This is a genomic window from Pseudoxanthomonas daejeonensis, assembly GCF_010093205.1.
In the GTDB taxonomy this organism is placed as follows: Bacteria; Pseudomonadota; Gammaproteobacteria; order Xanthomonadales; family Xanthomonadaceae; genus Pseudoxanthomonas; species Pseudoxanthomonas daejeonensis.
Window position 1 is genome coordinate 1 of the sequence record NZ_PDWN01000012.1, and the last position, 56,756, is coordinate 56,756.

51 protein-coding genes, 1 tRNA gene and 1 pseudogene (1 of these 53 running past the window's edge) are annotated in these 56,756 nt (G+C 69.4%); 30 read left to right on the plus strand and 23 right to left on the minus strand.

From position 1 onward, the window contains the following. The 7 genes from CSC65_RS16375 to CSC65_RS12325 form a co-directional block, all read left to right on the plus strand. Positions 1 to 83, plus strand: an 83-nt coding sequence (locus CSC65_RS16375) for an IS3 family transposase (RefSeq protein ID WP_162410968.1), incomplete at its 5' end; no start/stop codon positions are given. A gap of 151 nt (positions 84 to 234) precedes the next feature. After that, positions 235 to 639 carry a GFA family protein gene (locus tag CSC65_RS12300; protein ID WP_162410873.1) on the plus strand — a complete coding sequence of 135 codons (405 nt, stop codon included), beginning with the start codon at positions 235 to 237 and terminating at the stop codon, positions 637 to 639. Between the two features lie 374 nt (positions 640 to 1,013). Beyond that, complete coding sequence (thrA, locus tag CSC65_RS12305) at positions 1,014 to 3,536, plus strand: bifunctional aspartate kinase/homoserine dehydrogenase I (protein ID WP_162410874.1); 2,523 nt, start codon at positions 1,014 to 1,016, stop codon at positions 3,534 to 3,536. Next, positions 3,533 to 4,468 (plus strand): homoserine kinase, encoded by a 936-nt coding sequence (locus CSC65_RS12310; protein ID WP_162410875.1) that lies wholly within the window; start codon positions 3,533 to 3,535, stop codon positions 4,466 to 4,468. Before thrA ends, CSC65_RS12310 begins: the two co-directional genes overlap by 4 nt. Before the next feature lie 25 nt (positions 4,469 to 4,493). After that, positions 4,494 to 5,783 (plus strand): threonine synthase, encoded by a 1,290-nt coding sequence (gene thrC / locus CSC65_RS12315; protein ID WP_162410876.1) that lies wholly within the window; start codon positions 4,494 to 4,496, stop codon positions 5,781 to 5,783. Between the two features lie 185 nt (positions 5,784 to 5,968). After that, entirely contained in the window at positions 5,969 to 7,054 is a 1,086-nt protein-coding gene (locus CSC65_RS12320; protein WP_162410877.1) for a L,D-transpeptidase, read from the plus strand. A 160-nt stretch (positions 7,055 to 7,214) separates the two neighbouring features. Next, positions 7,215 to 7,919, plus strand: coding sequence for a murein L,D-transpeptidase catalytic domain family protein (locus tag CSC65_RS12325; protein WP_162410969.1), 705 nt, complete (start codon positions 7,215 to 7,217; stop codon positions 7,917 to 7,919). A 15-nt stretch (positions 7,920 to 7,934) separates the two neighbouring features. Here CSC65_RS12325 and CSC65_RS12330 read toward each other — a convergent pair whose 3' ends face one another. Together CSC65_RS12330 and CSC65_RS12335 are read right to left on the minus strand one after the other, a co-directional pair. After that, the gene (locus CSC65_RS12330) at positions 7,935 to 9,260 is read right to left on the minus strand and encodes a serine hydrolase domain-containing protein (RefSeq protein ID WP_238390380.1); all 1,326 of its coding nucleotides are present in this window, start codon (positions 9,258 to 9,260) and stop codon (positions 7,935 to 7,937) included. A gap of 141 nt (positions 9,261 to 9,401) precedes the next feature. Beyond that, entirely contained in the window at positions 9,402 to 10,805 is a 1,404-nt protein-coding gene (locus CSC65_RS12335; protein WP_162410878.1) for a GntP family permease, read from the minus strand. 169 nt (positions 10,806 to 10,974) lie between these two features. Between CSC65_RS12335 and CSC65_RS12340 the strand changes: the two genes are divergently transcribed. From CSC65_RS12340 to CSC65_RS12350, 3 genes are all read left to right on the plus strand, one after another. Continuing rightward, positions 10,975 to 13,185 carry a TonB-dependent receptor gene (locus CSC65_RS12340; RefSeq protein WP_162410879.1) on the plus strand — a complete coding sequence of 737 codons (2,211 nt, stop codon included), beginning with the start codon at positions 10,975 to 10,977 and terminating at the stop codon, positions 13,183 to 13,185. Between the two features lie 120 nt (positions 13,186 to 13,305). Further along, positions 13,306 to 16,674, plus strand: a complete 3,369-nt coding sequence (locus tag CSC65_RS12345) for a hybrid sensor histidine kinase/response regulator (RefSeq protein WP_162410880.1) — start codon at positions 13,306 to 13,308, stop codon at positions 16,672 to 16,674. A 165-nt stretch (positions 16,675 to 16,839) separates the two neighbouring features. Continuing rightward, on the plus strand, positions 16,840 to 17,328 hold the full coding sequence (locus CSC65_RS12350; RefSeq protein WP_162410881.1) for an NUDIX hydrolase: 489 nt from the start codon (positions 16,840 to 16,842) through the stop codon (positions 17,326 to 17,328). Between the two features lie 339 nt (positions 17,329 to 17,667). Here CSC65_RS12350 and CSC65_RS12355 read toward each other — a convergent pair whose 3' ends face one another. Both CSC65_RS12355 and CSC65_RS12360 read right to left on the minus strand, forming a co-directional pair. Further along, positions 17,668 to 18,333, minus strand: coding sequence for a response regulator (locus tag CSC65_RS12355; protein ID WP_162410882.1), 666 nt, complete (start codon positions 18,331 to 18,333; stop codon positions 17,668 to 17,670). 21 nt (positions 18,334 to 18,354) lie between these two features. Beyond that, the gene (locus CSC65_RS12360; protein ID WP_162410883.1) at positions 18,355 to 19,113 is read right to left on the minus strand and encodes a 3-hydroxybutyrate dehydrogenase; all 759 of its coding nucleotides are present in this window, start codon (positions 19,111 to 19,113) and stop codon (positions 18,355 to 18,357) included. 149 nt (positions 19,114 to 19,262) lie between these two features. Here CSC65_RS12360 and CSC65_RS12365 point away from each other — a divergent pair, with 149 nt between their 5' ends. The 8 genes from CSC65_RS12365 to CSC65_RS12400 all read left to right on the plus strand — a co-directional run bounded on the left by CSC65_RS12365 (position 19,263) and on the right by CSC65_RS12400 (position 26,378). Beyond that, a complete protein-coding gene (locus CSC65_RS12365) occupies positions 19,263 to 21,119 on the plus strand; it encodes a 3-hydroxybutyrate oligomer hydrolase family protein (RefSeq protein WP_162410971.1) in 1,857 nt (618 codons plus the stop codon). Positions 21,120 to 21,389: 270 nt separating this feature from the next. Next, positions 21,390 to 22,004: a CDP-alcohol phosphatidyltransferase family protein gene (locus CSC65_RS12370; RefSeq protein ID WP_162410884.1), complete on the plus strand. Its 615-nt coding sequence runs from the start codon at positions 21,390 to 21,392 to the stop codon at positions 22,002 to 22,004. 59 nt (positions 22,005 to 22,063) lie between these two features. Beyond that, the gene (locus CSC65_RS12375; protein WP_162410885.1) at positions 22,064 to 23,713 is read left to right on the plus strand and encodes a poly(R)-hydroxyalkanoic acid synthase subunit PhaE; all 1,650 of its coding nucleotides are present in this window, start codon (positions 22,064 to 22,066) and stop codon (positions 23,711 to 23,713) included. An 11-nt stretch (positions 23,714 to 23,724) separates the two neighbouring features. Next, a complete protein-coding gene (locus tag CSC65_RS12380; protein ID WP_162410972.1) occupies positions 23,725 to 24,789 on the plus strand; it encodes a class III poly(R)-hydroxyalkanoic acid synthase subunit PhaC in 1,065 nt (354 codons plus the stop codon). A gap of 167 nt (positions 24,790 to 24,956) precedes the next feature. Beyond that, entirely contained in the window at positions 24,957 to 25,274 is a 318-nt protein-coding gene (locus CSC65_RS12385; protein WP_238390382.1) for a DUF5329 family protein, read from the plus strand. A gap of 31 nt (positions 25,275 to 25,305) precedes the next feature. After that, positions 25,306 to 25,515, plus strand: coding sequence for a PspC domain-containing protein (locus tag CSC65_RS12390; protein ID WP_162410887.1), 210 nt, complete (start codon positions 25,306 to 25,308; stop codon positions 25,513 to 25,515). Positions 25,516 to 25,553: 38 nt separating this feature from the next. Next, positions 25,554 to 25,994 (plus strand): hypothetical protein, encoded by a 441-nt coding sequence (locus CSC65_RS12395; protein ID WP_162410973.1) that lies wholly within the window; start codon positions 25,554 to 25,556, stop codon positions 25,992 to 25,994. Positions 25,995 to 26,147: 153 nt separating this feature from the next. Beyond that, positions 26,148 to 26,378, plus strand: coding sequence for a hypothetical protein (locus CSC65_RS12400; RefSeq protein ID WP_162410888.1), 231 nt, complete (start codon positions 26,148 to 26,150; stop codon positions 26,376 to 26,378). A 22-nt stretch (positions 26,379 to 26,400) separates the two neighbouring features. On the opposite strand, the gene CSC65_RS12405 is transcribed toward CSC65_RS12400, so the two are convergent. The 16 genes from CSC65_RS12405 to CSC65_RS12480 form a co-directional block, all read right to left on the minus strand. Further along, positions 26,401 to 26,949 (minus strand): cysteine hydrolase family protein, encoded by a 549-nt coding sequence (locus CSC65_RS12405; RefSeq protein WP_162410889.1) that lies wholly within the window; start codon positions 26,947 to 26,949, stop codon positions 26,401 to 26,403. A gap of 24 nt (positions 26,950 to 26,973) precedes the next feature. Next, a complete protein-coding gene (locus CSC65_RS12410; RefSeq protein WP_162410890.1) occupies positions 26,974 to 27,261 on the minus strand; it encodes a DUF3247 family protein in 288 nt (95 codons plus the stop codon). A gap of 104 nt (positions 27,262 to 27,365) precedes the next feature. Further along, a tRNA-Leu gene (locus tag CSC65_RS12415) sits at positions 27,366 to 27,451 on the minus strand. Positions 27,452 to 27,486: 35 nt separating this feature from the next. Next, a complete protein-coding gene (locus CSC65_RS12420; RefSeq protein ID WP_162410891.1) occupies positions 27,487 to 28,080 on the minus strand; it encodes a cysteine dioxygenase family protein in 594 nt (197 codons plus the stop codon). Positions 28,081 to 28,153: 73 nt separating this feature from the next. Continuing rightward, a complete protein-coding gene (gene metX, locus CSC65_RS12425) occupies positions 28,154 to 29,296 on the minus strand; it encodes a homoserine O-acetyltransferase MetX (RefSeq protein ID WP_162410892.1) in 1,143 nt (380 codons plus the stop codon). Between the two features lie 250 nt (positions 29,297 to 29,546). Beyond that, on the minus strand, positions 29,547 to 30,581 hold the full coding sequence (locus tag CSC65_RS12430; RefSeq protein WP_162410893.1) for a tetratricopeptide repeat protein: 1,035 nt from the start codon (positions 30,579 to 30,581) through the stop codon (positions 29,547 to 29,549). Then, on the minus strand, positions 30,575 to 31,069 hold the full coding sequence (locus tag CSC65_RS12435) for a cytochrome c-type biogenesis protein (RefSeq protein ID WP_162410894.1): 495 nt from the start codon (positions 31,067 to 31,069) through the stop codon (positions 30,575 to 30,577). The genes CSC65_RS12430 and CSC65_RS12435 overlap by 7 nt, the downstream gene beginning before the upstream one ends. Continuing rightward, positions 31,069 to 31,656: a DsbE family thiol:disulfide interchange protein gene (locus CSC65_RS12440; RefSeq protein ID WP_162410895.1), complete on the minus strand. Its 588-nt coding sequence runs from the start codon at positions 31,654 to 31,656 to the stop codon at positions 31,069 to 31,071. Before CSC65_RS12440 ends, CSC65_RS12435 begins: the two co-directional genes overlap by 1 nt. Next, complete coding sequence (locus tag CSC65_RS12445) at positions 31,653 to 33,575, minus strand: heme lyase CcmF/NrfE family subunit (protein ID WP_162410896.1); 1,923 nt, start codon at positions 33,573 to 33,575, stop codon at positions 31,653 to 31,655. The genes CSC65_RS12440 and CSC65_RS12445 overlap by 4 nt, the downstream gene beginning before the upstream one ends. 99 nt (positions 33,576 to 33,674) lie before the next feature. Next, on the minus strand, positions 33,675 to 34,139 hold the full coding sequence (ccmE, locus tag CSC65_RS12450; RefSeq protein WP_162410897.1) for a cytochrome c maturation protein CcmE: 465 nt from the start codon (positions 34,137 to 34,139) through the stop codon (positions 33,675 to 33,677). After that, positions 34,136 to 34,303, minus strand: coding sequence for a heme exporter protein CcmD (gene ccmD, locus CSC65_RS12455; protein WP_162410898.1), 168 nt, complete (start codon positions 34,301 to 34,303; stop codon positions 34,136 to 34,138). Before ccmD ends, ccmE begins: the two co-directional genes overlap by 4 nt. Continuing rightward, complete coding sequence (locus CSC65_RS12460; RefSeq protein WP_162410899.1) at positions 34,300 to 35,049, minus strand: heme ABC transporter permease; 750 nt, start codon at positions 35,047 to 35,049, stop codon at positions 34,300 to 34,302. The genes ccmD and CSC65_RS12460 overlap by 4 nt, the downstream gene beginning before the upstream one ends. 395 nt (positions 35,050 to 35,444) lie before the next feature. After that, entirely contained in the window at positions 35,445 to 36,134 is a 690-nt protein-coding gene (gene ccmB, locus CSC65_RS12465; RefSeq protein WP_162410900.1) for a heme exporter protein CcmB, read from the minus strand. Positions 36,135 to 36,204: 70 nt separating this feature from the next. Next, positions 36,205 to 36,855 (minus strand): heme ABC exporter ATP-binding protein CcmA, encoded by a 651-nt coding sequence (ccmA, locus tag CSC65_RS12470; RefSeq protein WP_162410901.1) that lies wholly within the window; start codon positions 36,853 to 36,855, stop codon positions 36,205 to 36,207. A 118-nt stretch (positions 36,856 to 36,973) separates the two neighbouring features. Further along, on the minus strand, positions 36,974 to 37,543 hold the full coding sequence (locus CSC65_RS12475; RefSeq protein WP_238390383.1) for a helix-turn-helix domain-containing protein: 570 nt from the start codon (positions 37,541 to 37,543) through the stop codon (positions 36,974 to 36,976). 52 nt (positions 37,544 to 37,595) lie between these two features. Next, positions 37,596 to 38,114 carry a DUF3293 domain-containing protein gene (locus CSC65_RS12480; protein WP_162410902.1) on the minus strand — a complete coding sequence of 173 codons (519 nt, stop codon included), beginning with the start codon at positions 38,112 to 38,114 and terminating at the stop codon, positions 37,596 to 37,598. Between the two features lie 65 nt (positions 38,115 to 38,179). On the opposite strand from CSC65_RS12480, the gene CSC65_RS12485 reads away from it, so the two are divergent. From CSC65_RS12485 to CSC65_RS12505, 5 genes are all read left to right on the plus strand, one after another. Continuing rightward, positions 38,180 to 39,337, plus strand: a complete 1,158-nt coding sequence (locus tag CSC65_RS12485) for a pyridoxal phosphate-dependent aminotransferase (RefSeq protein WP_162410903.1) — start codon at positions 38,180 to 38,182, stop codon at positions 39,335 to 39,337. A gap of 86 nt (positions 39,338 to 39,423) precedes the next feature. Further along, a complete protein-coding gene (locus CSC65_RS12490) occupies positions 39,424 to 40,221 on the plus strand; it encodes an amidohydrolase (protein WP_162410904.1) in 798 nt (265 codons plus the stop codon). Between the two features lie 79 nt (positions 40,222 to 40,300). After that, positions 40,301 to 40,753, plus strand: coding sequence for a thioredoxin TrxC (trxC, locus tag CSC65_RS12495; RefSeq protein WP_162410905.1), 453 nt, complete (start codon positions 40,301 to 40,303; stop codon positions 40,751 to 40,753). A 15-nt stretch (positions 40,754 to 40,768) separates the two neighbouring features. Then, a complete protein-coding gene (locus CSC65_RS12500; protein WP_162410906.1) occupies positions 40,769 to 41,254 on the plus strand; it encodes an OsmC family protein in 486 nt (161 codons plus the stop codon). A gap of 93 nt (positions 41,255 to 41,347) precedes the next feature. After that, entirely contained in the window at positions 41,348 to 41,785 is a 438-nt protein-coding gene (locus tag CSC65_RS12505; protein ID WP_162410907.1) for a hypothetical protein, read from the plus strand. 281 nt (positions 41,786 to 42,066) lie between these two features. On the opposite strand, the gene rluB is transcribed toward CSC65_RS12505, so the two are convergent. The 3 genes and pseudogenes from rluB to CSC65_RS12520 form a co-directional block, all read right to left on the minus strand. After that, positions 42,067 to 43,713 (minus strand): 23S rRNA pseudouridine(2605) synthase RluB, encoded by a 1,647-nt coding sequence (rluB, locus tag CSC65_RS12510; protein WP_162410908.1) that lies wholly within the window; start codon positions 43,711 to 43,713, stop codon positions 42,067 to 42,069. 302 nt (positions 43,714 to 44,015) lie between these two features. Beyond that, positions 44,016 to 44,570, minus strand: a pseudogene (gene scpB, locus CSC65_RS16235) (SMC-Scp complex subunit ScpB); the annotation flags it as partial. Between the two features lie 38 nt (positions 44,571 to 44,608). After that, the gene (locus CSC65_RS12520) at positions 44,609 to 45,520 is read right to left on the minus strand and encodes a segregation and condensation protein A (protein ID WP_162410975.1); all 912 of its coding nucleotides are present in this window, start codon (positions 45,518 to 45,520) and stop codon (positions 44,609 to 44,611) included. 580 nt (positions 45,521 to 46,100) lie between these two features. Here CSC65_RS12520 and CSC65_RS12525 point away from each other — a divergent pair. From CSC65_RS12525 to CSC65_RS12555, 7 genes are all read left to right on the plus strand, one after another. After that, entirely contained in the window at positions 46,101 to 47,144 is a 1,044-nt protein-coding gene (locus CSC65_RS12525) for a LacI family DNA-binding transcriptional regulator (RefSeq protein WP_162410976.1), read from the plus strand. Positions 47,145 to 47,183: 39 nt separating this feature from the next. Next, on the plus strand, positions 47,184 to 50,150 hold the full coding sequence (locus CSC65_RS12530) for a TonB-dependent receptor (protein WP_162410910.1): 2,967 nt from the start codon (positions 47,184 to 47,186) through the stop codon (positions 50,148 to 50,150). 174 nt (positions 50,151 to 50,324) lie between these two features. Further along, a complete protein-coding gene (locus tag CSC65_RS12535) occupies positions 50,325 to 51,923 on the plus strand; it encodes a glucoamylase family protein (protein ID WP_425501361.1) in 1,599 nt (532 codons plus the stop codon). A gap of 38 nt (positions 51,924 to 51,961) precedes the next feature. Beyond that, positions 51,962 to 53,227, plus strand: coding sequence for a sugar ABC transporter substrate-binding protein (locus CSC65_RS12540; protein ID WP_238390392.1), 1,266 nt, complete (start codon positions 51,962 to 51,964; stop codon positions 53,225 to 53,227). Continuing rightward, positions 53,224 to 54,102 (plus strand): carbohydrate ABC transporter permease, encoded by an 879-nt coding sequence (locus CSC65_RS12545; RefSeq protein ID WP_162410912.1) that lies wholly within the window; start codon positions 53,224 to 53,226, stop codon positions 54,100 to 54,102. Before CSC65_RS12540 ends, CSC65_RS12545 begins: the two co-directional genes overlap by 4 nt. A 22-nt stretch (positions 54,103 to 54,124) precedes the next feature. Next, on the plus strand, positions 54,125 to 54,961 hold the full coding sequence (locus CSC65_RS12550) for a carbohydrate ABC transporter permease (RefSeq protein WP_162410913.1): 837 nt from the start codon (positions 54,125 to 54,127) through the stop codon (positions 54,959 to 54,961). 10 nt (positions 54,962 to 54,971) lie between these two features. Beyond that, positions 54,972 to 56,756: the 5' portion of a discoidin domain-containing protein gene (locus CSC65_RS12555; RefSeq protein ID WP_162410914.1), read on the plus strand. It continues 1,377 nt past the right edge of the window; 1,785 of the gene's 3,162 nt are visible here — the first part of the coding sequence; the start codon lies at positions 54,972 to 54,974; its stop codon lies beyond the right edge, outside the window.

Here is a 56,756-nt window from a genome sequence, read left to right on the forward strand (position 1 = left end):
ACTACGTCAGGTTCTACAACCACCAGCGGCTGCATTCGGCGCTGGGGTACCGCTCACCGGTGGAGTTCGAGCAGTGCTGCTAGAGAGCCGGTGTCCACTTTTTCGTAGGAACTGCCACCCGCTTCGCCGGTCGGCTTACCTCCGGCGTTGGGCAGTGGAAATGCGCGAGGTTGGGGAGCTTCGTATGGAGCGGACAGTTCGCTGTCAGGAAAACCAAGCCATAAGGTGGTTGAGATGATCAAGAATGTCGGCGGCGTTGCCATCCAGCCCAGGCACCGCGCTACGTGTCACTGCGGCGCGGTGGAGCTTGAGCTGGCGTTGCCCAACGGCATCGAGGACCCGCGCCGCTGCGACTGCTCCCTCTGTCGCCGCAAGGGCGCGGTGGTCGCCTCGGTGCCCCTGTCGGGCATCCGCGTGGTCAAGGGCGCGGAGCAGCTGAGGCTCTACCAGTTCAACACCCACACGGCCAGGCACTACTTCTGCGGCAACTGCGGGATCTACACCCATCACCAGCGGCGCTCCAACCCGGAACAGTACGGGTTCAACGTGGGCTGCCTGGAGGGCATCGATCCGTTCGCCATCCCGGAGGTTCCGGTGAATGACGGGGTCAATCATCCGGCGGACCGGGTGGCGCCCTGACAGTTCGTCCGGGCTGCATCACCCCTGCCGCGCGGTCGCGCCCGGTATCTCGCCTGCGTCGCTAACTGTTTCTTTCGCAACGTAAAAAAAGCCGCGGATGTGGCATTGCAACACTTGACAGCCCCCCGTGCGGTCGTGTCTCTTGGGGCCATGTCGAAGATGAATGCCAGCGCCAGCCGCCTTCTGCCCACCGGGCGGACGCAGGCTTGCGCGGCCTCCCTCGGCATTACCACCATTACCGCCACCGGCATTACCCGCCCGGTGCGGTCCGTCGTCTTCGTGTAACCCGCGAAACCACGGCCCCGCACCTGGATCAGGTAGCGGGGCGACCCGCTACCGGATGCGCGCGGGGCCTCCCATTCCAGAGGTCCTTCATGTCGTCGCACGCCGCAGAAGCACACGTCCTTCCCAACGCCGCCGCATCGGCGCGTACCGTCGTGCACAAGTTCGGCGGCACGTCCGTCGCCGACGCCGACCGCTACCGCCATGTCGCCAGGTTGCTGCTGGCCCGCGAGGAGGACGTGCAGGTCACCGTGGTCTCGGCGATGAAGGGCGTGACCGACGCGCTGATCGATCTGGCCAGGCAGGCCGCGGCCTCGCCGGTGGGCCAGGCCACGCCCGAGTGGCGCGAGCGCTGGCACGAGTTGCGTGCGCGCCATCGCGGCGCGGCCGTGGCGCTGCTGGGCGAACATGCCGGCACCGCGGTCGAGTGGCTGGACCAGCGTTTCGACGAGCTGGCGCAGATACTCGAGGCGCTGAGCGTGATCGGCGGCCTGCCGGACGAGGTGCTGCAAAGGGTGCAGGGGCAAGGCGAGGTGTACTCGGCCAAGCTGCTCGGCGAGCACATGCGCGCGCTGGGCGAGGACTGCGCGGTGCTGGATGCCCGCGACGTGCTGGTGGTCAGCCACGGCGAACTGGGCGTGGACGTGGACTGGGACCTCAGCGCGCAGCGGCTGGCGCGCTGGCGCCAGCTCAATCCGCAGGCGCGGGTGGTGGTGACCGGCTTCGTCGCCCGCGACGCGCAGGACCGGATCACCACGCTTGGCCGCAACGGCAGCGACTATTCCGGGGCGATCTTCGCCGCGCTGTTCGATGCCCACGAACTGCACATCTGGACCGACGTGGACGGCGTGCTGTCGGCCGATCCGCGGGTGGTGCCCGAAGCCGTGCAACTGGAGTCGCTCAGTTACGACGAGGCCTGCGAGCTCGCCTATTTCGGTGCCAAGGTCGTGCATCCGCAGACCATGTCGCCGGCGATCGAGCGCGGCCTGCCGATCATCATCCGCAACACCTTCCAGCCCGACCACCCGGGTACCCGGATCACCGCCGAGCGCGATTTCAGCGGCCCGGTGAAAGGCCTTACCTTGAGTCCGAACCTGGCGCTGGTGAACCTGGAGGGCACGGGGCTGATCGGCGTCCCGGGCACCGCCGAGCGCGTGTTCGCTTCACTGCGCAATGCGAAGGTCTCGGTGGTGATGATCTCGCAGGGATCCTCCGAGCACTCGATCTGCTGCGTGGTCAAGCAGGAGGATGCCGACCGCGCGCAGGCCTCGCTGGTGAATGCTTTCGCCCACGAGCTGACCGTCGGCCAGGTGCAGCGCGTGCAGCAGGTCCCGGGCATCAGCGTGCTGGCCGCGGTCGGCGATGGCATGGCCGGGCAGCCGGGCGTGGCGGCGCGGCTGTTCGAATCGCTGGGTCGCGCGCAGGTGAACATCCGCGCCATCGCCCAGGGCTCTTCGGAGCGCAACATTTCCGTGGCGATCGATACCGACCACGCCACGCGTGCCTTGAGGGCCGCGCACGCAGGCTTCTACCTGTCGCCGCAGACCTTCGCCGTGGGCGTGATCGGTCCTGGCAACGTGGGCGCGACCCTGCTCGACCAGCTGCTGGCCGCGCGTGGCGGCCTGCTGGAAAGGACCCACCTGGACCTGCGCCTGCGCGCGATCGCCTCGCGCGGGCGCCAGCTGCTCGACCCGCGCGGGATCGAGGGCGACTGGCGCAGCCGCTTCAAGGCCGCCGCGGAACCGGCCGACCTGGACCGTTTCACGGCCCACCTGCTCGATTCGCACCTGCCGCACGTGGTGATCGTCGACTGCAGCGCCAGCCCCGAGGTCGCCGACCGCTATCCGCAATGGCTCGCGGCCGGCATCCACGTGGTCACGCCGAACAAGCAGGCCGGCGCGGGCCCGCTGCAGCGCTATGCCGCGATCCGCGAAGCCAGTGCCGCCAGCGGCGCGCGCTTCCGCTACGAGGCCACGGTCGGCGCCGGCCTGCCGGTGATCTCCACCCTGCGCGACCTGCTCGACACCGGTGACGCGGTGACTTCGATCGAAGGCATCTTCTCCGGCACGCTGGCCTGGCTGTTCAACAAGTACGACGGCAGCGTCCCGTTCTCGGAGCTGGTCGCGCAGGCGCGCGCGCTGGGCTACACCGAGCCCGACCCGCGCGACGACCTGTCCGGTACCGACGTGGCGCGAAAGCTGGTGATCCTGGCACGCGAGGCCGGGCGTGGCCTGAGCCTGGAAGACGTACAGGTCGAGAGCCTGGTGCCCGAGTCACTGCGCCAGGCCAGCGTGGAGGATTTCATGGTGCGGCTGCCGGAGGTGGACGCGGCGTTCGCAGCGCGGCTGGCGGCGGCGCAGGCGGGCGGCAAGGTACTGCGCTATGTGGCCAGGCTGGACGCGGAGGGTCGCGCGAGCGTCGGCCTGGTCGAACTTCCGCGCACCCATGCCTTCGCCAACCTGCGCCTGACCGACAACATCGTCCAGTTCACCACGCGTCGTTACTGCGAGAACCCGTTGATCGTGCAGGGTCCGGGCGCAGGTCCTGAAGTCACCGCGGCCGGCGTGTTCGCCGACCTGCTGCGGGTGGCGGCCGGTCGTGGGGCGCGCCTGTGAGCCACGGCGCGCCACAGCGACAGGCGACCGCGTTCTCGCCGGCGTCGGTCGGCAATGTCGCGGTCGGTTTCGACATCCTCGGCCATCCGCTCGCCGGTGTGGGCGACACGGTCACCGCGCGTCGCATCGATGGCGGGGAGATCCGCATCGCCGCGATCCGCGGCGCACCATTCCCGCTGCCGCTGGAAGCCGCGCGCAATACCGCCGGCGCGGCGCTGCTGGCGATGCGCGAAGCGCTGGCGTTGCCGTTCGGCTTCGAGATCGAGATCGACAAGGGCATCGCGTTGGGCTCGGGCATGGGCGGCTCGGCTGCGTCCTGCGTCGCCGCGCTGGTGGCGGCCAATGCGCTGCTCGACACGCCCTTGCCGCGGCAGGCGCTGTATCCGTTCGCGCTGGCCGGCGAGGCGGTGGCCAGCGGCGGCCGCCATGGCGACAACCTGGGGCCGATGCTGCTGGGCGGACTGGTACTGGCCACGGCCGACCGGCTGGTGCGGATCCCGGTACCGGAGCACTGGCACAGCCTGCTGGTGCACCCGGAGGCGGTACTGGAAACGCGCCGCGCGCGCGAGGCCCTGGCGGGCAGCTACGAACTGAAGGACTTCGTCGAGCAGAGTGCGAACCTGGCGCTGGTCCTGGCGGGGTGCCATGCCGGCGATGCCACGCTGGTGCGCGCCGGCCTGCGCGATGTACTGGTCGAACCGCGGCGCGCGCCATTGATCGCCGGATTCGATGCGGCCAAGGCGGCAGCGCTTGATGCCGGGGCGATGGGCGCGAGCATTTCCGGCGCGGGGCCGAGCGTGTTCGCATGGTTCGAGTCGCGCGAGCGTGCCGAGGCCGCCGCGCCGGCGGTGCAGGCAGCGTTCGCCGCGGCGGGACTGGAGAGCCAGTCCTGGGTGTCGGCGATCGACAGTCCGGGCGCAGTGTTGCGGTAAGAGACCTGATCAGAACCGGAATCCCATGAACTTCATCTCCACCCGCAACACCGCCCCCGCCAGCAACCTCAGCGATGCCATCGCTGCCGGGCTTGCGCCCGACGGCGGGCTTTACGTGCCCGAGAAGCTGCCGGTCGGACGCAACCTCGAAGCCGGCGAAGACCTGGCCGCGACGACGACCGCGCTGCTGGCGCCGTTCTTCGAAAGCGATGCGCTGGCGCCGGACCTGGCCGCGATCTGTCGCGAGGCGTTCGATTTCCCGGTACCACTCAAGCCGCTGGCCACGCCGGGCGACCACGTGCTCGAGCTGTTCCATGGGCCGACCGCGGCGTTCAAGGACATCGGCGCGCGCTTCCTCGCTGCCTGCCTGGCACGCATCCGCCGCGGTGCCGCGCAGCCGCTGACCATCCTGGTGGCGACCTCGGGCGACACCGGTGCCGCAGTGGCCGCGGCCTTCCACGGACAGCCCGGCCTGCGCGTGGTGGTGCTGTACCCGGACGGGCGCGTGTCGCCGCGGCAGGCGCACCAGCTGGGCTGCTTCGGCGGCAATGTCATCGCATTGCGGGTGGCAGGCTCGTTCGACGACTGCCAGGCGCTGGTCAAGCGTGCGCTCAACGACGCGCAGTTGCAGGCGCAGGTGCCGCTCAGCTCGGCCAACAGCATCAGCCTGGGCCGGCTGCTGCCGCAGATGAGTTATTACGCGCACGCCGCATTGGCCCATCGTGGGGCGACGGGGCGCGAGCTGAACTTCGTGATTCCGACCGGAAACCTCGGCAATGCGATGGCCGCGATCCTGGCCCGCGCGCAGGGCGTGCCGGTCGGCCGGATCGTGCTGGCGACCAATGCGAACGCGGTCCTGCCGGAGTACTTCGCCGGCGCCGACTATGCACCGCGCGCCAGCGTGGCCACGCTGGCCAACGCGATGGACGTGGGCGCGCCGAGCAATTTCGAGCGCCTGCGCTGGCTTTATGCCGGCGACGATGCCGCATTGCGTGCGGCGTTCACCGCCATCGCGGTCGACGACGCCACCATCCGCGCCACGATCAAGGCGCGCTGGGAGCGGCATGGCGAAGTGTTCTGCCCGCATACCGCCACCGCGGTGCACGTGTTGGAGTCGCTGCGGGCGGAGGGCGTCGATGGCGACTGGGCGGTGGCGGCGACCGCGCATCCGGCCAAGTTCGAGTCGGTGGTCGAGCCGCTGGTCGGCCATGCGGTCGCGGTACCTCCGGCGCTGGCCGACCTGCTGGCCCGGCCGGCCCACGCCGAGCCGTTGCCGCCGGACTACGCCGCGTTGCAGGCTCGGCTGCTGGCTTGAGCCGCCGAGGCCGGGCAGGAGGGTGAGTCCGGCCCTCCAGGCGACGTGCCGCCGGCCAGGACACCGGCGACAGTCCATGGTCCCATGGCCGCCGTGCAGGCGCCTGCACTAGGATCGCCCCAGCGACGCCGCCCGCGCACGAGCATCGTGCCGTTCGCGGGGCGGCCAGTACCGGGAGCGTGCGCATGGCGGCAGGCAGGTTCGAATTCTTCCGCACGGGTGGTCCGCTGCGTGTGCTCGCACTGCTGGTGACGCTCGCCGCGGCCGGCGCCCTCGCCCAGGACACGCCGCGCGGGCCGCTCGAGCTCAAGCCGGGCGAATTCCTCTGGCATCCGGAGATCGCGCCGTCCGGTCCGGTGGTGCTGGTGGTCAGCCTCGACGAGCAGCGCGCCTACGTCTACCGCAACGGCATCGCCATCGGCGTGTCCACGATCAGTTCGGGCAAACCGGGCAAGGACACGCCGACCGGCGTGTTCACGATCCTGCAGAAGAACAAGGACCACAAGTCCAACCTCTACAACAACGCGCCGATGCCCTACATGCAGCGGCTGACCTGGGACGGGATCGCCTTGCACGGCGGTGCTTTGCCGGGCTATCCGGCCTCGCACGGGTGCGTGCGCCTGCCGCATCCGTTCGCGCAGAAGCTGTTCGGCATCACCCGCAACGGCGACACGGTGGTGGTGTCGGACGCGCGCGCCGCGCCGACCACGCTGGTCTATCCGGCGGTGCTGGCGCCGGTATCGGCCACGGGATTGCCGCTGTCGGCGCCGGAGGCCGGGGGCGAGGGCTACCGCTGGGACGACACGGTGGCCCCGGCCGGGCAGGTGGGCATCGTGGTCAGCCTGGCCGACAAGCGGATCTACGTGCTGCGCAGTGGCGTGCCGATCGGCGAGGCGCCGCTGGAACTGCTCTCGCCGGAGCTGGCCTTCCACGGCACGACGCTGTTCGTGATGGGCGAGGGGGCTGGCGCCGATGCCAGCGTGCTCGACCCGAGCCGGCCCGGTCATCGCTGGACGGCCTATCCGATCCTGCAGGACACACGCCCGGGCGCGCCCGGGGCGGACGTGCCGGCAGGCGCGCTGCCCCTGGATCTGCTTGCGCGCCCGAGCCTGCCGGTCCGCCTGCCGCCGGATTTCGGCCGCCGCCTGTACGATGTGCTGGTCCCGGGCACGACCTTGCTGATCACCGACCTGCCGGCGATGCGCCCGCTGGATGCTGAACAGCAATCCCAGCCGGTCTTGGAATCGGACGCCGAGGGCCCAGACTCCTGAGTATGGTCGGGCAGATGCCGGGCCGCTGCCTGTCCCTTTCGAAGGGCGTCGAATGAAGTCACCCCTGTTTTCAGCCGCCCGCTGGCTGGCCTTGGCGCCGCTGCTGGTGCCCATCGCCGGCAATCCCTCGAGCAACCGCTCGCTGTTGCCGCCGCCGGCCATGCCGGTGGCGGTGCCGTCGATCGACGCGCTGCCCGGGGGCGAGCTTGCCGTGCAACTGGCCCACGCCGCGCCGGCGGCGAGCCGCGAGGTCCTGCAGCTGGCGGCACGCGCGATGTCCTGCGCGCTGCGCCATCCCGAATTCGGCGTCGATCCGCAGAGGCTGGGGGTGATCGACTATTCGCGCCCGTCCACCGAACCGCGGCTCTGGGTATTCGACCTGGCCAGGCAGAAGCTGCTGTTCGAGGAGTGGGTCGCTCACGGCCGCAACAGCGGCGAGAACCTGACCGCGCGCTTCTCCAACCGGGACGGCAGCTTCATGACCAGCCTGGGCGGGTTCACCGCCCAGGAAACCTACGTGGGCGGCAATGGCTACTCGCTGCGGCTGCGCGGCCTGGAGCCGGGCTTCAACGACCGCGCGCGCGACCGCGCCATCGTCATCCACGGGGCGCCCTACGTGAATCCGGCCGCGGCCAGGTTGCAGGGCCGCCTCGGCCGCAGCCTGGGTTGCCCGGCGGTGCGTCCGGCGGTGGCGCGACAGCTGATCGACTCGATCCGCGATGGCACCTTCGTCTTCGCCTACTATCCCGACCAGGACTGGCTGCAGCGTTCGCGGCTGCTCAGCGGCGATTGCGGCAGCACGACCTCACCGGCGCTGGCCAAGGCTCCGATGCCGGCTGCGATATCGGCGCGCGGCGCGCATTGAGCGCGGCTTCCGCGATCACTTCGCCATCAGATGGTTCGCTACCGCTTCGAATGCCGGCAGGGTGGTCGGATCGATCAACGGATTCTGCGGTTTCGGGAACGAGGCGAAGCGCACGATGACCATGCGTGCGGCCGGATCGACGTAGATGGTCTGGCCATGCACGCCGCGGGCGGCGAACACTCCGTGGTCACCCGGGTACACCCACCACATGCTGGTGTAGCTGCCGCCGCGTAGCGCAGGGTAGGCATCGCCGAACTTGGCCGGGTCGCCGCCGCGACGGATGCTGCGCGTGACCTCGGCCGGGAACAGCCGCCGGCCATCGATGACGCCTTCGTCGAGCAGCAGTTGCCCCAGCCTTCCCAGGTCGCGCAAGCCAGCGCTGAGGCCGCCGCCGGCAAACGGCACGCCCTTGCCGTCGACCTGGATGTATGCGTCCTGCTCGGCACCCATCGGCCGCCACAGGCGCTCGGACGCCAGCTCGGTGACCGCCTTGCCGGTTACGCGCGAGACGATCCAGCCGAGCATGTCGGCGTTGACCGTCTTGTAATGGAATGCCTCGCCATGGCGGCCCTCCGGCCTCACCTGCTGCAGGTATTCGAAGTAGCCGACCGGCCCGGTGTAGTTTTCCGGCTTGGGCAGCGGGCTGGCGGCGGCCGAATAGACCCAGATGTCGGCGTTCGGGTCGGCATAGTCCTCCGAGTAGTGGAGGCCGGTGGTCATGTCCATGACCTGGCGGACGGTGGCGTCGGCGAAGGCGCTGCCCCGGATCTCGGGAACGATGCTGGAGACCAGCGCGGTGTCGTCGAGGCTGCCTTCCGCGACGAGGATCTCCGCCAGCAGCCCGGTGAGGGACTTGGTCATCGACATCGCGGCGTGTTTCCCGTCCTCGGCCAGGCAACCGAAGTAGCGTTCGTAGACGACCTGGCCGTCGTGCAGGATCAAGATGCCGTCGGTGTAGTTGGCTTCGAGCGATTCGGCCCAGGTCATGGGTGCGCCGCCACCGAGCGGGGTGAAACGCAGGGCGTCGATGCTGGCGCGCTCGCGTTCGGGATCAGGCAGGTAGCGCAGGGGAGCCGGCGCACCAAGGCCGCGGCTGACCTCTTCGGTGGGCAGCAGTTCGCGCATGTGGCAGACCGACCAGCGCAGCTTGGGAAAACTGAAATAGTTCGAATCGGGCTGGGTGATGATCCGGTCGGCAGGTGGCGGAAAGCCCTCCATCCAGCCCATCACCCTGGGATCGGACTCGCGCGCGGAAAGCGTGGCGTGGTCGGCCGGGGACGCAGGAACGGCAATGGCCATGCCGGCGGCAAGGCCGGCCAGTTGGAGTGTGAAGGTCCGCATCGGTGGGTCCTCGCGTCGCCGGGGACGACTGCCTGGACGATGCCGCACAGGCATGGATTGCGATGGTGCCCTGTCGTCGGTGCGCAGACCGTACACCCGCCGGTGGCGGGTGCCGTGAAGGCGTCGACGGTGCGCTTGCGCTTACACCCAGCCGGTCGCGTAGAACACCGCGATGATGAAGAACACCGCCAGCGTCTTGATGATGGTGATGGCGAAGATGTCCTTGTAGGACTGGCGGTGGGTCAGGCCGGTCACCGCGAGCAGGGTGATTACCGCGCCGTTGTGCGGCAGGGTGTCCATGCCGCCGGAAGCCATCGACGCCACGCGGTGCAGCACGTCCATCGGGATGCCGTAGGCCTGCGCGTTGGCGATGAAGGTGTCGCCCATCGCCGCCAGCGCGATGCTCAGGCCGCCCGAGGCCGAACCGGTGATGCCGGCCAGCACGGTGATCGACACGGCCTGGTTGACCAGCGGGTTGGGGATCGCGCCGAGCGCGTCGGCCACCACCAGGAAGCCGGGCAGGGCGGCGATGACCGCGCCGAAGCCGTACTCGGAGGCGGTGTTCATCGAGGCCAGCATCGCGCCGTTGACCGCTGTCTTGGTGCCCTCGGCGAAGCTGGCCGCGATCGGCTTCCAGGCAAAGGCCAGCACCGTGAGGATGCCGACCAGCAGCGCGCCCTGGACCGCCCAGATCGCCGCGATCTTGGCCACTTCCTGCACGACCGGCGCCGGGGTGCCGATCACCGAGGGCACGAATTCGTGCGAGGTGCCGTACCACTGCGGGATCCAGCGGGTGAGCAGGAAATTGGCCACGCCGACCAGCAGCAGTGGCAGCACGGCGATGAAGGGATGGGCGAGGCGGTCGCCGCGGAACGGCTCCGGTTCGTTGCGCAGCTCCACGCCGCTGGCATAGCCATCGCCGTTGCGCACGGCCACGCGCCGGCGCCATTCCAGGTAGACCATGCCCAGGACCAGGATGAACACGCCGCCGAGCGTGCCCAGCACCGGCGCCGCCCAGGCGGTGGTGCCGAAGAACGCGGTCGGGATGATGTTCTGGATCTGCGGCGTGCCCGGCAGCGCGTCCATGGTGAAGGTGAACGCACCCAGCGCGATCGTGCCCGGGATGAGGCGCTTGGGGATGTCGTTCTGGCGGAACAGTTCGGCCGCGAACGGGTACACCGCGAACACCACCACGAACAGCGACACGCCGCCGTAGGTGAGCAGCGCACAGACCAGGACGATCGACAGCATCGCCCGCTGCGCGCCGACCAGCTTGATCGTCGCGGCCACGATCGACTTGGAGAAGCCCGACATCTCGATCAGCTTGCCGAACACCGCGCCCAGCAGGAACACGGGGAAGTACAGCTTCAGGAAGCCGACCATCTTCTCCATGAACAGGCCGGTGAACATCGGCGCGACCAGCGACGGATCGGTGAACAGCACCGCGCCCATCGCCGCGATGGGGGCGAACAGGATCACGCTGTAGCCGCGGTAGGCGACCACCATCAGGAACGCCAGCGCCGCCAGCACGATCAACAACGACATCGCCCACCCCGCCCGCCTCCCATGGCGGATGCGGGGCAGTATCCGCAGCGGCCCGGGCGCGGCCCACTGTACCAACGGACGATGCCGCTCCCGCGCAGCTTCCCGCAGGATGCGCAGCATCGGCGGCATGTGCCTGCCGGAACATCGTGTACCTGGGAGGAGGGGACTGATGAAGCGCAAATATCTGAGCCTGGCGATCGGTTGCGTGCTGGTGTCGCCGGCACTGCCGGCGTTGTCGCAGGAAGCCGCGGAAGCCGTGCAGCCACAGACCCGGGCGGTGCAGCTCGACACCGTGACCGTGACCGCGCGCAAGCGCGAGGAAACCCTGCAGGACGTGCCGGTGGCGGTGACCGCATTCACCCCCGAGACGCTCGACACGCTCAACATCAAGGACCTCGGCGACCTGGACGCGCAGGTGCCGAACCTGACCATCTACGCTGCACGCGGCTCGACCAGCACGGTCACCGCCTACATCCGCGGCATCGGCCAGGCCGACCCGCTGTGGGGCGTCGATCCCGGCGTGGGCATCTACCTGGACGACGTCTATATCGCCCGCCCGCAGGGCGCCCTGCTGGACGTGTTCGACGTCGAGCGGATCGAGGTGCTGCGCGGGCCGCAGGGCACGCTGTACGGCAAGAACACCATTGGCGGTGCGATCAAGTACGTCTCGCGCGGGCTGCGCGAGGAGACCTCGGGCTTCGCCTCGGTCACCGTGGGCAATTACAGCCAGCTCGACACCAAGGCCGGCATCGGCGGTTCGATCGGCGACGGCGTGCTGCGCGGCCGCATCGCCATGGCCAGCATGAACCGCGACGGCTTCGGCGAGAACCTGAGCAACGGCCAGCCGGTCAGCGACAAGGAGATCAACGCGGTGCGCGCCCAGTTCGGCGCATTCGCCAGCGAAGACTTCGACGTGCAGTTCTCGCTGGACTGGATGGACGACCAGTCCGGCGTGCGTGGCGCCAAGATGCTGGCGGCCAATCCGCTGGCGCCGGCGTACCCGCCGCTGGACGACCGTTACGACATCCGCAGCGGCATGGGCAACGTCAACGACACCACGATGAAGGGTGCCTCGATGGCGGTGAACTGGCGCCTGACCCCGGACTGGGCGCTCAAGTACGTCACCGCGCTGCGCGAGTCCGATACCCACACCATGATCGACTTCGACACCACCCCGCTGAAGCTGGTGGACGTCGAGGCGTACTACAACGACCGCCAGGTCAGCAACGAGCTGCAGGCCAACTTCGACGCCGGCGGCCGCGCCCGCGGCGTGATGGGCCTGTACCACTTCAACGGCGACGCCGGTGGCCAGGTGCTGAACTACTTCTGGAACCCGGCGCTGGCGACCTCGCTGACCAACCCGCTGTTCGGCGACACCCAGGGCTACGTCAACACCCGCAGTATTGCTGTGTATGCCGACTGGACCTTCGACCTGACCGAGCAGCTGAAGCTCGACGTCGGCGCGCGCTACACCGACGAAGACAAGCATGCGGTCGCGCTCAACCGCTTCTACACCACGCCGCAGTACACGACCTCGTGGGGTACGGCCGCCAACTTCGACAAGACGGTCAACTTCCAGAACTTCTCGCCCAAGGCCTCGCTGGACTACCAGTTCACGCCGGAGATCATGGGCTACCTGTCCTTCAGCCGTGGCTTCAAGTCAGGCGGCTACAACATCCGCGCCAACACCACCGCGGTGCCGCGTTCGGGCGAGCCGTTCCAGGACGAGCAGGTCGACAGCTACGAGATCGGCAGCAAGATGTCGTTCCTGGACCAGCGGATGTTCCTGAACCTGGCCTACTTCCACAACACGTACGAGGACATCCAGCTGTCGGTGTTCACCTCGTACACCCTGCCCAACGGCAGCCAGAGCTTCTTCGGCGACTTCACCAACGCCGGCAAGGGCACCGTGCAGGGCGTGGAAGTGGAGTACCAGTTCCTGCCGACCGAGCACTGGCTGATCAGCGGCAACCTGGCCTGGCTGGATGCCGAGTACGACGAGTTCATGAGCGGCGGGGTCAACATCGCCGACACCCAGCACTTCACCAACGCCCCGGAGTTTTCCGGTGCGCTGAACGCCGAGTGGCGCACCGCGCTGGACAATGGCGGCAACCTGTCGGCGCGCCTGACCTACGCCTACCAGAGCGAAGTGTGGCCGACCACCGACCTGAGTCCGGCGATCAAGCAGGACGGCTATGGTCTGGTCAACGCGGGCGTGATCTGGAACGTCAACGACGCCTGGACGCTGTCGCTGCAGGGCACCAACCTGGCCGACGAGGAGTACCGGACCACCGGTTACAACATCGCCGCCTACGGCGTGCTGACCGGCTTCTACGGTCCGCCGCGCCAGTACAGCCTGATGGCGCGTTACGACTTCTGACCGCGGCGTCCCCTCTCCGCGGGAGGGCACGGCGGCGGGCTTCGGCCCGCCGCCGTCGCGTTATGCTTGGCGCAGGAGTTTTTTGACGGGGAAACCGGTGCATTCGGAAGCTGAGGCGCGATGCTGAGCCTGGGGCTGGTGGCCGTGGCCGGACTGGCCTGGCTGGCGCTCATGTTCGGCACCGCGTTGTACGGCGAGCGGCATCCGACCCTGTTCGCGAGGCGCTGGCACCACGTGTACGCGCTGTCGCTGGCCGTGCACTGCACCAGTTGGACGTTCTACGGCACCGTCACCCAGGCCGCGCGCTACGGCTGGCCGCTGCCGCCGACCTTCGTCGGCGCGATCCTGTTCTACGCGCTGGCGATGTCCTTCATGATGCGGCTGGTGCGGCTGGCGCGCGAGACCAATGCCACCTCGCTGGCCGACCTGATCGCGACGCGGCTGGGCAAGGACGCGTGGCTTGCCGCCACCGTCACCGCGGTCGCCGCGCTGGGCCTGATCCCGTACATCGCCTTGCAGCTGAAGGCGGTGACGATGAGCTTCGCCACGCTGACCCGCAGCGCGGCCGAAGGCGGCCCGTTCTGGCGCGATGGCGCGCTCTACGTGGCATTGGCCATGGCCCTGTTCGCGATGCTGTTCGGCACGCGCCGGGCCAGCGCGGCCGAACACAACCGCGGCCTGGTGCTGGCGATGGCGTTCGAGTCGCTGTTCAAGCTCGCCGCGATGCTCGCGCTGGGCGCGTTCGTCTGGTTCGGACTGGATCCCCTGCCGGCGACGGAGGTGCCGCCGCCGCCAGTGGCGTCGCCTGCCGGCGGCTTCCTGCCACTGGTCCTGCTCGGCGCGCTGGCGATGTTCATCCTGCCGCACCAGTTCCACGTCGGCGTGGTCGAGTGCCGCGACGAACGCGACGTGCGCACCGCGCGCTGGCTGTTCCCGCTGTACCTGCTGCTGATCGCGTTGCCGACCCTGCCGCTGGCCCACGCCGGTCGCGCCTGGCTGGGTGACGACGTGCCCTCGGACATGTATGCGCTGGCTTTGCCGTTCTCGCAGGGGCACGAAGGCGTGGCCCTGTTCGCCTTCCTTGGTGGACTCAGCGCGGCCACCGGCATGGTCGTGGTCAGCACGCTGACCCTGAGCCTGATGATCGGCAATCACTGGTTCGCGCCGGGCCTGCTGCGCGGCGCATGGGCGCGCGGGGATGGCGGCGACCGCCGCGGCGACCTGCTGCGCCTGCGCCGCGCCGGCATCGCCGCGATCATGCTGCTGGCGTGGGCGTACAGCCGCCTGGTTGCGGGCAGCGAGGCGCTGGCCGACGTCGGCGCGCTGTCGTTCTCGGCACTGGCCACGCTGGCGCCGGTGCTGGCCTTCGCGGTGTTCCGGCCACAGACACCGCCGCGCGCGGCGATCCTGGGGGTCGTCGCCGCGTTCGCCACCTGGGCGTGGGTGCTGCTCGCGCCGACCCTGGCGGCGGCCGGCGGCCTCGACGCGCGATGGCTCGAACACGGGCCGGCCGGACAGCGCTGGCTCGCGCCGAACGGCCTGTTCGGACTGACCGGCTGGAGTCCGCTGGGTCGCGCGGTGGGCGCCAGTCTGTTCATGGGCACCGCGGTGACCCTGCTGGCGATGGCCTGGCGGCGCGACGCGCCCCGGCGCGCCAGCCGCAACCTGGGCGCCGATGCATTGCGCGATGCAGGCCGCCGCTTCCTGCCCGGCGAGAAGGTGGTGGAGCTGCTGGCGCAGGCGCCGCGCACTGGCCCGGTGCCGGCGGTGATCGAGGCCCAGGTCGAGCGCGAACTGTCGGCGGTGCTGGGTGCCGCCTCCGCGCGCCTGCTGCTGGATGCGGCGCGGCGCGAGAGCGCCGACCTGGAGACGGTGGCGGCGATCGTGGGCGAGGCCTCGCAGGACCTGCGCTTCAACCAGCAGGTGCTGCAGGCGGCGTTGCAGAACATGAGCCAGGGCATCAGCGTGATCGACCGCGAGCAGCGGCTGGTCGCCTGGAACCGCCGCTATGCCGAACTGTTCGGCTTCCCGGAGGAACTGCTGCAGGTGGGCCGGCCGATCGCCGACCTGACCCGCTGGTCGCTGCAGCGCATGGACTCCGGGCAGGCCGACGAGCGATTCCTGGCAAGGGCGATCGATCGACGCCTGGCCTTCATGCGCAGTGGCAACCCGCACCTGACCGAGCGCGTGTTCCCCGATGGCGGCATCGTCGAGATCCGCGGCAACCCGATGCCCGGTGGCGGCTTCGTGGCCACGTTCACCGATGTCACTGCGTTCCGCGACGCCGAGCAGGGACTGATCCGCGCCAACGAGACGCTCGAACAGCGCGTGGTCGAGCGCACCGCCTTGCTCGAGACCGCCAAGCAGGAAGCCGAGCACGCCAACGACGCCAAGAGCCGCTTCCTGGCCGCGATCGGCCACGACCTCTTGCAGCCGCTGCATGCGGCGCAGCTGTTCGTCGATTCGCTGTCGCAGCAGCTGGCCACGGCACCGGCGGGTGCGGGCGTACCGCCGCCACGCGAGACCCTGCGCCAGCTCGGCGGCGCGCTGGATTCCACCACCGACCTGCTGACCGGATTGCTGGACATGTCGCGGCTGGAAGCCGGTGGCCTGGTTCCGGCGCCGCGCGCCTTTCCGCTGGACGAGGTGCTGGCGCCGCTGGCCGAACAGTTCCGCGCGCTGGCCGGGGAACGCGGCCTGCGCTTCCGCTACCGTCCCAACGCGGTCTGGATCCACAGCGATCCGCAGCTGTTGCGGCGGGTGCTGCAGAACTTCCTCGCCAACGCGGTGCGCTACACCGCGAGCGGCCGGATCGTCATCGGCGTGCGGCGGCGGGGCGGGCGCATCTGCGTCGAAGTGCACGACACCGGCCCCGGCATTCCGGAGGCGGCACGCGAGGCGATCTTCGAGGAGTTCCGTCGTGGCGAGGATGCACCGGGGCAGGGCCTGGGCCTGGGTCTTTCGATCGCCGACCGCATCGCGCGCCTGCTGCAGGCGCCTCTGACGCTGCGCAGCCGCGAGGGGCACGGCGCGGTGTTCGCGGTCGCGCTGGAGCGGGTGCTACCGCCCCAGGCGGTGGCCGGGCGTGCGGCTCCGGGTGGCCCGTCGCGTGGATTGGCCGGTCGCAGGATCCTGCTGGTGGACAACGATGCCGATGCGCTCGCAGCGCTCGCGCAGTTGCTGGCGGGGTGGGGATGCGAGGTGGCGACCGCGGCCGATGGCGATGCGGCCGCGATGGCGCTGGCTGCGCGACCGGCCGACCTGTGGCTGTTCGACTACCACCTCGACCATGGCGATACCGGCGTGATGCTGGCCGCGCGCCTGCGCGCCGGCGGCGACGCCACGCCGTGCCTGATCCTTTCGGCCGATGCCAGCGAGGCCACGCGCACGGCGGTGCAGGACGCCGAACTGACCCTGCTGGCCAAGCCGGTCCGGCCGCTGGCGTTGAAGTCGGTGCTCGACCGCATGCTGGCGGCCACCCGCCTGTAGGCGCGGGCATGCCCGCGACACCGGCGCCGCTGGAGTGGCGGCGGCGTCCTGATTCCGATGTCTTGGCCGCCAGCACGGGCGAGGCCCTCGTAGTTCCGACGTCCACGGTGTCGCGGTCATGCCCGCTCCTACAATGGGCCATCCTGTCGGCTCGTGGAAACGTCCATGCCTTACACCCCCATCGTCGCCACCCTTGGCTACGTGCTGTCGCCCGATCGCAAGCGGGTGCTGATGATCCATCGCAACGCGCGGCCGGGCGACCTGCACCTGGGCAAGTACAACGGCCTGGGCGGCAAGATCGAACGCGACGAGGACGTGGTCGCCTGCATGCGCCGCGAGATCCGCGAGGAAGCCGGGATCGAGTGCGAATCGATGCAGCTGCGCGGCACGATCAGCTGGCCGGGCTTCGGCAAGAACGGCGAGGACTGGCTCGGCTTCATCTTCGTCATCGACGCCTTCAGCGGCACGCCGCTGGAGCGCAACCCGGAGGGCACGCTGGAATGGGTCGAGGCCGACCGGATCCTCGAGCTGCCGCTGTGGGATGGCGACCGGCAGTTTTTGCCGCTGGTCTTCGACGCCGACCCGCGCGCCTTCCACGGGGTGATGCCTTACCGGGACGGCCGGATGCAGTCCTGGAACTGGTCGCGGATCTGACGCCGCGGCCGCGCCGGCGCACGCGTTCGCGGAATGTTCCACGACCCGGGCGCTTGTCCACACCGGGTGTGGACAGTTCGTGGAAAGGGATGTGGATAACCACGGCGCCGGCTTGCGCGGCAACGCTGTCAAGATGTGTGGCGAATTTTTGACCAGCCGGTGTCGGACCGGTGTCCGTGTTCTCCACACCTGTTGTGGATGGTTCGCCGGCAACCATGTGGATAACCGTCAGCGCGCCTTGCGTGGCGGGCGAGTCAAGAGGGGTGGCGAAGAAATGACCAGCGTCTCGACCCGCAGCGAATGGCGTCGGCGCCGCGTCGTCGAGGTTCCACGGGCTACTCAGTTCGCGAGCACGCGGCTCGGGTCGCTCAGTTCCAGCTCGCGCAGGACCACGCCGGCCTGGGTGCGGTTGCGCACGCCCAGCCGCTCGAAGATCGCCGACAGGTGCGCCTTGACCGTGCGTTCCTGCACGTCCAGGCGGTCGGCGATCTGCTTGTTGAGCAGTCCCTGCGCGACCAGGCTGAGCACGCGGAACTGCTGCGGCGACAGGCTGGCCAGGCGCGCGGCCAGCTCGGTGTCCTGGTGCGAGGACTGGGCGCGCGATACCGACGCGCGCAGCGAGGCTGGCAGCCATTGTTCGCAGGCCAGCACTTGGCGGATCGCTTCGCGCAGTTCGTCCAGGCCCGAACTCTTGGGCAGGTAGCCGGCGGCGCCATGGTCGAGCGCGCGGCGGACCACGCGCGGATCGTCGTTGGCCGAGACCACCACCACTGCTACCGCGGGGAACTGCGCGCGGATCGCGGCCAGTCCGGCCAGGCCGTGGTTGCCCGGCATGTGCAGGTCGAGCAGGACCAGGTCGACATCGGCGCACGCGTCCAGGGCCGCGAGCACGCCGTCCAGCGATTCGGCCTCGAGCACGTCGAGCTGGGCCACGGCATCGGCGGCCGCACCGCGCAGGGCGGCGCGGAACAGCGGATGGTCGTCGGCGATCAGCAGGGTCGGCATGGAGGCGGCGCCGGCGTCGGGTTACTGCACGGTCCAGCCGCCATCCAGGACCAGGGTCTGCCCGGTCATGTTGCGCGCTGCGGAGGAGGCCAGGAAGGCGGTGGTGCCGGCGAGTTCATCCATTTCGATGAACACGCCCTTGGGCATCGGCTTGAGCATGACCTGGCTGACCACGTCGGCCTCGGAGATGCCGCGGGTGCGCGCCTGGTCGGCGATCTGCCTGTCGACCAGCGGGGTTTTCACGTAGCTCGGGCAGATCGTGTTGATGGTGATGTCGGTGTCGGCGGTCTCCAGCGCGACCACCTTGGAGAATCCGACCAGGCCATGCTTGGCGGCCACGTAGGCGCTCTTGTACGGACTGGCGACCAGCGCGTGGATGCTGCCGATGTTGATGATCCGACCGAAGCCGCGCTCGCGCATGCCCGGCAGCACCGCGCGGGTCAGTCGCGCCACGCCGACCAGCATCACCTGGACCAGGAAGTCCCACTTGGCCAGCGGGAAGTCTTCCAGCGGCGAGACGTGCTGCAGGCCTGCGTTGTTGACCAGCACGTCGACCGGGCGCGAGATCGCGGCCAGCGCGGCGGCGACGCTGTCGTCGGAAGTCACGTCCAGCGCGACCGCTTCGGCCGAACCGCCCTGGCCGCGGATGTCGGTGGCGACCGCTTCGGCGCCCTCCAGCGACAGGTCGCTGACGATGACGTGGTCGCCGGCCTTGGCCAGTGCATGGGCGATGCCGGCACCGATGCCGCTGGCCGCGCCGGTGATGAGGATGCTGCGCATGGGGGTCCGGGTCTCTGCAAGTCGCCTTCGGCCAGCTTATCAAGCCATGCCGGCACGGGCGTGGTACCAAAGTACGATGACGCTGCGCGGCCGGCGCCGGTAGCGTGCGAGCATCCCTCATGCCGGCCCAGGCCATGCCCCGTCCTGACATGCACCGACTGAAGTTCCCGTTGCTCCTGCCCGCTGTTTGCCTGTTGGGTGCCGGCCTGCTCGGCGCCTGCGCGGGTACCCCGAATCGCGAACGCACCGGATACGAGCCGTCCGCCATGATCCAACCGCAGCGCGTCACCGAGCACCGCGGCAGCGATGACCTGCTGACCGCCGGCCTGGGCCTGGATGGCCTTCGCGCGATGGCACCCCCGGCCTTCGCCGATGCCGCCAACCCGGATGCGGCGGAGCTGCGCCGGCGCGCGATCTGGAGCAACTGGCGGGGCATCGCCGACCTGTCGCCCACCGGCGGCTACGGCACGGTGTACGGCAGCGTCGTCGCGGTTCCGGGGCGCGAGTACTCGGCGCTGGCCACGGTGCCCGGTGCGAAGCAGCCGCACCGCGTGCTGGTGCAGGTGCCGGACGACTTCGACCAGAAGCGACGCTGCGTGGTGGTCGCGCCGGCCTCGGGCTCGCGCGGCGTCTACGGCGCGATCGCCGTGGCCGGCCCGTGGGCTTTGCCGAAGGGCTGCGCGGTGGCCTACACCGACAAGGGCGCCGGCAGCGACTACGTCGACCTGGACGCCGGCATCGGCGTGCGCCTGGATGGCACGCCCGGGCGGATCGGCGAAGCCACCGACCTGGCGTTCGTACCGGAGATTCCGGCCGGCGCAACGGGCGTGGCGTTCAAGCACGCCCATTCGCAGGACAACCCGGAGGCCGACTGGGGCCGGCACGTGAAGCAGGCGGCGGAATTCGCGCTGTCGGCGCTCGGCCAGGCGTTCCCGCAGTCGGCACCGTTCACCTTCGACAACACCCGCGTCATCGCGGTCGGCATTTCCAACGGCGGCGGCGCGGTGCTGCGCGCGGCCGAACTGGAGGGCGACTGGCTGGACGCGGTCGTGGCCGGCGAGCCGAACGTGTTCGTCGAAGGCCACGGCGGCCGGCCGCTGTACGACTTCGGCACCGAAGCCGCACTGCTGATGCCCTGCGCGCTGCTGCACCTGCCGGCCGATGCGCTGCCGCAGCCGCCGCTGCGTGCCCAGGTCGAACCGCTGTGGAAGCTGCGGTGCGCCACGCTGCAGGCCGGTGGCCTCATCGAAGGTGCCGACAGCATCGCGCAGGCGCGCTCGGCCTACGAACGCATGCGTGCGACGGGCTGGACCGACGAGGCCTTGCAGGCGGGCGCGCTCAGCGTGGGCTTCGACCTGTGGCGCTCGGTCGCCGTCACCTACGCCTCGGCGTACGGCCGCCACGGCATCGGCGCGCATCCGTGCGGTTTCGCCTTCGCGGCGCAGAACCCGGACTTCAGTCCACGCTCGGCGACCGCGGCCGAACGTGGCACGTGGTGGTCCGATGCGGCCGGCATCCCGCCGGGCAATGGGGTCGGCATCCTCGACGCGAAACTTGCGCCACCGGATTTCACCTTGGCCGGCGCGCAGTGCCTGCGTGACCTCTACACCGGGAAGGGCGAGCCCGCCAACGGCGTGCGCGCGGGCATCGCCGCCACGCGTGCGTCGATGCCGCGCGCCGGCCTGCCGGTGCTGGTCGTGCACGGTACCGACGACGGACTGGTGCCGCCGGTGTTCACCAGCGCGCCTTACGTGGCCGCCGCGCGCGAGGCCGGTCGCACGCAGGTGGGCTACTGGCAGGTGCGCAACGGCGAGCACTTCGACGCCTTCCTTGCGCTGCCGGCCTACGGCGCGCGCTACGCGCCGATGCTGCCCTACATGTACGCCGCGCTGGACCGGGTGAGCGCGCACCTGGACGGGCAGGGCGCGTTGCCGGCGGATGCGGTGATCCAGGCCCGCGGCCGTGGCGCGGGCGCGGTGGACGCGGCGCAGCTGCCGATGCCGTAAGCCGCCGCCGACAGACTCCCCTGTAGGAGCGGGCATGACCGCGACACCGACGCCGGTGGCCCAGGTCGCGCCTCCGTGGTTTCGACGCCCCCGGTGTCGCGGTCATGCCCGCTCCTACAGAAATGCGCCTCGCCAGGCTGGCGGGAGCCGCTGCCGCTCGGGGGGCATTCCCCAGCGGCGCCGCGCAGTCCAGGTGGCACCCCCCGTCGCCACGCGGCCCATACGCCGGTCGCGGTTATGCTGGCCGCATCCCTGACTGCGACCTTACGCATGGCCCGCCACTTCTCGATGCTGCGCGACTTCCATCTGGCCGACTGGTTCACCCTGGCCAATGCGTTCTGCGGCACCGGCGCGATCTTCGCCGCGATGCGCTTCCTGCAGGAGGGCCGGGTCGGCGACCTGCTGCTGGGCATGGCGCTGATCCCGCTGGCTTTCATCTTCGACGCACTGGACGGCCGCATCGCGCGCTGGCGCAAGTCGTCCTCGACCCTGGGCCGTGAGCTGGACTCGCTGGCCGACGTGATCTCCTTCGGCGTCGCCCCGGCGGCACTGGCCTACGCGTGCGGCATGCAGGGCGGCTGGGACTGGCTGGTGCTGTCGTGGTTCGTGTGCTGCGGCGTCAGCCGCCTGGCCCGCTACAACGTCACCGCCGAACAGCTCTCCGAAGGCGAGGACAAGGTGAAGTATTTCGAGGGCACGCCGATCCCGACCAGCCTGGTCCTGGTCGTGCTGATGGCCATCGCCGCCGCGCTGGGCCGGATCGGCGAGGACCTGTGGTGGGGTTACTGGCAGCTGGGTCCGTGGCGCCTGCATCCGCTGGTGCTGCTGTTCGCGGTATCCGGCTCGATGATGATCAGCAAGACCCTGCGCATCCCCAAGCCCTGAACGGCAGGCGCGCCGCTGTCACCGGACGGCGCTAGAATCCTTCACGTACGGGAGGATTCATGGCCAACGCACCCTTCGCGCAGTTTCCGGGCGACTTCGAATCGCTGGCGCGGCAGTACTGGAATACCTGGAACGAGCTGCTCGGTCGCGGCGGGATGACCGACGGTTTTGGTCTGGGCGGTGGCCTCGGTGGCCTCGGTGGCCTGGGCGGGCTCGGCGGCCTGGGTGGCCTGCCACCGGGCCTGGGCGGCATGGGCATGGGGACCGGCACCTACGACTGGTACCAGCGCATGCAGCGCCTGGCTGCCGACTTCAGTGGCGGCGGCAATGCGTCCGATGTCGCCCGCGCCTGGCGCGAGATGCTGGGCGGGCAGGGGGGAGATCCCTTCGCCGGCCTGCTGCGTTCGATGCACGGCAACCTCTCCGGCGGTGAATGGCTGGAGCAGATGCGCCCGATGCTGGACATGCTGTTGCGGCCGCTGCGCCAGCAGGGTGCCGAGTGGCTGCAACGTCCGGCCTTTGGTCCGGCCCGCGAACACCAGGAACGGCTGCAGGCCCTGGCGCTGGCCTGGCAGGAATGGGAGCAGCGCAACGAGGCCTTCAATGCCGTGCTCGCGCAGGCGACGCAAGGTGCCTACGAGCGCTTCGAACGGATGCTCGGAGAGCGCGATGCGCCGGGCAAGCGCCTGGAATCGGCGCGCGCGTTGTTCGACCTGTGGATCGACGCGGCCGAGGAGGCCTGGGCCGAGATCGCGCTGTCGGACGAGTATCGCCACGCCTACGCCGGGATGACCAACGCGCTGATGCGGCTGCGGCTGGGCCTGCAGCGCGAGGTCGAACAGTTCGGTTCGATGCTGGGCATGCCGGGACGCGGCGAAGTGGATGCGCTGCACCGCAAGGTCGCCGACCTGGAGCGCGCACTGCACGTGGCGCGGCGCGGCGCAACGGCACAGCGCCAGGCGCCGGCTGCGCCAAGGGCTCGCCCTGCGGCGGTGGCCCCGGCGCCCTCGCCGGAAGTCGCGGAGGCGGCGGTGGCGCCGGCAGTGCCGAAGAAGATGAAGGCGGTGTCGCGCAAGCGCGCCAGCAAGAAGACGCCCGGCAAGCCGAAGACCCAGACGGTGCGCGCGGCGAAGCGGACCGCGGCGGCCCGGCCTGCCGTAGCGGTGCGCAAGAAGGCACCGCGTCGCGCCACCCGTGCCACGGCCGCGACTGCGTCGGTGAAGGCGGCAGTGACGAAGCCCGCTGCGGCGAAGACCGCAGGCAAGGCCGCGATCGGGAAATCGAAATCCATGGCATCACGCCCTGCGACGAAGGTCGTGCCGCCTCCCGCGCACGATACGCGGATGAAGCCGAAAGCCGTCACGCGCACGCCGGCGGCCGCCGCGCCGGTGTCGGCTTCCAGCCGCAAGGCCGTGGTCGCGCCCAGGGCAGGGCTGGCCACCGCGACCACGAAACAGGTCGCGAGCAAGCCAGCGCGTACCCCCCAGGCTTCAGCGGCCAGCGGCCGCAAGGCAAAGACGGTCCCCGCCAGCGGGACGCGCGCGCCGGCCAGGTCCGTCGACCTCGCGCCGACCACGGCCAAGGTCGTGTCGATGAAGGACTGGGTCAGCCGCAACATGGCCGCGGCGGCGCCTGATGCCACCATCGACACCACCGGCCGCAAGCCCGGCCGCAAGCCGGGCGGCAAGCGGGGAGGACGCGGTCGATGAAAGCCGGATCGATGGGCCCGCTGCAGTTCAACCCGCTGGACCTGGCGCAGGAAGCCTGGGAGTTCCAGAAGCACCTGGCCGATGGCGCGCGCGTGCTCGGCCAGGTCGAGGATGTCGAGTACGGCGCCACCGCGCGCGAGGAAGTGTGGCGCGACGGCAAGACCGTGCTGTACCGCTTCGTGGGCGAGACGCCCGCGAAAGGGCCCCCGCTGCTGATCGTCTACGCACTGGTCAACCGCCCGTACATGGTCGACCTGCAGCACGACCGCTCGCTGGTGAAGGGGCTGCTCGCGCTGGGCCTGGACGTGTACGTGATCGACTGGGGCTACCCGGACCGGTCGGATCGTTACCTGACCCTGGACGACTACATCAACCGCTACATCGACGGCGCCATCGACCACCTGGTCGAGTCCCGCGGCGGGCCGGTCAACCTGCTCGGCGTGTGCCAGGGCGGTTCGTTCTCGCTGTGCTACGCGTCGCTGCATCCGGAGAAGGTGCGCAACCTGGTCACGATGGTGACCCCGGTCGACTTCCAGACCCCGGACAACATGCTCTCCAGCTGGGTGCGCGAACTGGACGTGGACCTGTTCGTCGATGCGATGGGGAATGTCCCTGCCGACCTGATGAATGCCAGCTACCTGATGCTCAAGCCGTTCCGGCTGAACCTGCAGAAGTACGTGGGCCTGGTCGACATCCTCGACAACCCGAAGGCGGTCGAGGACTTCCTGCGCATGGAGAAATGGATCTTCGACTCGCCCGACCAGGCCGGCGAAGCGTTCCGCGACTTCATCAAGCAGTTCTACCAGGGCAACGCCTTCGTCCAGGGCACCGCGAACATCGGCGGGAACAAGGTGGACCTGGGTTTCGTCGACATGCCGGTGCTCAACATCTATGCCGAGCAGGACCACCTGGTGCCGCCGGACGCCTCGCGCGCGCTGGCCGGGCTGGTCGGTACCGCCGACTACACCGAACTGGGCTTCAAGGGCGGCCACATCGGCATCTACGTCTCCAGCCGGGCACAGCGCGAAGTACCCGCGGCGATCCATCGCTGGCTGGCGGCGAGGCAGGGTGCCTGAGCGTGACGGCGCGGCGTGCACGCGCCAGGCCGGAAGCGGGCGCAGCGCGGCAAGCTCCGCCTTGCCGGAATATCCCCGACATGCCTTCGCAACATGTCGTGCGTAGAGCGGGGCTCGCCCCGCTGCTGGTCTGCCTAGCGGCCCTGGCGTCGTTACCGGCGCCGTCCATGGCGCAGGAATCCGCCTCAGACTCCGAAATCCGGGCGCTGATCGCCCGCCTGGGCGACTCGAGTTGCCGCTTCCAGCGCAACGGCCGCTGGTACGACGCGGCCGCCGCGCAGGCGCACCTGCAGCGCAAGTACGACTGGGCGCGCAAGCGCGGCATGTCGGGCGACGCGGAGAGCTTCATCGCACAGGCGGCGACCCGCAGCAGCTTCAGCGGACGTGCCTACCGGGTCGACTGTCCCGGACAGGCGCAGGCCGAGGCGGCGCCGTGGTTCACGGCGCAGTTGGCCGAACTGCGCACGTCCGCGCCACCGCGCTAGACTGTTCGTGCCCGCCCGACGGAGCCAGCGCATGAACGCCAGCAACGCCAGTCACGGCCTGTCCCGTTCCCTGAACGACCGGATGATCGCCGGGGTGATCGGCGGCATCGCGCATCGCTACGGGTGGAACTCCACCTGGTTGCGCATCCTCTACGTGATCGCTTCGCTGCTGTCGGCGGCGTTCCCCGGCATGCTCGTCTACCTGATCCTGTGGCTGCTGATCCCGAACGAGGCGGACTGAACGCCCCTCCGCCCGAGCACGCTGCGTGGCCGGCCTGGCTGCGCGGGCTCGCGCTGGCCCTGGGTGCGATCTGGGCGTCGCCCTGGACGCTGGTCGGCCTGCTGGCCGGCATCGCCGGCCTGCCGGTCGGAGCCTCGCTCCGCTTCAGCCGCCGCGATCGCGCGCTGGTGTTCCTGCGCTGGCCGTGGGGCCCGGGCGGCGCGATGACCCTGGGCAACGTGATCCTCGCCACCGGCAAGGACCTGGACGTCACGTGCGTCACCTACGAACACCGTGCCGGCCGCTGTTCGCATCCGTCGGTGCGCCTGGGCGACCATGAGCGCGCGCACGTGTACCAGTACATGCTGCTCGGGCCGTTGTTCGTTCCGGTGTACTTCCTCTGCGGCGGAATCTCGGTGCGCAATCCGTTCGAGCGCGCGGCCGACCATTACGCGATGCATGGCCATGGCTGGTGGCCGGCAACGAAACCCCGGCGGTGATTGCATCACCTGATCTGCGCATGAACCGAAATGCGCGCGTCAGCGCGCGGAAACATGCGTCCTCTAACTTCGGTTGCACGCGATCCTAACGGCGTGTCGCGCACACTTCTCGGCATCGACCGAAAGGCAACACAGAAGAAGAGGAACGGCCGAATGAGCATTGTCCTTTACGTGGGTGGCAGCAAGGACGGCACCCGCGGATTCATCCCCCACGGCTTCACCAAGACGATGCGCGAAACCGTCGAGTACGGACGCGAGATCTATGTCGAGCACATGGTCCGCCTGGCCCGCTATGGCACGGTCCGGATCATGGCGCTGGAAACCCTGTGCGAGGAACTGATCGCCAGCCTGGTGTCGCGCCATTACGAGGCAGCGACCGCTTGAATGCACGGCCGCGATGCGGCCGTCACCGCTGCGCCAACCTGATCGCACGCGATGCGCGGATATCGATCCCGAACGCATCGCGCATCACCGCCAGTGCGCGATCTCGACGCGGAATGCTCTGCGCCGCCACACAGTCGCGCGGGACCTGGACCTCGAAGCCGCGCATGTGCGCGTCATGGGCGGTGACCAGGATGCAGGCATCGGCGGCGATCCCGCACACCGCGACCCGGCGCACGTGCAGCTGGTGCAGCAGCAGTTCCAGCGGCGAATCCAGGAAGCCGGAATGCCGCGGCTTGAGCATGAAGCGGTCGTCAGGCCCCGGTGCCAGCAGTGCGACGATCGTGGCACCCGGCATGCCGTCGCGACCGCAGCAGGCGACCAGGTCGGCGAAGCCGCCCTTCCAGTCCAGGAAATTGTCGTTGACGTAGTCCACCGCGTGACCGGCTTCGGCAAAGCGCCGACGCAGTGCCGCGATGCGTTTCGCCGCCGGCAACGCGGCACGCAGCAGCGCCGCGCCACCCGGGAAGTCGAAGTGGTTGATCATGTCGACGATCAGCAGGGCCTGACGCATGCCGAGTACCGCGTGCAGCCCGGCTCAGGAACTGCCGAGCCGGGTTACTTCGACGATGCGGTCCAGCCACAGGTAATGGGGGCGGGTATCGCCGGCCAAGGGTTCCAGCCGCAGCAGCGCGTTGGAGCCTTCGCGGCCATCCACCTCGCGGAAGAACTGCATGCTTGGACGCGCGGCCACCACGCCTTCCACGCGGCTGCCGTCGTCCAGTACCAGCCGTACCTGTTCCTCGTCGTCCAGCGCCTTGACCAGCCCCACCAGCCGCTCGATGTCGGCGGACGTGGCAAGCAGTCGTTCGGGTCTCTCGTTCATCTCCGGACTCCGCGTAAGGGCGGAAGCGAGGATGCATTCGCCGGCGCGACCACGACGTGACGGCAGAAAAGAAAAGGCCCGCACGCTGGCGGGCCTTTGTCTTATGGTGCCGAAGGTGGGACTCGAACCCACACGGTTTTAAGGCCGGCGGATTTTGAGTCCGCTGCGTCTACCATTCCGCCACTTCGGCAAGGCGCGCAGTATAGCGGCCGCGCCGGAAGGCGGCTATCCGGCCGCGTCGGTGGCGAGCAGGCGTTCCTCGCGGCGCAGCCAGCCGTCGGTGCCTGGATCGTCCTCGGCGTCGGGCACGAACACGTGGCAGCGCATCAGCGGGCGCTGGTAGACGTGGAGCGAGACAGCGATGTCGTCCGGGCTCGGATTGCGGATGGCATGGTATTCGTGCGGCGGGATCAGGCTGCCGGCGGTACCGGGGCCGGCCTCGATATCGCCCATGCGGGTGAAGCGCCAGCGCCCGCCTTCCTCGTCGCGCGCGTGCGGCTCGTACTGGGTGATCGCCAGCCGGCCGTGCCAGACGCCTTCCACGCACCACGCGCCATCGTGGTCGTGGATGCGCGTGCCCTGGCCGGGCCCCCAGGTCATGGCGATCACGCTGTAGCCCAGTTCGGGGCTGACATGCAGTTCGCGCCGGGCGTAGTGATCGACGATGGGCTGCAGCACGCTGCGCGGCAGGCCGACCTCGCGGTCGGCGAACAGCGCCACCAGCGCCGCGCGCAGCGCCTCGGTGATGGCGGTTTCGTCTTCGAGCCGGACCGCCGCGTCGAGTGCGGCGATCAGCTTGTCCTTGCCTGCGAAGTGCACGGGAGGGATCCGGTGGGTCTGGCCGGCAGGTTAACGCCCGGCCCGTTAGCAGAATGTTTCCCGTGCAACCGTATCAGAGGCGGTCGAGGAATCCGCGCACCGCGGGGCCGAAGCGGTCGAAATCGACCAGGAACGCATCGTGTCCCTGCGGCGAGTCCATGCCGATGAACTCCGCCTGCGCGCCACCGCGGGCCAGGCCCTCGGCCACTTCTTCCTGCTGCTGGACCGGGAACAGGATGTCGGTGCTGGCCCCGATGGCGACGGCGCGTTCGACCCTGATCTTCGCCAGTCCGGCCAGCACATCGCCACCGGCGTGCTCGGCCAGGTCGAACCAGTCCATCGAGCGGCTCAGGTACAGGTAGCAGTTGGGATCGAAGCGACGCACGAAGCGCCGCGCATGGCCTTCCAGGTAGCTCTCCACCTGGAACTCCAGGCCGAACGGGTCCTCGCCACCCCCATCGCCGAGCACATGCGACTCGTCCAGGCGCACGCGGCCGAAGCGGCCATCCCACTCCAGCGCCGAACGGTAGGTGATCACGCCCAGCTTGCGCGCGATGCGCATGCCCGATTCTGGGTACGTGGCGTCGTCGTAGTCGCCGTGGTTCCAGTTCGGGTCAAGCCGGATCGCCTCGCGCTGCAGCGAGCGCACGGCGATCGAGAACGGCAGCGCGCGGGCGCTGCCGGAAATATTGATGTGCGAACGGGCGATGCCCGGATGGCGCGACAGCAGGGCCAGCGCGGTCATCCCGCCCATCGAGTTGCCGATCACGCACGCCAGCCGCTCGATGCCCAGCCCGCGCACCACTTCGGCCGCCGCATCGGCGATGTCCTCGATCGAGACCTCGGGGAAGGACAGGCGGTACGGCGCGCCGGTAGCAGGATCGACCGAGGCCGGGCCGGTGGAACCCTTGCAGCTTCCGAGTGAGTTGACGCAGATGACGAACCAGCGGTCGCTGTCGATCGGCTTGCCGGGGCCGAGCATGGCCTCCCACCAGCCGGGCAGCGGATCGGCGGCGCTGGCGGCGGCATGCGCATCGGGCGACAGCCCGGTGACGATCAGGACCGCGTTGCCGCGTTGCGCGTCCAGCGCGCCCCAGGTCTCGTAGGCGACGCGGGCCCCGTGCAGCGCGCCGCCTCGCTTCATCGGGAACGGCGAGGGCAGCGCGTGGAAGCGGCTGCCGGGCGGAATGAATTCGTGGGTCTGGTCGGAAGCCATAGGGGCCGGAGTTTACCGGCATCGACCGGCGGTGTTGTCGAACGCCCGGCGAAAGCTGCGTTTCAGCCGCGGGCGCAACACCGTCTTTGAGCGGGCCTGCCTTGCGTACCTTCTCCGAAGCAGGCAATCGGGCAAGGGCAGCAGGCGAGCGTCACTCCCCGTGCAGGTGCTGGCGGACTGCGACGTCGGGTCATGGCAGAGGACGCAGTGGAGGCGGCTGGGCGGGCCTCCACGAACGGCGTCGGACGGCTCAGGGTGCTGGAGCGCCGATCACCAGCTCCACCGGCGCCGTCGACGGCAGCGTCACCCGCACCGGCACCGATTCCAGGTCGCCGTCGCCGCGGTCAGCGCTGCCGCTGGCCGACAGCCGTGCGAACACCTCGACCTCCTGCAACGTGGACAGGGTCTGGGTCGGCATCGGGCTGTCGCCGTCGTCGAGCACCACTTCCAGGGGCAGGTCCTGCAGCGCGTGGCGTTCCACCGCCACCGGCATCGGCGGGCCGCCCGGCACGCGTGCGATGACGAACACGCTGGCATCGCCGCGCAGGCGCACGCGCGCGGCGAAATCCGGATCCAGCGCTACCCTGACCGTCAGCGCATTGGCGGTGGCCGGCGCAACGGTTGCGGCGGGCGCGGCAGGCAGCGGTGCCAGGCCGGCTTCGGCGCGGGCCTCGTCGATCTGCACGCGCAGGCTGCGCGCGGTGGCCGCGTCAACGGAGCCGAGCAGCGACTCCCAGGTCTTCGCCGCTTCGGCGGGCTGCTTCGACTGGCGCTGGGAGACGCCCAGGAACCAGGTCGCACGCGGATGCCCGGGATGCAGGGCGATGGCCTTCTGCAGCCATTCCACCGCCTGTTCGTCGAAGCGGCGCTGGGGATCGGCCAAGGCACGCGATTCGGCCGCGTCGATCAGCAGCGCCGGTTCGTCCGGCGCCAGCTCCACGGCACGGGCATAGGACTGGCGCGCGCCGGCCGCATCGCCGAGCGCCGCCTGCGAGCGGGCGAGCAGGGCCCAGCCTTCCGGTTGCGCCGGATTGCGTTCCAGTTCGGCCTGCAGCTGGGCGATCGCCTGTTCCAGGCTTTCCGGCGCCGCGCGCGCGGTCTCCTGCAGCGCGGCCGGCGTGCCAGTCAGCCGGTACAGCGCCAGCACGCCCACGCCCAGTACGAGCACCACGGCCACCCACGGCCCGATGCGCTGGCGGCGCAGCGGCCACAGCACCCACATCAGCACGGCGAGCGTGATCGCGGTTGCGAACGCGGCGAACACCGCGGTGGTCGGGATCACCATTCCTGCTCCTCATCGGGATCGGCCCTGTGGGCGTCGTCCGCCTTGTCGCTGCGCACGGCTGGCGCTGCGTTGGCGCGGCGGCGGACGATCCAGGTCACGGCCGCGGCGCCGCCCAGCAGGAACAGGCCCGGTCCGAACCACAGCAGCCAGGTGTGTGCGCCGACCTCGGGCCGGTACAGCACGAACTCGCCGTAGCGATCGACCAGGAACTGCTTGACCTGCGCGTCGGATTTTCCCTCGCGCATCAACGCCAGCACTTCGCGGCGCATGTCCTGGGCGATCTGCGCATTGGAGTCGGCCAGCGACTGGTTCTGGCACATCACGCAGCGCAGCTCGGCGGTGAGCGCGTGGAAGCGGGTTTCCTCGGCGATGTCGCTGAACTGCAGCGGCGCGGCGCTGCCGGCCGGCTGTACCTGCGCATGCGCCACGGCCATGCCCAGCGCCGTCGCCACCAACATTGCAAGCAAGGGCGCGCGCAGGCGATCCATCACCGCGCCTGCTCCACCTGTTCCAGCGCCGGCAGCAGCTGGGAGGCCACGACCTCGTCGGTCAGCGGGCCGGTGTATTTCCAGCGCACGATCCCCTGGCCGTCAACGAGGAAGGTCTCCGGCGCGCCGGCCACGCCCCAGTCCAGGGCGTAGCGGCCCTCCTGGTCGGCGAGTACGACGAAGAACGGATTGCCGAACTGTTCCAGCCAGCGCAGCGCATCGGCCGGCTCGTCCTTCCAGTTGTAGCCGACCACGCGCACGCGGCGGCTCTCGGCGAACTTGGTCAGCACCGGGTGTTCGTCGCGGCAGGCCGCGCACCAGCTGCCCCAGACATTGAGCAGGTAGGGCGCGCCGCGCAGCCGTGCCGCGTCCACGGTCACCGTGGGGTCGTGCAGGATCGGCAGGACGAAATCCGGGGCCGGCTTGCCGATCAGGGCCGAAGGCAGCACCTCGCGGTCGGCATCGCCCGAGCGCACCACGCCGTACAGCATCAGCCCGACCAGGCCGATGAAGAACAGCGCGCCGATCACCACGGCGACGACGGGCAGGCCCTGCGCCTTGGCGGGGGTGTTCTGCGGAGCGTTCATGTGGATTTCTCCTCCGGAAGTCGGCGGAAGCGGCGGTCGGCCGCGGTGACCAGGCCGCCCAGCGCCATCAGCAAGGCGCCCGCCCAGATCCAGCGGATGAAGGGTTTGATGTGGACGCGCACCGCCCAGGCGTCGTCGCCCAGCGCCTCGCCCAGGGCCACGAAGACATCGCCGGTGAATCCCGGGAGGATGCCGGCTTCGGTCAGGACCTGGCCGCCGCTCGCGTAGGAGCGCTTCTCGGGATGCAGCAGCGCCAGCTCACGGCCGCCGCGCAGCACCTGCACGTGGCCGCGGTCGGAGAGGTAATTCGGGCCCTGTTTCTCGTCCACGCCCTGGAACACGAAGGTGTATCCGGCGACCTGAAGCGACTGGCCGGGCTTGAGCGCGACTTCGCGCTGCACGTTCTGCGCCTCCACCAGCAGCACGCCGGCCAGGAAGACGGCGATGCCCAGGTGGGCCAGGGTCATGCCCCACATCTCGGCGGTCATGCGCCCGCTGTTGCGCAGGCGGCTCCAGACGAAGCGCAGGGTGCCCAGTGCGACCCAGGCCGCACCGCCCACGCCGAGCGCGGTCTTCCATGCGCCCTGCGGCGCGGTGAAGTACGCGGCCACGCCCAGGCCCAGGGCGACGCCCAGCCACGGCAGCAGCAGCGCGACCACCCGCGAAGGCTGGTCGCGCTGCCAGCGGGTCAGCGGTCCGAACGGCACCAGCGCCACCAGCGGTGCCATCAACACGAAGAACAGCAGGCCGAAGTAGGGCGGTCCGACCGAGATCTTGCCCATGTCCAGCGCATCGGCGATCAGCGGATACAGCGTGCCCAGCAGGATCATCGCGCAGGCGCTGGCCAGCAGCAGGTTGTTGAGCAGCAGGAGGGTCTCGCGCGAGGCCGGCTGGAAGCCGGCGCCGGCCTGCAACCGTCCGGCGCGCAGCGCGTACAGCAGCAGCGAACCGCCGATCACGAGGCTGAGGAAGACCAGGATGAACAGGCCGCGCGAAGGATCGGCGGCGAACGCGTGCACGCTGGTCAGCACGCCCGAACGCACCAGGAAGGTGCCCATCAGCGACAGCGAGAACGCGGCGATCGCCAGCAGCAACGTCCAGCCGGCGAAGCTGCCGCGCTTCTCGGTCACCGCCTGCGAATGGATCAGCGCGGCGCCGACCAGCCACGGCATGAACGCGGCGTTCTCAACCGGATCCCAGAACCACCAGCCGCCCCAGCCCAGCTCGTAGTACGCCCACCAGCTGCCCAGGCCGATGCCGACGGTCAGGAATGCCCAGGCGACATTGGTCCAAGGGCGCGTCCAGCGCAGCCAGCGCGCATCGACGTGCCCGTCCAGCAGGGCTGCGATGGCGAATGCGAACGGCACCGAGAAACCCGCCCAGCCGATGTACTGCATCGGCGGGTGGATGATCATTCCCGGGTCCTGCAGCAACGGATTGAGGTCCTGGCCTTCGATCGGCGCCGGCAGCAGGCGGACGAAGGGATTGGAGGTGAAGATCAGGAACGCGAGGAAGCCGAATCCGACGATGCCCAGCACGCCCAGCACGCGCGCCACCACCGGCTGCGGCAACCGTTGCGAGAACGCCGCCAGCGCGCCGTTCCAGCCCGCCAGGATCAGCGTCCACAGCAGCAGGGAGCCTTCGTGCGAGCCCCACACCGCGGTGTAGCGGTAGACCATCGGCAGCAGCGTGTTGGAGTTGATGGCCACGTAGCGGACGGAAAAGTCCTGGGCGACGAACGCCCAGGTCAGGACGGCGTATGCACCGCCCACCAGCAGCAGCTGCGCGTACGCAGCCGGGCGCGCGATGGACATCCACGCCGTGTTCCCGCGCTGGGCACCGGCCAGCGGCAGCGCCGCCTGCAGCGCCGCCACGAGCAGTGCCAGGAGCAACAGGACCAGGCCAAGTTCAGGCAGCATCGCTGCCTCCCATGGAATGACAGGCAGCATCGCTGCCCATGGCGTGCCAGGAAGCATGTGGACCGCTTCGGCGCACAGCGGCGACCCGCGGCGACGCCATCAAGGTGTCGCCTCCGCCGCCGGCACCTGCACGTCGTGCTTCTGGTGGGCCATGCCCATCTTGTCGGCGACTTCCTTCGGCATGTAGGTCTCGTCGTGCTTGGCCAGCACGTTCTCGGCGATGAACACGCCGTTCTCCATGCGCCCGGTGGCGACCACCGCCTGGCCCTCGCGGAACAGGTCCGGGAGGATGCCGGTGTAGACCACCGGTAGCTGCGCGTCGCCGTCGGTGACGCGGAAGTGCGCGTCCATCGAACCGGTTGGGCGCCTGAACGACGCTTTTTCGACCATGCCGCCAAGGCGGAAGCGGGCGTGCTCGCCGGCTTCGCCGCGCAGCACTTCGGCCGGCGTGTACAGGTAGGCGACGTTGCGCTGCAGGGCCATCGCCACCAGCGCGGTGGCTACGCCGGACGCCAGTACCAGCAACAGCACGAATACCAGGCGACGCTTGCGGGTCGGATTCAACGGCTCAGCTCCACCGCCGGATCGACCGGCTTTCGTTCGCGCGCGGCGCGCAGGCGCGCGGCACGCAGTTCGCGTCGCACCTGCAGGCGCGGCGCCAGGAAATCCCACAGGAACACGGCGACGAACAGCGCATAGGCGCCGATCACGTACGGCAGGTAGCTCATGCCGGATCCTCCGCCAGCTTGCGCACCCAGTCCTTGCCCGATTCACGGCGCAGGTTGTCGGCGCGCGCGCGCGCCAGGAGGGAGCCGGCGAACCAGAACTTGGTGCCGATCACCATCCACCACAGCGGCGCCATCATGCTCGGGTCCAGGCTGGATTCGCCGAATACGCGGATGGTCTGGCCCTGGTGCAGCGAATCCCACCATTCCACCGAATAGCGGATCACCGGCAGCAGGGCCACGCCGACGATCGCCAGCAGGCCGGCCATGCGCGCCGAGGCGCGGCGGTCGTCGCCGGCGTGGTACAGGCCGATCACGCCCAGGTACAGGAACAGCAGGATCAGCTCGGTGGTCAGGCGCGGGTCCCAGTCCCACCAGGTGCCCCACATCGGCTTGCCCCAGATCGATCCGGTGGCCAGGGTGATCACGGTGAAGGCCGCGCCGACCGGGGCGCAGGCCATGGCCAGGATCTCGCACAGCTTGATCCGCCAGACCAGGGCGATGGCCGCGTACACCGCCATCAGCCCGAACACGAACATGCTCATCCAGGCCGCCGGCACATGGATGTACAGGATCCGCGCGCTGTCGCCCTGCTGGTAATCGGCCGGGACCACGAACAGCGCCTGCCACAGGCCCACGCCCATCAGCAGCACCGCGGCCAGCCAGCACCACGGCGCCCAGCGCGCGGCGAAGCGGTCGAAGTACGGCGGCGAGCCGAGGAGGTGGAACCAGCGGATCACCGGGTTCATGGAGGAAATCGCATCGCTCGCGGGTTGGCGCCGGCGGGTCGTGGGATGACCGCGCCGGACAGGCTCGAAGTGCTTTCGGGGCATTTTTCCAGACTCGGCGCCCGGGGCCAAGCAAAGTAGTGGGTCAAAGTGTCCAACCCGTTCAGGGCGGCGGGGGCGGGCGGGCCCGCTCGCCCGTTACGGACATGCTGGGATAACGGGCGGACAGGCGCCTTGATCGTGCGCAAACGCAGTCCGGGCCAGGCCTGGTCGTGGCAAAGGGGCTGCCGGGTGGGTTCGGCTGCACGGACGTCGCTGCGGTGTGTCGCAGCGCCCGGTTCGCCCGGCTGGACTCCGCGATCCCGGCGGGGAGCGCCTGGGCGCCGGGTGACTCCGGGCTTGCGCAGTCGCCGCATTCAGCCCTGCGCGATCCGGATCGCGGCGGCGGCGGCCAACGGCGCCAGCACTCCGGAAGCCACCAGCATGGCCGCCATCAGCAGCAACGCTCCGCTCGCGTCCAGGCCCTGCGCGCTGGCCGCGACGCTGCCGGCACCGAAGACCAGCACCGGTACGTACAACGGCAGCGCCAGCAGCGCGACGAGGATGCCGGAGCGCTTCAGGCCCACGGTGAGCGCGGCGACCACCGCGCCGAGCAGGCTCAGTACCGGCGTGCCCAGCAGCAGGGTCAGCATCAGCATGGGCAGCTGCGCACGTGGCAGGTACAAGAATTCGCCCAGCACCGGCACCACCAGAAGCAGCGGCACCGCCGTGGTGAGCCAGTGGCCGAAGGTGCGCACCGCCACCAGCCAGGCCAGCGGCACGGGTGCCAGGATCCATTGCTCCAGCGAGCCGTCCTCGGCGTCGCCGCGGAACAGGCTGTCCAGCGAAAGCAGGCCGGCCAGCAGCACCGCCACCCAGACCGCATAAGGCGCGACGAAATCGCGCAGGATCTGCCGCCCGCCGCCCAGCGCCAGGGCGAACATCACCACTACCAGCAACGCGAACAGGGCCGGCTGCAGCGCATCGCCGCGCCGTCGCCAGACCAGGCGCAGGTCGCGCAGGAGCAGGGCGCGACCGGCCTGCAGCAGCGAGGGCGCGGCGCTCAAACCGGCATCTCCAGCCGGGCACGCGAGCGCGTGCCGGAGGTGCCGGACCGAGAGGGGCAGCAGGTAGTGCTCATGCGATCGCCCCCGCGCGGGCGCCCAGCTCGAGCATGCGCGTGCGCACCGGCGGGGCGGCGTAGGCGCCATGCGTGGTCACCAGCGCCGCACCCCCGTCGCGCAGGTGGGCCGAGATCATCCGGTTGACCAGGTTGATGCCTTCCAGGTCCAGGTTGGCGTAGGGCTCGTCGAGCAGCCATAGCGGCGCCGGCGCCAGCCAGAGGCGGGCGAGGGTGACGCGCTTCTTCTGCCCGGCGGACAGCTGGCGTGCCGGCGCGTCCTCGTAGCCGGTCATGCCGACGATGCCCAGCGCATCGACCGGCCGCTGGCGCGGACGCTGGCCGTGCAGGCCACACAGGAATTCCAGGTTTTCCAGTACCGACAGTTCGCCCTTGAGTGCCGGCAGGTGGCCGAGGTAGGCGATGGCGTGGGCGCGCAACGCCGGGGCGGCGGGCCGGCCGTCGATCTCGATGCGCCCGGTGTCGGCGTGCAGCAGGCCGGCCAGCACGCGCAGCAGGGTGGTCTTGCCGCTGCCGTTGCCGCCCTGCACCAGCAAGGCCTCGCCGGCGTCGACGGCGAAGTCGAGCGGGCCGAACACCGGCTCCTCGTTGCGGGCGAACGCCAGGCCATGGGCGGCCAGCAAGGGGGACGGGGCGATATCGGTCATCGGCGCGCATTGTACCGGCGTGCCGCGGCCGCACTGCGTCCGCCTTTCGCCCATAGCCGGCGGGGTTGTCTTCCGGCGCCGGGCCGCGATCGGGTTTCCCGGCCGGCGCTGCGGCTGGTCAGGCCTGCCTGGGCTGTTGGCGCGTCACCAGTTCCACCACGGCAAGGATCAGGCCGTGACCCGCCATCCCCACCGTCCACCAGATCGTCGGCCACTTCATGATGCTGGCATCTCCCATGCCCAGGCCGATGCCGGCGAACACCAGCATCCCGAACAGGTAGCCAGCGAGATGGATCAGCACGGACAGGCGCAGGGCGGCGATTTCCTTCGCTTTTCCCGTCTGCTCGGCTTTCGCGGCCTGGGCCTCGGTATCGACCGTCAACGCCGCGACGTCGACGCCGAAGGCGGCCGCCAGTGCCATCACCGATTCGCGCGCGGCCTTCTCGCCGTTCTCGATCCTCTGGACCGTCCTCAGGCCGATGCCGGCCACTTCGGCCAGGTGTTCCTGGGACCAGCCGCGACTGTCGCGCCAGCGCCTGACCTGTGCCCCGTCCGCGTGGATCTGCATCGTTGTCTCTCCCCATGGGCCGCCGACTTGCGGCCGGCCACCAGAGTGCCGCATGGCTGCCGGTTTGCAACGCCAGTGGCGCGCCACCTGACCGCCAGCAGGCCGCCAGTCGCCTGCCATGCCGCCATCGTGGCGATGAAGGCTGGCCGCATGCCACTGGCCACGGCAGCCGCTACGGCGATTCCGGAGCCATCCAGTCCACCCAGCGGATGTCGCCAAGCGTGCCGCCTGGCATTGGCCGTGCCCGGTACATCCGCAGTCGCACCGGTTCCCGGGCATCCCAGTGCAGCAGGCCCGCCTGGTCGTAGCGACGGGCCAGGACATCGGCGGTGGCGGCGTCCAGTCCTTCCACCAGCCAGCCGCGCTCCTCCCAGCCGCCGTCGGCATCGGCAGCGGCGGCGCGCAGGGTGGGCCGGCCGAGGGCGTCCAGTTCCGCGCGCAGGGCGGCGTCGGCGGCGGCATTGGCACTCGCCGACCGTACGAGCGACTGCGGGTTCCACGCGGTGATCAGGGTCAGGCGCGAAGCGGATCCGGGAGACAGCGCCTGCACCAGTTCCGCCGGTATGTGCCGTCCGATCGCCACTGCCAGCCAGTGGCCGTCGTCCAGGCGCACGCGGTAGCGGGCGGCGAGGTAGGCGTGCAGCAGCGTATCCGTTGCCGGTGCAGCGCCGGGGATGCTGTTTTCCGCCATGGCCCATCTTCGCCGGCCGCCGCCTTTGCGTACACTCCCGGCTCCCGACCCCCGCCGGAACCGCGATGCCGCTGCAGATCCCGCCGACCAAGCTGCCCAGGGTGGGCACCACCATCTTCACCGTGATGTCGCAGCTGGCCGCCGAGCACGGCGCGGTGAACCTGGGCCAGGGCTTTCCCGACTTCCCGGTGCCGCAACGGCTGGTGGACGAACTGGACGCCGCGATGCGCGCCGGCCACAACCAGTACGCGCCGATGACCGGCGTGCCGGTGCTGCGCCAGGCCATCGCGGGCAAAGCAGGGCGCTGCTACGGCGCGCAGGTCGACGCGGACACCGAAGTCACCGTGACCAGCGGCGCCACCGAGGCGATCTTCAACGCGATCCACGCGGTGGTGCGCCCGGGCGAGGAGGTCGTCGTCCTCGACCCGGCCTACGACTGCTACGAGCCGGCGATCGACCTGGCCGGCGCGCGCGCGGTGCACGTGCCGCTGGATCCGCTGACCTTCGCCGTGGACTGGGACCGCGTGCGCGCCGCGATCACCCCGAAGACGCGGATGCTGATGATCAACAGCCCGCACAATCCGTCCGGGGCGATGTTCTCGGCCGACGACATGCGCGCGCTGGCCGACCTGCTGCGCGGCACCGACATCCTCCTCATCTCAGACGAGGTCTACGAACACATCGTGTTCGACGGACGCCGGCACGAATCGGTGCTGCGCTGGCCGGAACTGCGCGAGCGCGCGTTCGTGGTATCCAGCTTCGGCAAGACCTACCACTGCACCGGCTGGAAGATCGGTTACGCGATCGCGCCGCCCGCCCTGACCGCCGAGTTCCGCAAGGTCCACCAGTACAACGTGTTCTGCACCTTCGCCCCGGCCCAGCACGCGTTCGCCGCGATGATCCGCGACGAGCCCGAACACGACGAGCAGCTCGGCGCGTTCTACCAGGCCAAGCGCGACCGCTTCCGCGAGCAGCTGCTGGGCACGCGGCTCAAGCCGCTGCCGGTGCCGGGCGGCTATTTCCAGCTGGTCGACTATTCGGCGGTCAGCGACCTGCCGGACCACGAGTTCGCGAAGTGGCTGACGGTTGAGAAGGGCGTGGCCGCGATCCCGCTGTCGCCGTTCTACGAGAGCCCGCCGCCGGGCCAGCGCCTGGCGCGACTGTGCTTCGCCAAGAACGAAGCGACGCTGGATGCGGCGATCGAGCGGTTGCGGATGCTCTGAGGCGCGTGGACCGGCACCGCATGGGAGCCTGAGATGAAGCTCCTCGTTCCTTACCTGCCTTCCGAAAGTCCGATCCGGGAAATTCCATGAACGACCTCCGCATTTCCCTCGTCCAGGGCGATACCCGCTGGCACGATCCGGCGGCCAACCGCGACTACTACGGCGCGCTGGTCGCGCCGCTGGCCGGCGCGACGGACCTTGTGGTGTTGCCGGAGACCTTCACCAGCGGCTTCTCCAACGATGCCATCGACAAGGCCGAGGGCATGGAAGGGCCGACCGTGGCCTGGATCCGCGAGCAGGCCCGCGTGCTGGACGCGGCGGTGACCGGCAGCGTGCAGCTGCGCACGGCGGAGGGGGTATTCAACCGCCTGCTGTGGGCCACGCCCGATGGCGCGCTGGCGCATTACGACAAGCGCCACCTGTTCCGCTACGCCGGCGAGCACAAGCGCTACGCGGCCGGTCGCGAGCGGCTGGGCGTGGAGCTGAAGGGCTGGCGGATCAATCCGCAGGTCTGCTACGACCTGCGCTTCCCGGTGTTCTGCCGCAACCGCTACGACGTCGAACGCCCGGGGCAGCTGGACTTCGACCTGCAGATCTTCGTCGCCAACTGGCCTTCGCCGCGGGCCTACGCCTGGAAGACGCTGCTGCGTGCCCGGGCGATCGAGAACCTGTGCTACGTGGCCGCGGTCAACCGGGTAGGCCGCGACGGCAACGACCTGTCCTACGACGGCGACAGCGCGGTGATCGACTTCCTCGGCCAGCCGCAGGTCGAAGCGCATGGCCGCGAGCAGGTGCTGACCACGACGCTGTCGGCGGCGGCGCTGGCCGCGCACCGCGAGCGCTTCCCGGCCATGCTCGACGCCGACGCTTTCGAGTTGCGTTGACGCCACCACCGCACCCGGCGTTATGGTGGGTGCGTCGACAGCCGGGATGAACTCGAGCCCGGAGGGTAGGAGGACGTGCATGGCCAGCGACGCTCTGCAGCTTGCGTGCCCCGCGTGCGGCGCACTGAACCGGGTTCCCGCCGCGCGGCTCGGCGACTGCCCGGTATGCGGTCGTTGCCGGGCGCAGCTGTTCCCGGGCCAGCCCTTCGTGCTTGGCGCATCGACATTCGACGCGCACGCGCAGCGTTCGGACCTGCCTTTGCTGGTCGACTTCTGGGCGCCCTGGTGCGGGCCATGCCGGACGATGGCGCCGGCCTACGCGCAGGCGGCCGCGCTGCTGGAACCGCAGGTGCGCCTGGCCAAGGTCGACACCGAAGCAGAACCGGCGCTGGGTGCCCGATTCGGCATCCGCAGCATCCCGACGCTGGCGCTGTTCCTGCATGGTCGCGAGCTGGCGCGACAGGCCGGTGCGATGCCGCTGCAGTCGATCGTGCAGTGGACCCGCCAGCACCTGCCGCCGCGCGCGGCCTGAACCGGAGGAACGGCGATGGAAGAAACCCGCCAGGTCGGCGTCACCCTGCACCAGGAAGCGGCCGATGCGTCGGGCTACGCTTTCCGGGTCGCCTTCGACGACAGCACGATCCCGGAACTGTCGACCGACGAATCGCCGCCGCTGGGCCTGGGCGGCGGTCCCGACCCGTCGCGGCTGCTGGTGGCTGCGGTGGCGAACTGCCTCAGTGCCAGCCTGCTGTTCGCGCTGCGCAAGTTCCATAACGCGCCCGGTCCGTTGACCACTCACGCTACCGCGACGCTGTCGCGCAACGCCGCCGGTCGCTGGCGCGTGACCCATATCCATGCGCAGCTGCGGCTGGCCGAGGCGGCCGCCGACCATCGGCAACTGGAGCGACTGTTGGCCCAGTTCGAGGATTTCTGCATCGTCACCGAAAGCGTCCGCCAGGGCGTGCCGGTCAGCGTCGGGGTCGCCGACGCGCAGGGCGCGCATCTGCATGGAGCCGTGGCGCCGGCGGGTTAGGGCTGGAGTGCGGTCGTGCACGGGTTGGCAACGCCACCCTGCTATATGCTCGGCCAAGCCCCACATCGTCCGCACATCCGAACGGAGACCGTCATGACCCGTACCCCGTCCCTCGTGCTCGCTGTTGCGCTCGTCCTCGCCGGCATGTCCACCGCCCATGCGGCCGGCAATGTCGACTGCAAGCTGCACTTCAACCTGTCCGGCTGGTCGGCGTTCTACAAGACCGCCAAGGGCAACGGCACCATCACCTGCGACGACGGCAGCAGCCTGCCGGTCAGCATCAGCGCCAAGGGCGGTGGCGTGACCTTCGGCAAGTCGACGATCGAGAACGGCACCGGCGAGTTTTCCGGCGTGGCCAACATCCGCGAGACGCTGGGCACCTACGCGGCGGCCGAAGCCCACGCCGGCGCGGTCAAGTCGAGCAAGGCCCAGGTGATGACCAAGGGCGAGGTCTCGCTGGCCCTGGCCGGTACGGGCAAGGGCTGGGACCTGGGCGTGGCCTTCGGCAACTTCGTGATCTCGCCGCGCTGAGGCGCATAGCACGCCGCATCTGCAGGGAGTGTCCGCGCCTCGCGCTGGTGGGGTAGGGCTTCCGCGCCACGCACCACGCGCGGGTCCCGGCGCGGAGGTCTCGGAATCCCGAGGCTCCCGGTGTCGCGTCCGTTCCCGCGCCTGCGAGGGCGGTCATTGGCATTCCACGGACGGGCCTGAAGTCGCGACGCGGGTGCCGTCAGGTTGGCAGCGCTGATCCATGCAGCCGGGCGAGCCCGGCTCGACATGCGGGCGGTGTGACTGCGCCGCCTGTGGTTCGCTCAGCCGTGGCCGCCACCGCGTGGCCCGCGGTTGCCACCGCGCGGCGCACCGCCCGGACGCCCACCCGGGCCTCCCGGACCACCGGGACGCCCACCGCCGCCCGGGCGACCGGCACCGCCGGGACGACCGGCGCCACCTGGCCGTGCCGCACCTGCTGCTCCCGGGCCACCGGGACGTCCACCGCCGCCGGGCCGGGCGTTGCCGCCGCCGGGTCGCGCATGGCCCGCCGGACCACGGTTGCCATAAGGGCTGCTGCTGCCCGGGGTTGCGTGGTCGGACGGGAAGTGCGGTGCATTGCCCGGATGCCCGTACGGACGCGGCTTGCGCGCACCCGCACCGGCACCCTGGCCTTGTCCCTGTCCCTGTCCACCGCCGGCATAACCGCCGCCGGGCTTGCCGCCCGGCTTGCCATAGCGTGGCTTGCCGCCAGGGCCACCGGGACCGGCGTTGCGATGACCGCTCGGGCCGGTGTCCACGCCTTCGGGCACGTACCAGGAGCGGAACGCAGCCGGATTGCCATCGGGCAGCGGCTTGGGACCCTTGTTGGGGCGCTGCTTGAACGGCTTCTGCGACTGCTTGGCCGCCATCTCGCCGCTCACGGTCAGGCCGCCGTGCGGCTTCTTGTTCCCGCCGCGGCCGCCGCGGCGATCCTCGCGCACGTGGTCGAAGCGGCGCAGCTCGCGGCCTTCGTCGGCCGTGTTGTGGCCGTTGACGTACGCCTGGCCCGGACCACGCTCGCGGCCGACGTGCACGGTCGACTTGGCCGCGCGGCGCTGGCCGATCACCGGCTGCAGGGTCAGGGTCGAGGCCGAGCTGTCCTCGAGCTTGAGCTCGCGCTGCAGGGCTTCGACCTGCGCCGCCGGCAGTTCCTGCGACTGGCCGCGCAGCAGTTCGCGCGGCAGCGAGACGTTGCCGTAGCGCACGCGCTTGAGCCGGCTGACCTGGCAGCCTTGCGATTCCCACAGGCGGCGGACTTCGCGGTTGCGGCCTTCCTTGACCACGACGCTGAACCAGTCGTGCGAGTCGGTGCCGCCGATGCGTTCGATCTTGTCGAACTTGGCCGGGCCGTCCTCCAGCGCCACGCCGCGGGCGAGGCGGTCGATGATGGCGTCGGAGACGTTCTCCTGGCCTTCCGGCGCACGCACGCGCACCACGTATTCGCGCTCGACCTCGTAGGACGGATGCATCATCGCGTTGGCGATCTCGCCGTCGGTGGTCAGCAGCAGCAGGCCGGTGGTGTTGATGTCGAGGCGGCCGATCGCGATCCAGCGCGCGCCCTTCAGGCGCGGCAGCGCCTCGAAGATGGTGGGGCGGCCTTCGGGATCGTCGCGGGTGGTCACCTCGCCTTCGGGCTTGTTGTAGACCAGCACGCGCGCCGGCTCGGTCAGGGCGGAGGCGACGAAGGCCTTGCCGTCCAGTTCGACCTTGTCGCCGCTGCGGATGCTCTGGCCGACCTGGGCGACCTCGCCGTTGACCTTGACCAGGCCGTCGGCGATGCGCTGCTCGAGCGCGCGGCGCGAGCCCAGTCCGGCCTGGGCCAGGACCTTGTGCAGGCGCTCTTCGGCCTTGGGCTGCGCGGGCGCGGCTTCTTCGCCGCGCTTGAGCGACAGCTTGCCGAGGGGCTTGCGGGGGGTGGAATCATTCATCAGTTGGTGCTCCGGCCGTCGGTGTCTTCTTCGGCCTGGGTTTCGGAATCGCCTGCGGCCTCGTCGGCCTGGGGCGGGGTAGGGGTGTCGTTCGTGTCGCCATCCGTCGATGCATCGGCGTGGGGATCGCCGATCTCGTCGGAGGTGGAGGAATCGTTCGCCGCGTCGTCGAGCCCGCCATCGGCGGCGTCGCTGTCGTCGGAACCGGTTTCGTCGTCGTTTACGTCGCCGGGCTGCGCGTCGTCATCCTGGAGACCATTGCCGGGGCCCGTGATGCCAGCCCTCGCCGGCGCCATCTCCGGATCCAGCGGCAGCTGCGGCTCCAGTTCGCCGATGTCCTTCAGCTCGGACAGCGGCGGCAGTTCATCCAGGCGCTTGAGGCCGAAATAGTCCAGGAAGCCGCGGGTGGTGCCGAACAGCGCCGGCTTGCCGGGCACGTCGCGATGGCCGACCACGCGGATCCACTCGCGCTCTTCCAGCGCCTGGATGATGTTGGTGCTGACCGCCACGCCTCGGACCTGTTCGATCTCGCCGCGGGTGATCGGCTGGCGGTAGGCGATCAGGGCCAGTGTTTCCAGCGTGGCGCGGGTGTACTTGGTCTTGCGCTCGGTCCACAGGCGCGCGACCCAGCCATGCACGTCGGCCTTGACCTGGTAGCGGAAGCCGGAGGCTACCTCGACCAGTTCCACGCCACGGTCGGCGCAGGCGTCGCGCAACTGCTCCAGCGCCGCCTCGACGCTGCCCGGCGGCGCCGGGGCATCTTCCGGGAACAGCGCATGCAACTGGGCCAGCGCCAGCGGCTGGTTGGCCGCCAGGAGCGCGGCCTCGACGATACGGTTGATCAGCGCCTGGTCCATGTATCCCGCAGGGTCTGGTGGAAAGGGGGCATCGGGTGTCAGCCCGCGGCCGGTTCGTTGGCGGCGTCGCCGTCGTCGAACTCGCTGTGGAACTGCAGCGGTTCGTTGGTATTGCCGATCGCCAGCGACTTCACGTAGATCGGGGCCAGCGGGGCATCCTGGACGATGTCCAGCAGCTGCTCCTTGGCCAGTTCGAGCAGCGAGAGGAAGGTCACCAGCACGCCGAGCTTGCCTTCCTCGGCGGTGAACAGCGTCTCGAAGCGGTGGAAGCGGCCGTCGTCCAGCCGCTGCAGCACTTCGCCCATGCGCTGGCGAACGCTGAGCGCCTCGCGCTTGATGTGGTGGCCGGTGAACAGTTCGGCGCGCTTGAGCACGTCGTACAGGGCCAGCAGCATCTCGCGCAGGTCCACCGGCGGCGGCAGGCGGACCACCGCCCGGTCCGGCACGAAGGCCTGCACCGGCGTGGTGTCGCGATCCTGCCGGGGGAGGGTGTCGATGTCCTCGGCTGCCTGCTTGAAGCGCTCGTACTCCTGCAGCCGGCGGACCAGCTCGGCGCGCGGGTCGGCCTCGTCGCCATCCTCGCTGACCGGTCGCGGCAGCAGCATCCGCGACTTGATCTCGGCCAGGATCGCGGCCATCAGCAGGTACTCGGCCGCCAGTTCGAAGCGCAGGTCCTGCATCACGTTGATGTAGTCGACGTACTGCCGGGTGATCTCGGCGACCGGGATGTCGAGGATGTCCAGGTTCTGCCGTCGGATCAGGTACAGCAGCAGGTCCAGCGGGCCTTCGAAGGCATCGAGGATGACTTCCAGTGCATCCGGCGGGATGTACAGGTCTTGCGGGATCTGCAGCAACGGCTGCCCATGGACCACCGCCAGCGGCATTTCCTGCTGCTGCGGGGACAGGGGCGGCATTGTCGGAGTCGCGTCTTGCGCGGGTTCGGAACTCATCTGCTCGAAAGCCAGGCCCGGTAGGGGGCGCACGGCGACGCTCCATGGATCGGGCGTGCCGCACTGCGATGGCGGCCGTCGCCGGAACTGGCCAGGACGGGCGCCGCTACATGCACATCAATACTGGCCAGGCGCCGCAAGGGAGGCGGCGGCCGACAGCCGGGAGGTGGTCTGCGTGTGGCGGGAGGGGGCAGCGATCGGTTGCCGGGAGTGGCAGGCACCCCCTGGGGGCGTGTTCTGTGCTGTTCCCTTGCCGGCGGGCCGCTGCTTCCGGCCAACGTGTGAAGCTAGGGTAAGCGCTGGCGCACGGCCGTGTCCAGCGGCCCGCGGGCCACCATGGCGTCATCCCGCGGAGCCAGGCAGGCCGGCGCCGGCCGGACGCGAGGGGATGTCGGGCGGAGCGGCGGGCTGTCAGCCCGGCTCCCGGACAGCGAGCGCAGCTGCTGCGATGCAGTATGTGAAACTGGGAGTATCCTGTTGTTTGTTACGGGAAACCGGCCCCTTCATCAGGCTTTCAATGGGGCCTGAAAACGGTTACAGTGCCGCCGCCGGCCGCCTTCGTGTCCGGACGGGAGAAGCGATGGGGCGCCAGGCGGTCACGATCCGCGATGTCGCACGCGAGGCGAATGTCTCCGTCGCCACCGTGTCCCGCGCCCTGAACGGACACAGCAATGTCGCCGAACCGGTGCGCCGGCTGGTGGTGGAAGTGGCCAACCGGATGCGTTACAGCCCGCATGCGGCCGCGCGCAGCCTCAGCAGTCGCAGCACCCAGACCATCGGCGTGGTCCTGCCCGACCTGCACGGCGAATTCTTTTCCGAACTGATCCGTGGCATCGACTCGCTGGCGCGCACTGCCGGACGGCACCTTCTGCTGTCCAGCTACCACGGCGATCCCGATGAGCAGGCCGCGGCCCTGCGTGCGATGCGCGGGCGCGTGGACGGGCTGCTGGTGATGTCGCCCTATGCCGAGCGCCCCGGCTTCCTGGCCGAAAACCTCCCGCAGCCATTGCCGGTGGTGCTGATCAGCACGCGCCAGGACGAACCGGCCTGGCCGGTCTTCGAGATCGACAACCATGCCGGCGCCGTGGCGATGACCCGCCACCTGCTTTCGCTTGGCCACCGGCACCTGGCCTTCATCGGCGGGCCGGTGCACAACCACGACGCCCGCGAGCGGCTGCGCGGGTTCCGCGACGCCATCGCCGAGCAGGGCGATGCGCACGGCAGCGAGTTCGGCGGCGATTTCGACGAGGCCTCGGGCCATCGCGCCGGTCTCCAGATCCTGGCCGCGGACGCCCGTCCCGATGCCGTGTTCGCCGCCAACGACATGATGGCGCTCGGTTGCCTGTACGCCTTTGCCCAGGCAGGGCTGCAGGTGCCACGCGATGTCGCGCTCGCCGGCTTCGACGACATTCCACTCGCGCGCTTCGTTCACCCGTCGTTGACCACGATGCGGGTGAGTATCGCGGAGCTCGGTGCGAACGCACTCAAGCGCCTGCTCGCGCAGATCGATGCCAGCGAGCCGGCAGCGGTCGAACACCACGTGCTGCTGCCCGAGCTGGTGGTCCGCCAGTCCAGCGGCGGATCCGAGCAGGCCGGCACGGCGAAGCGGGCAAAGCGGAAATAAGAAGGCAACCACACGGCATCATCCTGGGAGGGAAGATCGATGAACGGAAAATGCGCTAGCAGACCCGTACGCAAGCTCCTCACCGTGGCGATGGCCACCTGCCTGGCACTGGGTGCCGCGCCGCTGATGGCGCAGAGCACCGGCGCCACCATCCGTGGCCAGGTCATGGCCGACTCGGCCCCGGCGGCCAGCGCCCAGATCGTCGTCATCAACACCACGACCGGCTTCCGTCGCAGCGCCCAGGCCGGCGCCGATGGCAGCTACAGCGTGGGTGGTTTGCCGCCCGGGACCTACCGCATCGAAGTACAGGCCGCGGGCCAGAGCACCTCGCGCGAGCTCGTGGTGCAGGTCGGCCAGACCGCGACGCTCAACCTCGGCGTGGGTGGCGTGGCGGAGACCGCCGATGCCGGCGCCGCGACCACCCTGGACGCGGTCCAGGTCGTCGGCACCGCGGTGGAGACGCGCACCTCGGAAGTAGCGACCTACATCAGCAACAAGCAGATCGAAGCGCTGCCGCAGAACAGCCGCAATTTCCTCGCCTTCGCCGACACCGTGCCGGGCATGCAGTTCATCACCGACGCCAGCGGCAACACCCGCTTGCGTTCGGGCGCGCAGAGCGCCAACGCGGTCAACGTGTTCATCGATGGCGTCGGCCAGAAGAACTACGTCACCACCGGTGGCGTCAGCGGCCAGGACACCAGCCGCGGCAACCCGTTCCCGCAGTCGGCGATCGGCGAGTACAAGGTCATCACCCAGAACTACAAGGCCGAGTACGACCAGCTGAGCAGCGCGGCGGTGGTGGCCTCCACGCGTTCCGGTGGCAACGAGTTCCAGGGCAGCTTCTTCTGGGACTACACGATGACCGACTGGCGCTCGGCGACCGACTTCGAGCGGCGCCCGGGCGCGACCAAGGCCGAGAGCAAGCAGGAACAGTACGGCGTCTCGTTCGGCGGCCCGATCGTGCAGGACCGGGCGCACTTCTTCATCGCCTACGAGGCCAAGGAGTTCAGCAGTCCCCGCACTTTCAGCCTGGGGCGCGGCTATACCGTCGACCAGCTGCCGCCCGAGCTGCAGAGCCAATTCGGCAACGGCACCTTCACCTCGCCGTTCAAGGAAGACCTGTACTTCGGCAAGATCGACTGGGCGGTCGGCGAGAACCATTACTTCGAGTTGACCGCCAAGTACCGCGACGAAAGCGAGACCATCCAGGTCGAGGGCCAGCGCCTGCCGCCGGCGGCCACGCTCAACACCAATGACGAGACCCGGGTGGACCTGCGCTACCAGTGGACCTCGGGCGACTGGCTCAACGACGCGCACATCACCTACGAGGACGCGTTCTGGAGCCCGCAGCCGGCCAACTTCACCAACGGCTACTTCCTGAGCGATGGCAACTGGTGGGAGACCATCGTCCGCAGCGGCGGCGGTGACAACTACCAGGACAAGGGCCAGAAGGGCTGGTCTTTCCAGGACGACCTGACCTTCACCGGCTTCGGCGGCCACACCATCAAGGCGGGCATCAAGTACAAGCGCATCGACCTGGATACGCTCGAACAGAACAAGTACAACCCGCAGTTCTACTACGACATCAACGAAAGCCTGACGGTTCCGACCCACGTTGAATTCGGAGCGCCGGTCGCGGGCTACGGAGACGGTACGGTCAGTTCGGGCAACACCCAGTTCGGCATCTACATCCAGGACGACTGGGAGGTCAACGAGCACCTGACCCTGAACATGGGCGTGCGCTGGGATGTCGAGACGACGCCGAGCTACGAGGATTTCGTCACGCCCGGCGACGTGGTCACCGCGCTGCAGAACTCCAATACCAACCTGCCCAACTCGGGCGTGGACATCGACGACTACATCAGCACCGGCGGCAACCGCGATCCGGACCGGAACAACTGGGCGCCGCGCTTCGGTTTCTCCTACGACCTCAACGCGGACCAGCGCCACGTGATCTTCGGCGGCGCCGGACGTTCCTATGACCGCAACCTGTTCGACTACCTGCAGAACGAGGTGTCGAAGGGCAGCTGGGGCCAGTACGTCTACAACTTCAACACGCCGATGCACCCGTGCGCGGTGGGAACCGATGCGACCTGCCGCAACTGGGATCCGGGTTACCTGGATCCGGAGTTCCTGCGCGCTTCCTCGATCGCAGGTGGCGGGCGCGAGCTGTACCTGATGAACAACGACCTGGTCGTCCCGTACTCCGACCAGTTCGGCCTGGGCATGCGCAACACCTTCGAGGTATGGGGCCGGGACTGGAACACCGAGGTGATGTACTCCTATGTCAGGAGCCACGACGGCATCGCGTTCCTGCTCGGAAACCGTCGTCCCGACGGCCTGTTCTTCCCGCCGACCCCGCCGGATGCGACCGATCCTCCGCCGTGGGGGCAGGGCTTCGCGCCGTTCTCCAACCTGATCCTGGGACAGAACGCACTGGAGACCAAGACCAGCGCGATCTACATCAAGCTCGAGAAGCCGTACACGAGCAGCTCGGGTTGGGGCGCCACGTTCGCGTACACCTATACGGACTCCGAGCAGAACAGCCCGGTCGACGGGTTCCCGGGCGCGTTCAACGCCGCGTCCATCGGGGACTATGGCTGGTTCCCGGGCAAGGTGCCCGAGAACCGCATCGTCGCCAGCGGCATCTGGGACGGTCCCTGGGGCTTGACCTTCTCGGGCAAGGGCGTGTGGTCGGACGCGACGCCGCGCTACTACCAGAACTGCAACGTCTCGGCCTGGGCGTACTGCCACTTCGACAGCTACACCCCGGACGATGACTTCAAGCAGGTCGACCTGGCGATGCAGAAGGTGTTCGATACCGGCAGCAACGTCATGCTCCGGCTGCGCTTCGACGTGCTGAACGTGTTCGACTGGACCAACTACTCCGGCTACGAGGACTGGCGTGGTGGCGCTGGCGAGGTCCAGAATCCACTCTGGGGCACGCCGAACGCGATCGCATTGCCGACACGCACGTTCAAGCTGTCGATCGGCATCGACTGGTGAGGTCGCGGCGGCCACCCCGGCCACCTCTCCCGCCGGGGTCGGTCGTCGCACTCCACTTCGCCCGCGCGCCGGATGGTGCCGGGCGGCGCGGGGCCGGTTGATGGAAGCGGGATCAGGAACTCGATACGAAGGGGGGCAGGCGTGAAGTGGCGGCAAGTGCGAATCGGAATGATGGTGGCCGCGGGTGCTTGGCTCGTGGCCGCGTGTGGCCGTGAGCCGCCGCCGCCGCCGGCACAGCCGGCGCCGCCCAGGCCCGACGTGGTCCTGATCGAGCCGGTGTTGCCCGAGCGCCCACCGCGGCCGGAACTGCCGCCGCTGTTCCGGGACATCGAGAAGCGCACGTTCCAGTTCTTCTGGGACACCACCAACGAACAGAACGGGATGACGCCGGACCGCTATCCGTCGCGTCCGTTCGCGAGCATCGCATCGGTGGGCTACGCGCTCACTGCCTATCCGATCGGCATCGAGAACGGCTGGGTGAGCCGTACCCAGGCGGTGGACCGCACCCTGCTCACGTTGCGTTTCCTGCGCGACATCCCGCAGGGCCCGCAGCGCACCGGCAAGGGCGCCTACAAGGGTTTCTACTACCACTTCCTCGACATGCAGCAGGGCCATCGCTACGACAGCTGGGTCGAGCTGTCCAGCGTGGACACCGCGCTGATGATGATGGGCGTGCTGTTCGCCCAGGCTTACTACGATGGCGACGACCCGCGCGAGCAGGAGATCCGCAGGCTCGCCGACCAGCTGTACCGCAAGGTCGACTGGACCTGGCTGCAGCAGCGCGAGCCGCTGGTGTCGATGGGCTGGTTCCCCGAGAGCGGCTTCATCGTCCACGACTGGATGGGCTACAACGAGGCGATGCTGCTCTACGTCCTCGCCCTGGGTTCCCCGACCCATCCGGTGAGCCCGGATGCGTGGACGGTATGGACCCGCACCTACGACCACGACTGGGGCGTGTACTACGGCCAGGAGTACCTGTCGTTCGGGCCGATGTTCGGGCACCAGTACAGCCATGTCTGGATCGACTACCGCGACATCCAGGACCAGTACATGCGCGAACGCGGGATCGATTACTTCCTCAACAGCCGGCGCGCGGCGCTGGCCCACAGGGAGTACGCGATCGCCAATCCGATGAAGTGGAAGGACTACGGCGAGAACGTGTGGGGCCTGACCGCCAGCGACGGGCCGCAGAACACCCGCCAGATGTACCGCGGCGAGGAGCGGGAATTCCGCCACTATTCCTCGCGCGGCGCCGGCCTGCGCGAGAACTTCGACGACGGCACCATCGCCCCGACCGCGGCGATCTCCTCGATCGTCTTCGCACCGGAGGTGGTGATCCCGGCGACCGAGGAACTCCATCGCCGCTACGGCGACTACATCTATTCGAGCTACGGTTTCCTGGATTCGTTCAATCCCAGCTTCGATTTCGACATCCCGCTCAAGACCGGCCGGCTGGTACCGGGCAGGGGCTGGGTGGCGAGCGACTACATCGGCATCGACCAGGGGCCGATCCTGGCCATGATCGCCAACTACCGCAACGAGTTCGTCTGGACGGTGATGAAGAAGAGCCCGTACATCCGCACCGGGCTGGAGCGGGCCGGATTCCGCGGCGGCTGGCTGACCCCGGAAGACGAGGTGCCCGAACCGCAACAGTCCGATCCCGGCGCCGCGGCAGCGCGCGCGCTGGGCATGGCCGAGTCGCGTGCCGCGGCGGCCGAGGCGCAGACGAAACAGGACCAGCCCGCCAACAACCGGGCACAGCCGCCACCGTGAGCGCGATCGGTGGTGCCTGGCGCAGGGCGTCGTGTTGCGTGGCTGCGTGCCTGTTCCTGCTGCTGTCCGCCTGCGCGCGCAACGAACCCGAACCGGTCCGCTTCTGGGCGATGGGCCGCGAAGCGGAGGTGGTGGCCGAGCTCATTCCCGAGTTCGAGCGCGAGACCGGGATCGAGGTCGAAATCCAGCAGATTCCCTGGACCGCCGCACACGAAAAGCTGCTGACCGCGTTCGCGGCCGAGGCGCTGCCCGACGTATGCCAGCTCGGCAATACCTGGCTGCCCGAGTTCGCCGCGCTTGGCGTGCTGGAACCGCTGCAACCCTTCGTCGACGCGTCGGCCGTGGTCGACCAGGACGACTTCTTCCCGGGCATCTGGGACACCAGCGTGATCGACGGTCAGCTGCTCGGCATTCCCTGGTACGTGGACACGCGGCTGCTGTTCTACCGCAAGGACATCCTGCGCGAAGCCGGTGTCGCCACGCCGCCGCGGACCTGGGCCGAATGGGAACAGGCGATGGCCGCGGTCAAGGCGCACGTCGGCCCGGATCGCTACGCGATCCTGATGCCGGTCAACGAATTCGAGCAGTTGCTGTCGTTCGGCCTGCAGCAGGACGACCCGCTGTTGCGCGGCCATGACGGCCGCGGCAACTTCCAGAGCCCGGGCTTCCGCCGCGCGCTGGCGTTCTACGCCAACATGTTCGAGCAGGGCTGGGCGCCGAAGATGTCGGAGACGCAGATCTCCAATGTCTGGGACGAGTTCTTCAACGGCTTCTACACGTTCTACCTGTCCGGGCCATGGAACATCCGCGAGTTCCGCAAGCGCCAGCCGGCGCACCTGGAAGGGCAGTGGGGAACCATGCCGTTGCCGGGACCCGACGGTCCGGGCGCGGGCATCGCCGGCGGGACCAGCCTGGTGCTGTTCCGCGACTCCCCGCGGCAGCAGCAGGCGTGGAAGCTGATCGAATTCCTGTCGCGGCCCGACATCCAGCAGCGTTTCCACGCGATGATCGGCGACCTGCCGCCGCGACGCAGCACCTGGGAACATCCGTCGCTGGCGCAGGACGAGCTGTCGCATGCGTTCCGCGACCAGCTCGAGCGGGTCGAGGCGACGCCGAAGGTGCTGGAATGGGAGCGGATCGTGCAGGAGATGCGGATCGCCAGCGAGCGGGTCGTACGCGGTGGGCAGTCGCAGGACCAGGCATTGCGCGAGCTGGACCAGCGCGTGGACGGCATCCTCGCCAAGCGGCGCTGGATGTACGACCGCGACCATGCGGGCGCTGCCGCCGCGGAGCCCACGCCATGAGGCGCTCGCTCGCCGGCTGGCTGTTCGCCGGTCCCGCTTTGCTGGTGATCGGCGTGTTCTTCGGGCTGCCGGTCCTGTCGGCGCTGGCGTTAAGCCTGACCGACTTCGACCTGTACGCGCTGGCCGACCGCAGCAACCTGCGGTTCGTCGGCCTGGCCAACTACCTGGACCTGCTGCGCACGCCGATGTTCTGGAAGTCGTTGTGGAACACGACCTACTTCGTCGTGGTCGGCGTGCCGCTGTCGGTCGCCGTCTCGCTGGGCGCCGCGCTGCTGCTCAACGCGCCGGTCGCGCGGTTCAAGGCCCTGTTCCGCACCGCCCTGTTCGCGCCGGTGGTGACCACGCTGGTGGCCGTGGCGGTGATCTGGCGCTACCTGTTCCACACCAGCTATGGCCTGGTGAACTGGGCGCTGGGGCACATCGGCGTCGCGCCCGTGGACTGGCTGGGCGACCCGCGCTGGGCGATGCCGACGATCATCCTGTTCGCGGTGTGGAAGAACTTCGGCTACAACATGGTGATCTTCCTCGCCGGCCTGCAGGCGATCCCGCAGGACCTGTACGAGGCCGCGCGCATCGACGGGGCCTCGCGCTGGCAGCAGTTCCTGCACATCACCCTGCCGCAGCTGGGCCCGGTCCTGCTGGTGGTCGGCGTGATCACCGTGTCCGGCTACTTCCAGCTGTTCGCCGAGCCGTACGTGATGACCCGTGGCGATCCGCTGCAGAGCACGGTCAGCGTGCTGTACTTCATGTTCGAGGAGGGCTTCAAGTGGTGGAACCTCGGCCGGGCGTCGGCGGTGGCGTTCCTGCTGTTCCTGATCATCCTGGGCGTGACTACCGTGATGCTGCGCCTGGGCCGTCGCAAGGAACTCGTATGACGGTGCGCGCGGGGAGCATCCGATGAGCGCCGAGGTCGGCCAGTCGCGCTGGCACGCGGTGATGGTCAACGGCGCCTTGCTGGTGCTGGCAATGGTCAGCCTGGCGCCGCTGCTGTGGATGGTGTCGGTCTCGTTCATGCCGGCCGGCGAGGCCAGCCGCTTCCCGCCACCGCTGCTGCCTTCGGCGACGACGCTGGACAATTACCACGAGATGTTCGGCCGCACCGGCATGGCGCGAAATTTCGCCAACAGCGTGCTGGTTTCGGTGGCGATCACCCTGGGTTCGCTGCTGGTCAATACCCTGGCCGGATACGCCTTCGCCAAGCTGCGCTTCGCCGGGCGCGAGCGCATCTTCCAGTTGCTGCTGGCCGCGCTGGTGATTCCCGCGCAGGTGGCGATGCTGCCGCTGTTCCTGCTGATGAAGCAGCTGGGACTGGTCAACAGCTATGGCGGGGTGATCGTGCCCGCGCTGGCCGGCGTGTTCGGCATCTTCCTGGTGCGGCAGTACGCGCGCTCGATCCCGGACGAGCTGCTGGAGGCCGCGCGCATCGACGGGGCAGGGGAGTGGCGGATCTTCTTCCAGATCGTGCTGCCGATGCTCAAGCCGGTGCTGGTGACGTTGGCGATCTTCACCTTCATGGCGGCTTGGAACGACTTCATGTGGCCGCTGATCGTGCTGACCGACCAGGAGCACTACACGTTGCCGGTGGCGCTGGCCTCGTTGTCGCGCGAACACATCATGGACGTGGAGATGATGATGGCCGGCGCGGTGGTCACGGTACTGCCGGTGCTGTTGCTGTTCCTGCTGCTGCAGCGCTATTACATCCAGGGGTTGCTGCTGGGAAGCGTCAAGGGATGAGGGGTTGCTGATGCCGGGTGTGCTGTCGGGTTGGAATCTGCGTGCGGTGTCTTGCATCGCCGTGGCACTTCTATCGCTGGATGCGGCGCCAGCGGGCGCGCAGGTGCGGGTGCTGGACGCATTCGAGGACGCCGCGCCATGGCGCGTGGTCACTTCCAACCAGGTCAGCGGCAGCCTGCGCGAGGTGGAGGGCGTGGAGGGCAAGGCCCTGTGCCTTGACTACGACTTCAACGGCGTGTCCGGCTACGCGGGGATCCAGCGCGACCTGCCGCTGGAGTTCCCGGCTAACTACCGGTTCGCCTTCCAGCTTCGCGGCGAGTCTCCGGCCAACGACCTCCAGTTCAAGCTGGTCGACGCCAGCGGCGACAACGTGTGGTGGGTGAACCGGCCGAAGTTCGCGTTCCCTGACGAATGGACCGGAATCGTGTACCGCCAGCGCCACATTTCCAAGGCATGGGGCCCTGATCCGGACAAGGTCCTGCGGCGCAGCGCGAAGATCGAATTCACCATCTACAACAACGCCGGCGGCGCCGGCTCGGTCTGCTTCGACGAACTGACGTTCGAGCCGCTGCCCATCGATCCTCCGACGCCACCCACTGCAGTGTCGGCCCAGGCAACGACGTCGCCGGAAACCGCGGCGCTTGCGATCGACGGCGACCTGGTCACGGCCTGGCAGGCGCGCGGTAAGCAGCGGCTGGTGCTGGACCTGGGCCAGGTGCGGGAATTCGGCGGCATGCGCCTGCACTGGTCCGCGGCCGACAAGCGCGCGGCACGGTATGTCGTGTCGCTGGAAGATGCGCACGGCAGCTGGAGGGAAGTGCGCCGCGTGGACCAGGGGCGCGGCGAAACCGACTGGCTCGCGCTGCCGGAGGCCGAGTCGCAACGTATCGCACTGGATTTCGAGGGGCGGCGCTATGCGTTGGCAGAAGCACAGGTGCAGCCGCTGGAATTTTCCTCGCATCCGAACGAATTCATCAAGGCCGTCGCGGCCGACCTTCCACGTGGCTGGCTGCCGCGCGGCTTCAGTGGCGAGCAGCCCTACTGGACCATCCTCGGCATCGACGGCGGCCACGAACAGGGGTTGATCGGCGAGGACGGTGCGGTGGAGGTCGCGCGTGGCGGCTTCAGCATCGAACCGTTCCTGCTCGAAGGCGGCCAGCTGCGCAGCTGGGCGGACGTTCACGTGGTGCAGGGCCTGCGCCCCGGTGGAATGCCGATGCCGAACGTGACCTGGCGATCGAAGAATGCGGGCGGTGCGCAGGATGACCTGCTGGAGGTGCTCGCCTTCGCCCAGGGCACGCCGGGCGATTCGCAGCTGGTGACGCGTTACCGCCTGACCAACCCGCATGACCGGCCACGCGAGGTCACCCTCACGCTCGCCGTGCGGCCGCTGCAGGTCAATCCGCCCAGCCAGTTCCTCAATACCGTCGGCGGCGTGAGCCGGATCGAGCGGCTGGCGCTGGCGGGCGGCCAGGTGGTCGTGGATGGCAGGCCGCGCGTGTTCGCCAGCGCGAAGCCGGATGCGGCGTTCGCCACGCCCTTCGATGCCGGACTGGAGGTGATGCGCCTGGCGGATGGCGATGTTCCGGCGACGGCCGAGGTCGAGGATCCGACCGGGCTGGCCTCGGGCATGCTGCTGTACCACTGGCGCCTGGCGCCGGGCGAGACCCGCGAGGTGGCGCTGGTCGCACCACTCGACGGTCCGGCGCGGATGCCGGATGGGTTCGATTTGGCGGCGTCCGTCCAGCGTGCCGAAGGGCATTGGCGGGACCTGCTCGGCCAGGTCCGGCTGCGC

What these genes read in the sequence shown, in the direction of transcription:
- CSC65_RS12300 (WP_162410873.1), top strand. Translation starts at nt 235, where the DNA reads ATGATCAAGAATGTCGGCGGCGTTGCCATCCAGCCCAGGCACCGCGCT.
- thrA (WP_162410874.1), top strand. Translation starts at nt 1,014, where the DNA reads ATGTCGTCGCACGCCGCAGAAGCACACGTCCTTCCCAACGCCGCCGCA.
- thrC (WP_162410876.1), top strand. Translation starts at nt 4,494, where the DNA reads ATGAACTTCATCTCCACCCGCAACACCGCCCCCGCCAGCAACCTCAGC.
- CSC65_RS12320 (WP_162410877.1), top strand. Translation starts at nt 5,969, where the DNA reads ATGGCGGCAGGCAGGTTCGAATTCTTCCGCACGGGTGGTCCGCTGCGT.
- CSC65_RS12325 (WP_162410969.1), top strand. Translation starts at nt 7,215, where the DNA reads ATGCCGGTGGCGGTGCCGTCGATCGACGCGCTGCCCGGGGGCGAGCTT.
- CSC65_RS12330 (WP_238390380.1), bottom strand. Translation starts at nt 9,260, where the DNA reads ATGCGGACCTTCACACTCCAACTGGCCGGCCTTGCCGCCGGCATGGCC.
- CSC65_RS12335 (WP_162410878.1), bottom strand. Translation starts at nt 10,805, where the DNA reads ATGTCGTTGTTGATCGTGCTGGCGGCGCTGGCGTTCCTGATGGTGGTC.
- CSC65_RS12340 (WP_162410879.1), top strand. Translation starts at nt 10,975, where the DNA reads ATGAAGCGCAAATATCTGAGCCTGGCGATCGGTTGCGTGCTGGTGTCG.
- CSC65_RS12345 (WP_162410880.1), top strand. Translation starts at nt 13,306, where the DNA reads ATGCTGAGCCTGGGGCTGGTGGCCGTGGCCGGACTGGCCTGGCTGGCG.
- CSC65_RS12350 (WP_162410881.1), top strand. Translation starts at nt 16,840, where the DNA reads ATGCCTTACACCCCCATCGTCGCCACCCTTGGCTACGTGCTGTCGCCC.
- CSC65_RS12355 (WP_162410882.1), bottom strand. Translation starts at nt 18,333, where the DNA reads ATGCCGACCCTGCTGATCGCCGACGACCATCCGCTGTTCCGCGCCGCC.
- CSC65_RS12360 (WP_162410883.1), bottom strand. Translation starts at nt 19,113, where the DNA reads ATGCGCAGCATCCTCATCACCGGCGCGGCCAGCGGCATCGGTGCCGGC.
- CSC65_RS12365 (WP_162410971.1), top strand. Translation starts at nt 19,263, where the DNA reads ATGCACCGACTGAAGTTCCCGTTGCTCCTGCCCGCTGTTTGCCTGTTG.
- CSC65_RS12370 (WP_162410884.1), top strand. Translation starts at nt 21,390, where the DNA reads ATGGCCCGCCACTTCTCGATGCTGCGCGACTTCCATCTGGCCGACTGG.
- CSC65_RS12375 (WP_162410885.1), top strand. Translation starts at nt 22,064, where the DNA reads ATGGCCAACGCACCCTTCGCGCAGTTTCCGGGCGACTTCGAATCGCTG.
- CSC65_RS12380 (WP_162410972.1), top strand. Translation starts at nt 23,725, where the DNA reads ATGGGCCCGCTGCAGTTCAACCCGCTGGACCTGGCGCAGGAAGCCTGG.
- CSC65_RS12385 (WP_238390382.1), top strand. Translation starts at nt 24,957, where the DNA reads ATGGCGCAGGAATCCGCCTCAGACTCCGAAATCCGGGCGCTGATCGCC.
- CSC65_RS12390 (WP_162410887.1), top strand. Translation starts at nt 25,306, where the DNA reads ATGAACGCCAGCAACGCCAGTCACGGCCTGTCCCGTTCCCTGAACGAC.
- CSC65_RS12400 (WP_162410888.1), top strand. Translation starts at nt 26,148, where the DNA reads ATGAGCATTGTCCTTTACGTGGGTGGCAGCAAGGACGGCACCCGCGGA.
- CSC65_RS12405 (WP_162410889.1), bottom strand. Translation starts at nt 26,949, where the DNA reads ATGCGTCAGGCCCTGCTGATCGTCGACATGATCAACCACTTCGACTTC.
- CSC65_RS12410 (WP_162410890.1), bottom strand. Translation starts at nt 27,261, where the DNA reads ATGAACGAGAGACCCGAACGACTGCTTGCCACGTCCGCCGACATCGAG.
- metX (WP_162410892.1), bottom strand. Translation starts at nt 29,296, where the DNA reads ATGGCTTCCGACCAGACCCACGAATTCATTCCGCCCGGCAGCCGCTTC.
- CSC65_RS12430 (WP_162410893.1), bottom strand. Translation starts at nt 30,581, where the DNA reads ATGGTGATCCCGACCACCGCGGTGTTCGCCGCGTTCGCAACCGCGATC.
- CSC65_RS12435 (WP_162410894.1), bottom strand. Translation starts at nt 31,069, where the DNA reads ATGGATCGCCTGCGCGCGCCCTTGCTTGCAATGTTGGTGGCGACGGCG.
- CSC65_RS12440 (WP_162410895.1), bottom strand. Translation starts at nt 31,656, where the DNA reads ATGAACGCTCCGCAGAACACCCCCGCCAAGGCGCAGGGCCTGCCCGTC.
- CSC65_RS12445 (WP_162410896.1), bottom strand. Translation starts at nt 33,575, where the DNA reads ATGCTGCCTGAACTTGGCCTGGTCCTGTTGCTCCTGGCACTGCTCGTG.
- ccmD (WP_162410898.1), bottom strand. Translation starts at nt 34,303, where the DNA reads ATGAGCTACCTGCCGTACGTGATCGGCGCCTATGCGCTGTTCGTCGCC.
- CSC65_RS12460 (WP_162410899.1), bottom strand. Translation starts at nt 35,049, where the DNA reads ATGAACCCGGTGATCCGCTGGTTCCACCTCCTCGGCTCGCCGCCGTAC.
- ccmA (WP_162410901.1), bottom strand. Translation starts at nt 36,855, where the DNA reads ATGACCGATATCGCCCCGTCCCCCTTGCTGGCCGCCCATGGCCTGGCG.
- CSC65_RS12475 (WP_238390383.1), bottom strand. Translation starts at nt 37,543, where the DNA reads ATGGCAGGCGACTGGCGGCCTGCTGGCGGTCAGGTGGCGCGCCACTGG.
- CSC65_RS12480 (WP_162410902.1), bottom strand. Translation starts at nt 38,114, where the DNA reads ATGGCGGAAAACAGCATCCCCGGCGCTGCACCGGCAACGGATACGCTG.
- CSC65_RS12485 (WP_162410903.1), top strand. Translation starts at nt 38,180, where the DNA reads ATGCCGCTGCAGATCCCGCCGACCAAGCTGCCCAGGGTGGGCACCACC.
- CSC65_RS12490 (WP_162410904.1), top strand. Translation starts at nt 39,424, where the DNA reads ATGAACGACCTCCGCATTTCCCTCGTCCAGGGCGATACCCGCTGGCAC.
- trxC (WP_162410905.1), top strand. Translation starts at nt 40,301, where the DNA reads ATGGCCAGCGACGCTCTGCAGCTTGCGTGCCCCGCGTGCGGCGCACTG.
- CSC65_RS12500 (WP_162410906.1), top strand. Translation starts at nt 40,769, where the DNA reads ATGGAAGAAACCCGCCAGGTCGGCGTCACCCTGCACCAGGAAGCGGCC.
- CSC65_RS12505 (WP_162410907.1), top strand. Translation starts at nt 41,348, where the DNA reads ATGACCCGTACCCCGTCCCTCGTGCTCGCTGTTGCGCTCGTCCTCGCC.
- rluB (WP_162410908.1), bottom strand. Translation starts at nt 43,713, where the DNA reads ATGAATGATTCCACCCCCCGCAAGCCCCTCGGCAAGCTGTCGCTCAAG.
- CSC65_RS12520 (WP_162410975.1), bottom strand. Translation starts at nt 45,520, where the DNA reads ATGAGTTCCGAACCCGCGCAAGACGCGACTCCGACAATGCCGCCCCTG.
- CSC65_RS12525 (WP_162410976.1), top strand. Translation starts at nt 46,101, where the DNA reads ATGGGGCGCCAGGCGGTCACGATCCGCGATGTCGCACGCGAGGCGAAT.
- CSC65_RS12530 (WP_162410910.1), top strand. Translation starts at nt 47,184, where the DNA reads ATGAACGGAAAATGCGCTAGCAGACCCGTACGCAAGCTCCTCACCGTG.
- CSC65_RS12545 (WP_162410912.1), top strand. Translation starts at nt 53,224, where the DNA reads ATGAGGCGCTCGCTCGCCGGCTGGCTGTTCGCCGGTCCCGCTTTGCTG.
- CSC65_RS12550 (WP_162410913.1), top strand. Translation starts at nt 54,125, where the DNA reads ATGAGCGCCGAGGTCGGCCAGTCGCGCTGGCACGCGGTGATGGTCAAC.